At 66.6% G+C, this 57,671-nt stretch carries 50 protein-coding genes (2 of these 50 only partly in view); 21 read left to right on the top strand and 29 right to left on the bottom strand.

What is annotated here, in order from left to right; all coding sequences use genetic code 11:
* Positions 1–10, bottom strand: partial view of a carboxylesterase/lipase family protein gene (locus ACFQZZ_RS20375; protein ID WP_378682869.1) — the beginning only. 1,568 nt of this gene lie to the left of the window's left edge; only the first 10 of its 1,578 coding nucleotides appear in the window; it begins with the start codon at positions 8–10; the stop codon falls past the left edge of the window.
* Positions 11–164: 154 nt separating this feature from the next.
* Between ACFQZZ_RS20375 and ACFQZZ_RS20380 the strand changes: the two genes are divergently transcribed.
* The gene (locus tag ACFQZZ_RS20380) at positions 165–392 is read left to right on the top strand and encodes a zinc ribbon domain-containing protein (RefSeq protein ID WP_378682872.1); all 228 of its coding nucleotides are present in this window, start codon (positions 165–167) and stop codon (positions 390–392) included.
* A 35-nt stretch (positions 393–427) separates the two neighbouring features.
* On the opposite strand, the gene ACFQZZ_RS20385 is transcribed toward ACFQZZ_RS20380, so the two are convergent.
* The 4 genes from ACFQZZ_RS20385 to ACFQZZ_RS20400 all read right to left on the bottom strand — a co-directional run bounded on the left by ACFQZZ_RS20385 (position 428) and on the right by ACFQZZ_RS20400 (position 4,069).
* Positions 428–703, bottom strand: a complete 276-nt coding sequence (locus ACFQZZ_RS20385) for a SelT/SelW/SelH family protein (protein WP_378682875.1) — start codon at positions 701–703, stop codon at positions 428–430.
* Between the two features lie 17 nt (positions 704–720).
* Positions 721–1,110 (bottom strand): YchJ family protein, encoded by a 390-nt coding sequence (locus ACFQZZ_RS20390; RefSeq protein WP_378682878.1) that lies wholly within the window; start codon positions 1,108–1,110, stop codon positions 721–723.
* Positions 1,111–1,187: 77 nt separating this feature from the next.
* Entirely contained in the window at positions 1,188–1,547 is a 360-nt protein-coding gene (locus ACFQZZ_RS20395) for a hypothetical protein (protein ID WP_378682881.1), read from the bottom strand.
* Between the two features lie 92 nt (positions 1,548–1,639).
* Positions 1,640–4,069: an AAA family ATPase gene (locus ACFQZZ_RS20400; RefSeq protein ID WP_378682884.1), complete on the bottom strand. Its 2,430-nt coding sequence runs from the start codon at positions 4,067–4,069 to the stop codon at positions 1,640–1,642.
* Between the two features lie 445 nt (positions 4,070–4,514).
* On the opposite strand from ACFQZZ_RS20400, the gene ACFQZZ_RS20405 reads away from it, so the two are divergent.
* The 6 genes from ACFQZZ_RS20405 (at position 4,515) to ACFQZZ_RS20430 (ending at position 13,712) form a co-directional block, all read left to right on the top strand.
* On the top strand, positions 4,515–7,535 hold the full coding sequence (locus tag ACFQZZ_RS20405; protein WP_378682887.1) for a DUF5691 domain-containing protein: 3,021 nt from the start codon (positions 4,515–4,517) through the stop codon (positions 7,533–7,535).
* Entirely contained in the window at positions 7,532–8,647 is a 1,116-nt protein-coding gene (locus ACFQZZ_RS20410; protein WP_378682890.1) for an AAA family ATPase, read from the top strand. Before ACFQZZ_RS20405 ends, ACFQZZ_RS20410 begins: the two co-directional genes overlap by 4 nt.
* A gap of 316 nt (positions 8,648–8,963) precedes the next feature.
* Positions 8,964–11,246, top strand: coding sequence for a DUF5682 family protein (locus ACFQZZ_RS20415; RefSeq protein WP_378683204.1), 2,283 nt, complete (start codon positions 8,964–8,966; stop codon positions 11,244–11,246).
* 298 nt (positions 11,247–11,544) lie between these two features.
* Positions 11,545–12,708 (top strand): VWA domain-containing protein, encoded by a 1,164-nt coding sequence (locus ACFQZZ_RS20420; protein WP_378682893.1) that lies wholly within the window; start codon positions 11,545–11,547, stop codon positions 12,706–12,708.
* Positions 12,709–12,941: 233 nt separating this feature from the next.
* Complete coding sequence (locus ACFQZZ_RS20425; RefSeq protein ID WP_378682896.1) at positions 12,942–13,436, top strand: hypothetical protein; 495 nt, start codon at positions 12,942–12,944, stop codon at positions 13,434–13,436.
* 69 nt (positions 13,437–13,505) lie between these two features.
* Positions 13,506–13,712: a DUF397 domain-containing protein gene (locus ACFQZZ_RS20430; protein ID WP_378682899.1), complete on the top strand. Its 207-nt coding sequence runs from the start codon at positions 13,506–13,508 to the stop codon at positions 13,710–13,712.
* 453 nt (positions 13,713–14,165) lie between these two features.
* On the opposite strand, the gene ACFQZZ_RS20435 is transcribed toward ACFQZZ_RS20430, so the two are convergent.
* The 9 genes from ACFQZZ_RS20435 to ACFQZZ_RS20475 form a co-directional block, all read right to left on the bottom strand.
* On the bottom strand, positions 14,166–14,993 hold the full coding sequence (locus tag ACFQZZ_RS20435) for a phosphatase PAP2 family protein (protein WP_378682902.1): 828 nt from the start codon (positions 14,991–14,993) through the stop codon (positions 14,166–14,168).
* Positions 14,994–15,804: 811 nt separating this feature from the next.
* Positions 15,805–15,972, bottom strand: coding sequence for a hypothetical protein (locus tag ACFQZZ_RS20440; RefSeq protein WP_378682905.1), 168 nt, complete (start codon positions 15,970–15,972; stop codon positions 15,805–15,807).
* Positions 15,973–16,975: 1,003 nt separating this feature from the next.
* A complete protein-coding gene (locus ACFQZZ_RS20445; protein ID WP_378682908.1) occupies positions 16,976–19,504 on the bottom strand; it encodes an ABC transporter permease in 2,529 nt (842 codons plus the stop codon).
* Positions 19,504–19,650, bottom strand: a complete 147-nt coding sequence (locus ACFQZZ_RS20450) for a hypothetical protein (protein ID WP_378682911.1) — start codon at positions 19,648–19,650, stop codon at positions 19,504–19,506. The genes ACFQZZ_RS20445 and ACFQZZ_RS20450 overlap by 1 nt, the downstream gene beginning before the upstream one ends.
* Positions 19,647–20,423, bottom strand: coding sequence for an ABC transporter ATP-binding protein (locus ACFQZZ_RS20455; RefSeq protein WP_378682914.1), 777 nt, complete (start codon positions 20,421–20,423; stop codon positions 19,647–19,649). The genes ACFQZZ_RS20450 and ACFQZZ_RS20455 overlap by 4 nt, the downstream gene beginning before the upstream one ends.
* 167 nt (positions 20,424–20,590) lie before the next feature.
* Positions 20,591–21,553 (bottom strand): pyridoxal-phosphate dependent enzyme, encoded by a 963-nt coding sequence (locus ACFQZZ_RS20460; RefSeq protein WP_378682917.1) that lies wholly within the window; start codon positions 21,551–21,553, stop codon positions 20,591–20,593.
* Between the two features lie 147 nt (positions 21,554–21,700).
* Positions 21,701–22,342, bottom strand: coding sequence for a hemerythrin domain-containing protein (locus ACFQZZ_RS20465; protein ID WP_378682920.1), 642 nt, complete (start codon positions 22,340–22,342; stop codon positions 21,701–21,703).
* Positions 22,343–22,398: 56 nt separating this feature from the next.
* A complete protein-coding gene (locus tag ACFQZZ_RS20470; protein WP_378682923.1) occupies positions 22,399–22,860 on the bottom strand; it encodes a carboxymuconolactone decarboxylase family protein in 462 nt (153 codons plus the stop codon).
* Entirely contained in the window at positions 22,857–23,441 is a 585-nt protein-coding gene (locus ACFQZZ_RS20475; protein WP_378682926.1) for a carboxymuconolactone decarboxylase family protein, read from the bottom strand. The genes ACFQZZ_RS20470 and ACFQZZ_RS20475 overlap by 4 nt, the downstream gene beginning before the upstream one ends.
* Positions 23,442–23,499: 58 nt before the next feature.
* On the opposite strand from ACFQZZ_RS20475, the gene ACFQZZ_RS20480 reads away from it, so the two are divergent.
* Positions 23,500–26,580 (top strand): BTAD domain-containing putative transcriptional regulator, encoded by a 3,081-nt coding sequence (locus ACFQZZ_RS20480; protein ID WP_378682929.1) that lies wholly within the window; start codon positions 23,500–23,502, stop codon positions 26,578–26,580.
* Between the two features lie 133 nt (positions 26,581–26,713).
* Here ACFQZZ_RS20480 and ACFQZZ_RS20485 read toward each other — a convergent pair whose 3' ends face one another.
* The 6 genes from ACFQZZ_RS20485 to ACFQZZ_RS20510 all read right to left on the bottom strand — a co-directional run bounded on the left by ACFQZZ_RS20485 (position 26,714) and on the right by ACFQZZ_RS20510 (position 32,523).
* Complete coding sequence (locus ACFQZZ_RS20485; RefSeq protein ID WP_378682932.1) at positions 26,714–27,292, bottom strand: TetR/AcrR family transcriptional regulator; 579 nt, start codon at positions 27,290–27,292, stop codon at positions 26,714–26,716.
* 11 nt (positions 27,293–27,303) lie between these two features.
* The gene (locus tag ACFQZZ_RS20490) at positions 27,304–28,770 is read right to left on the bottom strand and encodes an FAD-dependent oxidoreductase (RefSeq protein WP_378682935.1); all 1,467 of its coding nucleotides are present in this window, start codon (positions 28,768–28,770) and stop codon (positions 27,304–27,306) included.
* Positions 28,771–28,916: 146 nt separating this feature from the next.
* Positions 28,917–29,354, bottom strand: a complete 438-nt coding sequence (locus ACFQZZ_RS20495) for a carboxymuconolactone decarboxylase family protein (RefSeq protein ID WP_378682938.1) — start codon at positions 29,352–29,354, stop codon at positions 28,917–28,919.
* Positions 29,351–30,286, bottom strand: a complete 936-nt coding sequence (locus ACFQZZ_RS20500) for an NAD(P)-dependent oxidoreductase (RefSeq protein WP_378682941.1) — start codon at positions 30,284–30,286, stop codon at positions 29,351–29,353. Before ACFQZZ_RS20500 ends, ACFQZZ_RS20495 begins: the two co-directional genes overlap by 4 nt.
* Entirely contained in the window at positions 30,283–31,035 is a 753-nt protein-coding gene (locus tag ACFQZZ_RS20505) for an SDR family oxidoreductase (RefSeq protein ID WP_378682943.1), read from the bottom strand. The genes ACFQZZ_RS20500 and ACFQZZ_RS20505 overlap by 4 nt, the downstream gene beginning before the upstream one ends.
* 18 nt (positions 31,036–31,053) lie before the next feature.
* The gene (locus ACFQZZ_RS20510; RefSeq protein WP_378682946.1) at positions 31,054–32,523 is read right to left on the bottom strand and encodes an aldehyde dehydrogenase; all 1,470 of its coding nucleotides are present in this window, start codon (positions 32,521–32,523) and stop codon (positions 31,054–31,056) included.
* A gap of 288 nt (positions 32,524–32,811) precedes the next feature.
* On the opposite strand from ACFQZZ_RS20510, the gene ACFQZZ_RS20515 reads away from it, so the two are divergent.
* The 9 genes from ACFQZZ_RS20515 (at position 32,812) to ACFQZZ_RS20555 (ending at position 42,141) form a co-directional block, all read left to right on the top strand.
* Positions 32,812–34,017, top strand: a complete 1,206-nt coding sequence (locus ACFQZZ_RS20515; RefSeq protein ID WP_378682949.1) for a cytochrome P450 — start codon at positions 32,812–32,814, stop codon at positions 34,015–34,017.
* The gene (locus ACFQZZ_RS20520) at positions 34,017–34,835 is read left to right on the top strand and encodes an SDR family oxidoreductase (RefSeq protein ID WP_378682951.1); all 819 of its coding nucleotides are present in this window, start codon (positions 34,017–34,019) and stop codon (positions 34,833–34,835) included. Before ACFQZZ_RS20515 ends, ACFQZZ_RS20520 begins: the two co-directional genes overlap by 1 nt.
* Positions 34,832–35,056, top strand: a complete 225-nt coding sequence (locus tag ACFQZZ_RS20525) for a ferredoxin (RefSeq protein ID WP_378682953.1) — start codon at positions 34,832–34,834, stop codon at positions 35,054–35,056. Before ACFQZZ_RS20520 ends, ACFQZZ_RS20525 begins: the two co-directional genes overlap by 4 nt.
* Positions 35,056–35,607 (top strand): nuclear transport factor 2 family protein, encoded by a 552-nt coding sequence (locus ACFQZZ_RS20530; protein WP_378682955.1) that lies wholly within the window; start codon positions 35,056–35,058, stop codon positions 35,605–35,607. The genes ACFQZZ_RS20525 and ACFQZZ_RS20530 overlap by 1 nt, the downstream gene beginning before the upstream one ends.
* 5 nt (positions 35,608–35,612) lie before the next feature.
* Positions 35,613–36,908 carry a hypothetical protein gene (locus ACFQZZ_RS20535; protein ID WP_378682958.1) on the top strand — a complete coding sequence of 432 codons (1,296 nt, stop codon included), beginning with the start codon at positions 35,613–35,615 and terminating at the stop codon, positions 36,906–36,908.
* A 26-nt stretch (positions 36,909–36,934) separates the two neighbouring features.
* Complete coding sequence (locus ACFQZZ_RS20540; RefSeq protein WP_378682961.1) at positions 36,935–38,695, top strand: acyl-CoA synthetase; 1,761 nt, start codon at positions 36,935–36,937, stop codon at positions 38,693–38,695.
* A gap of 91 nt (positions 38,696–38,786) precedes the next feature.
* Entirely contained in the window at positions 38,787–40,397 is a 1,611-nt protein-coding gene (locus tag ACFQZZ_RS20545; RefSeq protein WP_378682964.1) for a succinic semialdehyde dehydrogenase, read from the top strand.
* A gap of 29 nt (positions 40,398–40,426) precedes the next feature.
* On the top strand, positions 40,427–41,659 hold the full coding sequence (locus ACFQZZ_RS20550) for a cytochrome P450 (RefSeq protein WP_378682967.1): 1,233 nt from the start codon (positions 40,427–40,429) through the stop codon (positions 41,657–41,659).
* A complete protein-coding gene (locus ACFQZZ_RS20555; protein ID WP_378682971.1) occupies positions 41,656–42,141 on the top strand; it encodes a glutathione peroxidase in 486 nt (161 codons plus the stop codon). Before ACFQZZ_RS20550 ends, ACFQZZ_RS20555 begins: the two co-directional genes overlap by 4 nt.
* A gap of 71 nt (positions 42,142–42,212) precedes the next feature.
* Here the strand turns inward: ACFQZZ_RS20555 and ACFQZZ_RS20560 are convergent, their stop codons facing one another.
* Both ACFQZZ_RS20560 and ACFQZZ_RS20565 read right to left on the bottom strand, forming a co-directional pair.
* Entirely contained in the window at positions 42,213–42,794 is a 582-nt protein-coding gene (locus tag ACFQZZ_RS20560; RefSeq protein ID WP_378682974.1) for a TerD family protein, read from the bottom strand.
* 79 nt (positions 42,795–42,873) lie between these two features.
* Positions 42,874–44,229, bottom strand: coding sequence for a cytochrome P450 (locus ACFQZZ_RS20565; RefSeq protein WP_378682977.1), 1,356 nt, complete (start codon positions 44,227–44,229; stop codon positions 42,874–42,876).
* Positions 44,230–44,365: 136 nt separating this feature from the next.
* Here ACFQZZ_RS20565 and ACFQZZ_RS20570 point away from each other — a divergent pair, with 136 nt between their 5' ends.
* On the top strand, positions 44,366–45,583 hold the full coding sequence (locus ACFQZZ_RS20570; protein ID WP_378682980.1) for an MCE family protein: 1,218 nt from the start codon (positions 44,366–44,368) through the stop codon (positions 45,581–45,583).
* 202 nt (positions 45,584–45,785) lie between these two features.
* Here the strand turns inward: ACFQZZ_RS20570 and ACFQZZ_RS20575 are convergent, their stop codons facing one another.
* From ACFQZZ_RS20575 to ACFQZZ_RS20595, 5 genes are all read right to left on the bottom strand, one after another.
* Complete coding sequence (locus ACFQZZ_RS20575) at positions 45,786–46,706, bottom strand: hydroxymethylglutaryl-CoA lyase (protein WP_378682983.1); 921 nt, start codon at positions 46,704–46,706, stop codon at positions 45,786–45,788.
* 231 nt (positions 46,707–46,937) lie between these two features.
* Positions 46,938–47,099 carry a hypothetical protein gene (locus tag ACFQZZ_RS20580; RefSeq protein ID WP_378682986.1) on the bottom strand — a complete coding sequence of 54 codons (162 nt, stop codon included), beginning with the start codon at positions 47,097–47,099 and terminating at the stop codon, positions 46,938–46,940.
* Complete coding sequence (locus ACFQZZ_RS20585) at positions 47,096–48,307, bottom strand: CaiB/BaiF CoA transferase family protein (RefSeq protein ID WP_378682988.1); 1,212 nt, start codon at positions 48,305–48,307, stop codon at positions 47,096–47,098. The genes ACFQZZ_RS20580 and ACFQZZ_RS20585 overlap by 4 nt, the downstream gene beginning before the upstream one ends.
* 584 nt (positions 48,308–48,891) lie before the next feature.
* On the bottom strand, positions 48,892–49,824 hold the full coding sequence (locus ACFQZZ_RS20590) for a TauD/TfdA dioxygenase family protein (protein ID WP_378682991.1): 933 nt from the start codon (positions 49,822–49,824) through the stop codon (positions 48,892–48,894).
* Positions 49,825–50,388: 564 nt separating this feature from the next.
* The gene (locus tag ACFQZZ_RS20595) at positions 50,389–51,159 is read right to left on the bottom strand and encodes a deoxyribonuclease IV (protein WP_378682994.1); all 771 of its coding nucleotides are present in this window, start codon (positions 51,157–51,159) and stop codon (positions 50,389–50,391) included.
* Positions 51,160–51,320: 161 nt separating this feature from the next.
* Here ACFQZZ_RS20595 and ACFQZZ_RS20600 point away from each other — a divergent pair, with 161 nt between their 5' ends.
* From ACFQZZ_RS20600 to tuf, 3 genes are all read left to right on the top strand, one after another.
* Positions 51,321–52,946 (top strand): protein kinase, encoded by a 1,626-nt coding sequence (locus ACFQZZ_RS20600; protein WP_378682997.1) that lies wholly within the window; start codon positions 51,321–51,323, stop codon positions 52,944–52,946.
* 149 nt (positions 52,947–53,095) lie between these two features.
* Positions 53,096–54,895, top strand: coding sequence for a serine/threonine protein kinase (locus ACFQZZ_RS20605; protein WP_378683000.1), 1,800 nt, complete (start codon positions 53,096–53,098; stop codon positions 54,893–54,895).
* Between the two features lie 265 nt (positions 54,896–55,160).
* Positions 55,161–56,342, top strand: a complete 1,182-nt coding sequence (gene tuf / locus ACFQZZ_RS20610) for an elongation factor Tu (protein WP_378683003.1) — start codon at positions 55,161–55,163, stop codon at positions 56,340–56,342.
* A gap of 57 nt (positions 56,343–56,399) precedes the next feature.
* On the opposite strand, the gene ACFQZZ_RS20615 is transcribed toward tuf, so the two are convergent.
* Complete coding sequence (locus ACFQZZ_RS20615; RefSeq protein WP_378683006.1) at positions 56,400–57,209, bottom strand: hypothetical protein; 810 nt, start codon at positions 57,207–57,209, stop codon at positions 56,400–56,402.
* A gap of 63 nt (positions 57,210–57,272) precedes the next feature.
* A protein-coding gene (locus tag ACFQZZ_RS20620) for a GNAT family N-acetyltransferase (RefSeq protein ID WP_378683009.1) crosses the window boundary here: on the bottom strand, positions 57,273–57,671 show its end. 435 nt of this gene lie beyond the right edge of the window; the window shows 399 of its 834 coding nt (coding positions 436–834); the start codon falls outside the window, past its right edge — the gene reads right to left on this strand; the stop codon is at positions 57,273–57,275.

The raw sequence follows: 57,671 nt of genomic DNA on the forward strand, positions 1-57,671 counted from the left end.
GAGTGCTCATTTCTCGCACCTCCTGCCCACGACGCCGGTCGGAATGCTGCGAATTTGCTCCGCCCGGGTCCGGTACTTCGTGATCTGTTCTTCGAGAGTACGTCCATGCTGCGAGCGGGGCGGGTGAGAAGGACCTAACGGTTGCGGGACGCTACGCTGGAGCGATGCCGAGTTACAGCTTCCGGTGCCGCAGCTGTGGCGACACCTTCGACGTGAATCGCCCGATGGCGGAGTCCTCGAATCCGGCCACCTGCCCGAGCGGTCACGCCGACACGGTCAAGCTCCTCACCACGTTTGCCACGGTCAGCCGGGGTGCCGGCGGCGCAACGCAGCCCGCGGCGGCACCGCGTCCTTCTGGCGGCGGCTGCTGCGGTGGCGGCTGCTGCGCCTGACGCGCATTCCGCTCGATCGGTGCCGCCGACCGAGCTCAGTCGCGCTTGTCGGCGTGGCCGAGATCACGATCCGGCGCGACCCGGTCGCGCACCCGTTGCTTGAGCACGGCGATATCGGGGAACCCGCCGTCGGCCTTGCGTTCCCACACCTGCTCGCCGTCGACCGTGATCCGGAAGACACCGCCGGACCCGGGGATCAGCGCGACCTCGCCGAGCGTGGTTTCGAAGGTGCTCAACAATTCCTGCGCCATCCAGCTCGCCCGCAGCAGCCAGCGGCACTGGGTGCAGTATTCGATCGCGACTCGTGGCATGCGGGGGACGCTACCCGTCACGGCTCGATGACACCGTCCAGGTAGACCCAGGCGCCGTCCTCGCGGCGGAACCTGCTGACCTCATGCAGCGATCCACGCGCACCGTCGGCCCGGTAATGCGCGATGAACTCGACGACACCGGTGTCGTCGAACGGACCGCCGCGCTCGGTGCGCACGATCTCCAGGAACAACCACCGCTGCCCGGGATCAAGCTCTAGATCCGCGGGCCGGGTACTCGAATGCCACGAACGCCGAAGATATTCGGTGTCACCCACCGCGAACGCGGTGTACCTCGATCGCATCAACGCCTCGGCCGTGGCCGCGGGCCGCTCCCCTGCCAGCACCGGCCCGCAGCACTGCTCGAACGGCTCCCCACGCCGACACGGACACACCTTGGCTTCACCCATCCCCCCATCGTGCAAGTCCGGCGGACCGAACCGCGCGCCGGGTCACTCGAAGGTGCCGAGCATGCCCGTTCGTGCCGTCATCGGACTTCCGCCGTGGCCAGCACCGTGGCGATCGCCGCGGTCTGCTCGCGCCAGCGGCGCAGTTCGGTGACGCTCGGCGCGAGTTCGTAGTCGTAATGGTGGGCGGCGCGCGACAGCGCCGCCCATACCGTCGCGACCTGCGCGGCCGTCTCCGGACCCGCGAAGACGCGTAATGCCAAGAGCTGCGCGCGCATCGGGCAGCGCATGAGTTCCGGCGCGACCCGCGCCCACAGTTCGTCGACGCACTGCTCGAGGGCCAGTCGCAGAATCCACACGGTCGCGCGTGACCACAGACCGTCGGCATCGGTCACCGACCCATCGAGCAGCCGGTCGACGGCGTCGAATCGTTCGGTCACGGTCGGCCTCGGCTGCGCTCTCGGACGGCCCGCACTCGATCGCCCCGATGGCCCGCGACGGCCCGGCCCCCGCCGGGGCTTGTGCTGCGCACTCATTTGCGCAACCAGGCGACGAACTTCTCCGTATCGGCGATCAGGTCGCGCATGCTGCGGCCGATCGGCACGTGCGCACCGGCTGTCGCGTCACGCAGCGCGTCCACCACCCATTTGCCTTCGCGGGCAAGGTGTTTGTTCAGATCGTCGACACGGCCGGAAACACCCATCACCGCGAGCGCGACCATCGCGCGGGTGGTGTGCGCGCCTTCGATGTAGCGCTCCACCTCGCGATGGTCCATGCCCTCGGCCAGCAGGTTGCGCCTTGCCCGCGCGAGGCTGGCAGCCTCCACCGCGGAGCGGCAGCACGTGGCGACGAGCTCGTCGGCGATCGCCGGTGGCAGTTGCGGAGTCTTGGCCAGCGAGCGCGCGTCATCGAGATACCGGCGCACCGGATCGCTGGCCATCCTTACCTCGACCACCGAACGCTCGCGTCGCTGCACCTCGAGCACGCAGGCGTCCAACTGCATTCGGCGGACCGCCTCGGCCAGCCGCTCGTCGTGGGTGAACACGATCACCTGACGCGTCCACGCGACGACGGCGAGCACCCTGGCCAGCCCGTCCACCTTCGCCGGGTCCATCGCCTGCACCGGGTCATCGATCATGACGAACCGGAACGGGCTCTGTTCGACGGTCGCGCGCGGCAAGAACAACGACAACCCCAGCGCGTGCAGCTCACCCTGGCTCATCACGCCGAGCGCCGCGCCGTCGACGTCGTCGACGGTGACATCGAGCAACACGCGCCGCGCGGTTCCGGCGTTGCCCTGCAACTTGATTGCGCCGAGTTCCACATTGCTCTGCTGACGCAGGCTGTGCCAGACCCAGCGCGCCGTCGTCTCCAGCGGCGCCATGCGTTCGCCGCGCAGCCCCGCGGTCGCGGACTTGAGCCAGTCCTCGGCCCGCTTGACCGTGCGCAGCCCGCCCGCCTGCGCGGCCACCCGACGAGCGTCGTCCAACCAGCCGACCAGGCGGGGCACCAGTGGTGACCACACTTCGTCGATCCGGCTCAATTCTTTGCGAGTGCCCTGCTGCAGCAGATCGAGTTCGTCGACGAGCCGGGCATGCGCGCACCGCAACCGGTCGGGCAGTTCCGCGGTGTAATCGGCCGAAGTGAGTGCGGCCCAATCCGACCACGCCCTGCGCACCGCCGTGGTGTCCACGGTGGGTGGGTAGCCCGGATCGAAATCCAGTTCCTCCGGAACATGGTCCGGCAGTGCCCGTGCGGCGCGCACGGCTCGGCGCAGCTCGGCGCGCGCGGTGGCGAGCGCATCGACGCGAGCGGTCAGCGCGGCGATCGAGGCATCGGCGGCGCCGGCCCATGCGTCGTCCAAATCTCCACGCCCGCACACCGGGCACGCACAGGCACCGGCCGCGGCTACATGATCGCGCGCCCGGCGCAATAGCTCGAGCACCCGCAGGTCGGCTTCGGCGTCCGCGGTGGAATCGCGGGCGAGCACGGTCCCGCATCTCTCCAGTCGCCTGGCCACCGCCTCGACCTCGGCGACGGAGGGGATGGCCAGCCGCACGATCGCCCGCAGGCCCGCGGGTCCGGACGGATCGTCGGCGGGGCCGAATACCGCACGACCGATCGCGGTGAGATCCGGTTGGGCGGGGCGCAGCAGGCCTGCCAGCCGGACCGCGCGGTCGTCGGCCACCGACTCGAGCGTGGCGACCAGCCCGAGCCGTTGCTGTCGCGAATCCCGCACCACGCGTTCCAGTTCCAGACGGCGCGCACGAATCCGCTCCTGCGCCATGGTCAGTTCGTCGAGACCGAGCAGCTGGTGCAGCGCGTCGAAGAGGTCGCTCGGTTTGCCGTCGACCAGCGCGCCCAGTTCGCTGTAGGACAGGAAGGGGCGGTACAGCTCCAGCAGTCCGGACCAGCGGTCGGCATCGAAATCGGTTGGCGGAGCCGGTCGACGCTGTTCGGTCCAGCGCGCCGCGCCGAGGTCCGCGTCCGGTGCCCATTCCTTGGCGATGGTCAGCTCGGAATCGCTTCCCGCGGTGAGCAATTCCAGCTCGATGCGCGTCGAGCCGGACTCGTGCAGGTTGCGCCAGCCTTCCCGCCATGCCGCGGACCTGCCGTCCCACCGGCGGTTGCCGCCGGTCAGCGCCAATTCGGCAGCCTCGGCGAAGCTGGATTTGCCGCTGCCGTTGCGCCCGACGACCAGGGTCAGGCCGGGGCCTGGCGGCAGTTTCAACGTCACCTCCTGGCCGATGCCGCGGAATCCACGTACCCGTATTGCCCGCAGGAATATCCCCGAATCGTCGAACTCTGTTGTCCGGTCAGGGGACTCGGTGCCGAGCGCCTGCAATACCTCGTGTGCGACATCAGTGGTCACCGTGGGGTCTGCGGCAAGCCTGCGGGCAACCACCTCGGTCAGCCGCGGCACGCCTGCTGTCGCCGGGTCGGCCTCGGGATCCGTGCGCATGCGAAACCCCCTCCACCACCGAACCGCGTCCTGGCGACCCCAATGCCCGGTGCCACTGTCGAAAGCTGTGCGAAACGCTACCCGATCGCGCCGCATTCGCCCACCGCACGGCGCGAATACGCTGGTAGGGGTCCGAACCTGCCCGCGGGGATGGTATGGCCATCGAGCGGCAGGGGAATGCGCTCGATGTCCACCCCTCGCCAGCCCCGGCGGGCAGCTCGATGGTGTCTCACCCGATGTGGGTGGCTCGGACGAGCCGAACAGAACAGAATGACAGAAACCGACCGGTAAGGCAAGGCCCATTGGTCTCGAATTTTCCGGCTGCACAGCGATTTCCAGGCAAAACCCGTGGGTAGCGCCATACGTGTCGGTGGGCTGCGGTAGAAATCCGGTCAACCGAGAAACGGGGGAAACACATGACGCAGAGCCGAGCGGGAGCCGCCCGATGACGGCGCCGTGGACCGAGGAGCAGGTCAACGCCCTCGCGCCGGATGCGAGCTCGTTGTCCGCCGCACGGAAACTCGCCGGGCGCTGGCACGGCACGGGGTACCACGACACCGCGCTGTGGGGTCTGTGCAAGGGCAGCGGCGCCAAGCCCTATCAGACGATCGTCGATTTGGCGGGCCCGGCGTACAAGTGCTCGTGCCCGAGCCGCAAGTTCCCGTGCAAGCACGCACTGTCGCTGCTGCTGAGCTGGTCGGGCGGGACCATCGAGGAGGCGGCGCGGATCGCCGATTTCGCGGCGGAGTGGATCACCGGCCGGGCCACCCGCGCGGCGGCGCGGCCCGCCGGTGAAACCGCAACGCGCACGCCGAATCCGGCGACGGCCGAGCAACGGCGGGTACGGGTGACAGCGGGGCTGGAGGAGCTCGATGTCTGGCTCGGCGACCAAGTGCGCACCGGGCTCGCGCAGGCAGATCGATCCTTCGGGGCATTCGAGGCGATCGCCGCGCGGATGGTCGACGCACAGGCGCCCGGTATCGCCGCGGCGCTGCGACAATTGCCTGCCACGGTGGTCACCAGTGCGGATTGGCCCGAACTTGTGCTGCGTGAATTCGCGAGGCTGCACCTGTTGGTCGCCGCGCATCGTCGCATCGACGATCTATCCCCCGCGTTGGCCGCCAGCGTCCGTTCCCACATCGGCTACCCCGCACCGGCCGAGAGTGTTCGCAGTGAACCTGCTTTCCGCGACCACTGGATGGTGCTCGGCGTCCGGACCAGTGAGGAAGAACGGCTCTACACCCGGCGAAGCTGGCTGTACGGCAGGGAAAGCCGGCGCTGGGCCCTGCTCGTAGAGCACTCGTTCGGCTCGCCGAGCTTCTCCGCGGAGGTGCCCGCGCCCGGCATGATGGCCGACGCGCAACTGCACTACTACCCGGGCGCCGCGCCGCTGCGCGCACTGTGGGGTGAACGGCACGGCGCTGCCGAACCATTCACCACGCTGCCCATCGGTGCGGAAGCGGGCTCCGTCGCCGCCGCGCTCGATGCGCACGCCCGAGCACTCGGCGCGGATCCGTGGCTGCGGTCGTGGCCGGTCCTGCTCACCGACGTGATACCGGTTCCGACCGAAAATGGCTGGTATATCACGGAATCCGGCGGCGCGGCGCTGCCGGTGGTACCGATCGAACAGCCGTGGCGGCTGCTGGGTGTATCCGGCGGTCATCCGGTCACGCTCGCCGCCGAATGGACCGCCGATGGTCTGGCTCCGATCTCGGCATTCACCGCGGGCGAAGTTGTCGACGTGAGCGGCCTCGGGCTCGCCGCCCGCGGCACCGGAAACTCGACTGCCGCACAGTCGCCGAACGCGGCGGACCTGACCTCCGTCGCATTGCTCGGGACCGCGCGCCGCGCCCCTGACCCCGCTCGGCTCGACCCGCCCGTCGCCGCGGCCGCCACCCTGCTGCGCACCGAACCGGCCTTGCTGCTGCTCGAATCGGCCGCGCTGCGTGACACTTACGCGCGCGGTGGCCTGGCTGCGGGCACCGCGACTCCACCCGAACCTGCCGAGGACGACACCCGGCGACTGCTGCCGAGGTCCGCGGCCTCCCGGCTGTCCCGCATGTTGGCCGATCGTTCACCGTTCCTCGCCGAATGGTTCGCCGCGGCCGCGCCACGCGACTACCGCGCCCCCGACGCGCTGTGCGGTCAACTGCTCGAACAGGCGAAAACGAACGCCGAGCTGCGCGAACCCCTGTTACGGCTGGCCGGTGCGCGCGGCCGATGGTTGGCGACGCAGCATCCGGAGTGGCGAAACCTGGTGCGCCGCAGCGCAACGACCGCGCCCGCGGATGTCTGGCAGTTCGGCAGGCCGCCCGAGCGGCGGGAGTGGCTCACCGACCTGCGCCGCCGCGACGCGGACGCCGCGCGGGAGGCGCTGACCGCGGCCTGGCCGAAGGAATCCGGCCCGTTGAAGGCGGAGTTGCTCGCCGTTCTCGCCGAAGGGATTTCGGCGGCCGATGAGGAGCTGCTCGAGACGGCGTTGAACGATCGGCGCGCCGACGTCCGGCGGACCGCCGCCGGTCTGCTGACGCTGCTCCCCGACTCCGAATTCGCTCACCGGATGATGCGACGCGCGACCAAGTGGATCGCCACCGTGTCGGCCCCCGCCGAACACGGCGAGCCTCGTGCACATCTCACGATCGAGGTGCCCGACACGCTCGACACCATGGACCACAGGGACGGGATCGCCGACCGCACTGTCGAATTCACCTACCGGTGGGGCGGCGCACCCGATGTCACCGCAGGCCGTGTCCGGCAACTGGTCGCCGCGACGCCACTTGCGCATTGGGAGGCGGCGCTCGGCACCGCGACCAACCCGAGCACCCTGGAGCCGACCAGACCGAACCGCCCGGGCACACCGGAGCCGACCGAACCAAGCCAGCCGAGCACCCCGGAGCCGACCGGACCGAGCCAGCCTGGCACACCGGAGCAGGCGACGCAGGCCGCGATCGATGACCGGTTCCGGCAGCCGGTTTTCGACGGCTGGGTCGATGCCACACTGGCGCAAAACAATCCGGAGTGGGCGCGAGCGCTGTTCAACGCCGGAGTACCGTCCGATCTCGCCATGTTGCGCCGTCGCGAGCTGTTCGCGCTGCTGCCGCTCGCCGATCGGACCCAGCATCTGCTGCGGCTGGACGGATCCTGGCTCTCGGAGCTAGAGGCGCTACTGCCCGCGATGGGGCACCCGTGGCCGGAACCGTTAGCGCAGCATCTGATTCTGTTGCTGTTCGAACGCGCTCGCGCCGCGTACCAGCCTCCGGGGGCTCAACGTCCCGGAGCGCACGGCGCAACGCCGAGCGCGCACCGGTCGCTGCTTGCCGCGGCAGCCGCGCGACTGCCGCTCGCCGCCGCGGGCGCGGTCACCGTCGTGGCTCGCCGTTGCGACGACCCGGCCTGGGAGCAGGCTTTCAACCAACTCGCCCACGACCTCAACCACCGCTCGATGATGCTCGAGGAGTTGCAGTGACCACCACCGCAGTGACCACCGAAGACACCACGCCCGACCTGTTGCGCCCACACGCCGAACAGGCATACGCCGACGAACTGCTGGCGCTGACCGCCATCGACGACCGCCAACGCCCGCCCTCGTGGCGGCTGTCGCCGTGGGCGGTGGTCACCTACCTGCTCGGCGGCACGCTCGACGACGGCACCGTGATCACCCCGAAGTACGTCGGCCCGCGCCGGCTCATGGAGGTTGCGGTGGCCACCCTGGCGACCGACCGGGCACTGCTGCTGCTCGGCGTGCCGGGCACCGCCAAAACTTGGGTGTCGGAACATCTTTCGGCTGCCATCTGCGGCGAGTCGACACTCCTGGTACAGGGCACCTCCGGCACCGCGGAAGAAGCGATCCGCTACGGCTGGAACTACGCGCGACTGCTGGCGGAAGGGCCGAGCGAAGGCGCGATGGTGGCTTCGCCGGTGATGACCGCGATGAGTCGCGGCGCGATCGCCCGCATCGAAGAACTCACCCGCATCCCCTCGGATGTGCAGGACGCGCTGATCACCGTGCTGTCGGAGAAGACGCTGCCGGTCCCCGAACTCGGCACCGAGGTGCAGGCAGCCAAGGGCTTCAACGTCATCGCCACCGCCAATGACCGCGACCGCGGCGTCAACGACCTGTCCTCAGCTCTGCGCCGCCGCTTCAACACCGTGGTGCTGCCGCTGCCTGCCAGCGAAGACGACGAGGTCGCCATCGTCACCCGTCGCGTGGAACAACTCGGCTCCGCGCTGGAACTGCCCACCATTCCCGCCGCCGCCGAGGAGGTGCGCCGCGTCGTGCGCATCTTCCGGGAACTGCGTTCCGGCATCACCGCCGACGGCCGCACCAAGCTCAAGTCCCCGTCGGGGACCCTGTCCACCGCCGAAGCAATCTCGGTCATCACCAACGGCATCGCCCTCTCCGCACACTTCGGCGACGGCATCCTGCGCGCCTCCGACATCGCCGGCGCCGTCCTCGGCTCGGTCATCAAGGACCCGGTCTCCGACGCCGTCGTCTGGACCGAATACCTGGAAGCAGTCGTCCGCGAACGCCCCGACTGGTCCGATTTCTACCGCGCCTGCCGCGACGTGAACGGGTGAGCTACACCGTGGAATCGGCGCAGCTCGGTCCTGCGGCGGCCGGGATGTGCACACGGACAGAGATATTCGACCCGAGGTAGCAGGGTGACTCACACATACGCCGACACCAATACACACCCGGACACCACAAGCCACACGGATGCATCCGTGCATGCCGACAACCGCACGAAATCGGTGCGTACAGCCCGGCAAGCGCGGCGCGGAAACAAGGGGTAGCACCGTGATCCAGACGTATCCAGGCGCTGACACCAACGGCCACGCGAACACGAACGCGCAGGGCGATGACGGCGACGCATCGCAGGTCGGCGACGGACCAGTGACTCGAGTGTTCGGCATCCGCCATCACGGGCCGGGTTCGGCCAAGTCGCTGCGCGCGGCGTTGGAGGCGTTCCGGCCCGATGCGATCCTGATCGAAGGTCCGGCGGATGCCGATCCGCTGGTCGGCTACGTTGCCGCTGACGGGATGGCACCGCCGGTGGCGCTGCTTGCCTATGTGCCGGACACGCCGGCGAAGGCGGCGTTCTGGCCCTATGCGGTGTTCTCCCCGGAGTGGCAGGCACTGCGGTATGCGGTGGAACACCGTGTGGCCGTGCGGTTCTGCGACCTGCCCGCCACTACCGTGCTCGCCCGCGACGACGAACCCGGTGATCACATCGACCCGCTCGCCGAGTTGGCCTCGGCTGCTGGATATGACGACGCCGAACGCTGGTGGGATGCGGTGGTCGAATCGGCTGCCGACTCCACCGCTTTCGAGGCGATCACGGAAGCGATGGGGGCGATCCGCGATGCCGCCGCCGCAGGGACGCTCGGTGCCCGGACCGATCGCAACGAAGAGACCGAAGGCAGCGCACTCGAAAATGGCTCGGTCGCTGTCGAATCGGAGATCGCGTCGCGAGTGCCGGTCGCGATCGATGAACACACCCTGCGGCGTGAGGCATACATGCGGCAGACGATGCGCAGGACACTCAAGGACGGAGCGCAACGGCTCGCGGTGGTCTGCGGTGCGTGGCATGCGCCCGCATTGGTCGGCAAGCTCGGACCGGCGGCGGCTGATATGCGGCTGCTCAAGGGGTTGCCGAAAGTGAAGGCCACCGTGACCTGGGTGCCGTGGACGCATTCGCGGCTGGCCTCGGCGTCCGGTTATGGCGCGGGCATTAGCTCGCCGGGCTGGTACCACCATCTGTTCACTCAGACCGAGCAACCCATCGCCCGGTGGCTCACCAAGGTGGCCGGGGTGCTGCGGGCGCATGATCTGCCGGTCTCGAGTGCGCACATCATCGAATCCGTCCGGCTCGCTGAGACTCTCGCTGTGCTGCGCGATCGTCCGCTTGCCGGCCTTTCCGAGGTCACCGAGGCGGTGCGTTCGGTGATGTGCGCGGGTGACGAGACGATGGTCCGATTGATCGCCGCCGAACTCGTCGTCGGTGAGGCGCTCGGCGCCGTGCCGGAGGGCACGCCCACCGTGCCGCTCGACGCCGATCTGCGGGCCAGGATCCGAACGCTGCGCATGAAGCAGGAGGCCGTATCGCGGACCCTCGATCTGGACCTGCGCAAAGAACGGGAGGTCGATCGTTCCCGGCTGCTGCATCGGCTGCGCCTGCTCGGCATCGGATGGGGCACACCGACCACCGGGGAGGTGCGCAGCACGGGCACCTTCCGGGAAACCTGGACACTGGAATGGCGACCGGAGTTCGCGGTCTCGATCATCGAGGCCTCCCGCTGGGGCACCACCATCCGCACCGCCGCCGAGTCGAAGATCCTCGATCTGGCCAACCGGGACGGCAGCACCGTCGCCGACCTCACCGCCGCGCTGGAAACAGCGCTGCTGGCCGACCTCGGCGGCGCCACCGACGGCCTCATCTCCCGACTGGAATCGGTTGCGGCACTGGATCACGACGTGAGCCACCTGCTCGCCGCCCTGCCAGGTCTGGTCCGCACCCTGCGCTACGGCGATGTGCGCGGCACCGACACCAAGGCGCTCGTGCACGTCGCCGACGGTCTGCTGGTGCGCATCTGTGCGGGCCTCCCCGGCGCGGTCACCGGGTTGGACGCCGATGCTGCCGAGCAACTGCGCAGCCTCCTCGACGCGGCCCACACCGCCATCGCCACCAGGGACGACGGCTGGGCCACCAAGGAGTGGCTCGGGGCACTGACCCGCCTCGCCGACCGCGACGATGTCCACGGCGCGCTGGTCGGCCGTGCCGTCAGGCTGCTCTGCGACGCGGGGATCATCGATGAAACAGATTCCGCACGTAGGCTTTCCGCCGCGCTGTCGATCGGTAACACCGCCGCCGCGAAGGCCGCCTGGATCGACGGCTTTCTCGGCGGACGCGGCCTCCTGCTCGTCCACGACCGAGAGTTGCTGCGCCTCATCGACGATTGGCTGCGCGAACTCGGCGACGACCAGTTCGTCGAAACACTCCCCCTGCTGCGCCGCACCTTCGGCGCTTTCGAATCGGGAGAACGCCGCGCCATCGGCCAGGCCGTCCGCGACGGCGGCGCACTCCGGACCGACAACGCCGACAGCGCATCCTTCGACGTGGACCGGGGATTGATCGCCATGCACACGGTCGCCGAGATTCTGGGAGTCGCCGGATGAAGTCCTCAGCACCACAACGATCCCGGGACACGCGGCTCACTCACGCCGCCCGAATCACCCCTCACAAAATCCGGCCCGCTCGCAACACCCGAACCATCATTCCCAGCACCCGATTCACCCACGACACCCAAACCACGGGCGACGCCCGAACCGCGAGCGACACCAGAACCATCGTGAAGCCGCCGGGTGGAACCTCGCAGCGCTATGTCCGTCGCACGAACACCTCCGGCTCGGGCATCAGAACTTCGAACTACGTGACCACACAAACGCGGACCATCGACTTCCCCGGAGTACCTGGATGAATGACATCGATGAATCACACGCCCGGCGTTGGCGTTTGGTGCTCGGCACCGCTGCCGAACCGAGCCTCGGCGGCCTGGGATCCGGCGACGACCAGGCGATGGACGCGGCATTGTCAGCCCTGTACAACACCGACGACACCACGTCATCTGGCAAACGTGCGGCGGGCCTCGGCGGCTCGGCGCCGAAAGTCGCTCGCTGGCTCGGCGACATCCGCACCTATTTCCCGTCCACGGTCGTGGAGGTTATGCAGCGCGACGCGGTCGACCGGCTGAACCTGACGCAGCTGCTCCTGGAACCCGAGCTGCTGGAAGCGGTAGAGCCCGACGTCCACCTCGTCGGCACGCTGCTGAGTCTCAACGGCGTGATGCCCGAAACCACCAAGGCGACAGCGCGAATGGTGGTGGAGAAGGTCGTCCGGGAGATCGAGCAGCGTATCGCCGCACACACTCTCGCAGCCGTCTCCGGCGCGCTGAACCGCGCCGCCCGCATCGGCCGCCCACGCCTGCGCGATATCGACTGGGATCGGACCATCCGCAAGAACCTCGCGCACTATCTGCCCGAACACCGCACCGTGGTGCCCGAACGCCTCGTCGGCTACGGCCGCAAAGCTCAGGCGGTGCGCCGTGATGTGGTGCTGGCCATCGATCAATCCGGCTCGATGGCCTCCAGCGTGGTCTACGCATCGGTGTTCGGTGCCGTCCTCGCTTCGATGCGCGCCCTGAAGACGTCCCTGGTCGTCTTCGACACCGAAGTCGTCGACCTCACCGAACAACTCGCCGACCCCGTAGACGTCCTGTTCGGCACCCAACTCGGCGGCGGCACCGATATCAACCGCGCCATCGCCTACTCCCAGTCGCTCATCACCCGCCCCGCCGACACCCTGTTCGTCCTCATCTCCGACCTCTACGAAGGCGGCATCCGCAACGAAATGCTGCGCCGCGTCAACTCGATGAAGGAATCCGGCGTCCAGGTTGTAGTCCTGCTGGCCCTCTCTGATGAAGGAGCCCCCGCCTTCGACCACGACAACGCCGCCGCCCTGGCCGCCCTCGGCGTCCCCGCCTTCGCCTGCACCCCCAACAAATTCCCCGACCTCCTGGCACTCGCCTTGGACCGAGGCGACATCCAATCCTGGGCCAACACCAACGCAGGCCAACCCTGATCTCCGCCACTAACGGGACATGACTGCGACCGCTCCCGACATTGGCCGCACTCAGTGTCCCGAAGCAACCCGGGTCGGCGAGTTGGTGGCGGGGTTGTTCGGTGTGGGCGCGAACAAATGGCAACGCGGACCGACGCTGAACCCGAAAGTGCTTGTGGGCGTGTTGAACGCCGCGACCTGTCACTATCGAGATGGCTCCGGTCGCGATCCTGGGCCGGAAGGAGTTCGACATCATGTATCCAGCTGGCGGCGCTGTGCTCCCCGCGCGCAATCTCAACGGGCTGTGGACGCATTTCCGTAATTTCTTCGCTGCCAACACTGCTCGCGTGGTGACGGCCAGGCAGTCCGGCGGCGGATGGGAGGGTTGGCTACAGGTCGAGCTGTGGACTTATGTGCAGGCCCAAGATCCAGGATTCGGCCTGGTGCGCGAACAGTTCTACCCGGACAACGTGACACGCGCCGACTTCGGCCTGGGAAACCTCCGGGTGGAGCTGAAGGCACAGACGCTGAACGAGTCGGTGGCGGCGTTCGTGACGCGAGTCGATGCCGATGTGGAAAAGATGGAAAGGATCGTCGAAGGGAGTTTGGGCTACGTTGTCGCCGTGTACTGGGGGCAGAACCAGTTCAACAACCAGACCGATGTCGTGGAGGTCCAGTACGCGCCGTTCCGGGTGTGCAGGATGTTCGTCGAAGACGTCAACGACGATTCGATGAGCGACAGCACATAGCTTCGGAAGTGCGCGCAGCGGAAAGCGGCAGCGCGAACATGCTGCGAGAGACTGTCCAGGAGTGCCGACATGAACGTTGATCCGTCCGAGGCGAAGTCGTTCAAAAGCAGCCGAAGCAGTGCGTCGCAGGAGTGTGTAGAAATCGCGCATCTGGACGGAGACATGGTCGGGGTGCGCGACTCGAAGAACCCGGTTGGCCCAGCGCTGGCGTTCACCCCAAGCGAGTGGGACGCCTTCACCGCCAGGGTGAACGGCGGCGATTTCGACCGCCTTTGACCTTCCGCTGACAACCGCGAGGCCCCAGCTCTTTGGGTTGAGCTGGGGCCTCGCTCGCAGTTCACACTGCCCGGTTCGGACAGGCCGCCTGCATGGATCGTTCGGCGCGCATCGTTGGGATGACGACGGCGGCCGCTCGCAGGCCCCGAACTCCGGTAAATCTCGACCAACTGGTCTTGGCCCTGGACTATGCGATATCCGGTCCTGGGCCAACACCGACACAAGCCAACACAGAGCGGGCGGTCAGTAGCCCGCCGACAAACTCACCATGCCTTTGATCACGTCGATGAACTTGTAGCCCATACCCATGATGGCATCGAGAGCATCCATGCCGAACCCCTTTCGAGACTAGTCAACAAAATCGGACAGCCGAGTGTATGACCCACGTCGAGATCGATGCGAGGGCACCAGATCTCAGTTGTATGACAGTCGGTGATACAACCGGCGGCGCGATCATCTGGTGATGGCTACTGTTGATTCCACCGGGCCCATCACGCCCCAGGCGGTCGCCGATCCCGGTACCACGAGCGGGTGCACCGCCGCCGCTACCGCGAGCAGCGTAATCGCGACGATGGCGTCGAGCCAATAGTGGTTGCCGGTGCCGACCACCACCAGGGTGGTGATTACCGGATGCGCCAATGCCAGCCAGCGCCATGGGGTTCGGGTCGCCGCGACCACGGCGAAGGCGAGCAGCAGCGCCCATCCGACGTGCAGCGACGGCATCGCCGCGAACTGATTCGACAGGCCGCCGGAATCAGGTGCGCCGTAGACCGATTGGCCGTAGCTGGCGGCGAGGTCGACGAACCCGTACTGCGGCAGCATGCGCGGCGGCGCGAGTGGCATCAGCACGTGCACCAGGAGCGCTCCGCCGGTCAGCGCCACCATCAGGTTGCGGGTCCACCGGTAGTGCTCGGGCCGGAAGATCCACAGCCACAGCAGCACCGCGACCGCGACGGTGAAATGCGCGGTGGCGTAATAGAAATTGGCGGGCACCGCGAGGAAGCTCCGGTCGACGAAGATCGCCTGCACCGTCGTTTCTTCCGGTAGCCCGAGCCGGTCTTCGAAGGCGAGGATGCCGTGCGCGTTGCCGATCGCGTGCATCGTGTCGTCGGCGGTGAACATACGGCCGACCCGATAGGCCAGATACAGGACGGTGATCAGCGCGAACTGCCCGATCGCCTCACCGCCACGCCCGTGCACCGCGGCCCGCATCCGTTCCACCCGTTCGGCGAGCGCCGGCGGAAAACCCACGCCAGGACCACCGAGACCTACTGCCACCATTGCCAGCGGTTCCTTCCTCATCGAAGCAAGGCCGTCACCGACAATTAAGCGGAGTATCAACCTCCGCTTACCGTAACATCACCATCAACTCGATCCATCGCTTTGTGACCGGAGAGACAGAAGCGCCGGACACAGAACGGCCTACCCGGCGTAATAACCGGCAAGCCAAGGGAATACAGCGATTCACCGCAATACCGCCCTATTGGTACCTGTTTCGAAGGCCGAGCCGCGGCACCCCTCGTGTGGTCTCGAAATCCCTACAACGTCACCGCAACCAGCCCTCACACCAGAACCCGACACGACGGAAACCGGCACAACAGATATGGCCGTCACCAACAGCCGACCCGCCACACCAGCTGTCTTCAGTCTCGAAATCCCTAGAGCGCCATCACAACCAGCCCAACGCCAGAACCCGACACCACGGCGACAACAGGTATAGCCGTCACCAACAGCCGACCCGCAACACCAACCGTCTCTGATCTCGAAATCCCCACAACACCACCACAACCAGCCCCACACCAGAACCCGACACCACGGCGACACAACAGGCATAGCCGTCACCAACAGCCGACCCGCAACACCAACCGTCTCCGGTCTCGAAATCCCTACAACGCCACCACACCCAGTCCCCACAACGGAACCCGACACCGCGCCCAGCTGTCTTTGGTCTCGAAATCTCTACAACGCCACCACAGCCAGTCCTCACGCCGGAACCCGACACCGCGCACCTGACTGCGGAAGGTAAACCGGGTACCCCACACGACGCGCCCAGCACTGCCCAGAAAACCACCCCAACGCAACCTGTTCTCCCTCACCGCAACCGGAGCGGGGTACGTTCCGGGAACAACTCCCACCACGAAGGTCCCCCGAGAGGCTCGCCTGCCCAGGAACTACCGGGGGCAGTGCTGGGCACGACGGGTGCCGTACCCGGCTTACCTCCCGCAGCCAGGTGCGCGACATCGAGTTCCAGCGTGGTCATCTGGCTGTGGTTACGTCTCGAGCACGATCCCTACACAACAACGCAACCCATCGCACCGACGCACACAACCCGCCTGCTCATCGCCGACAACGCCCCCACCCCCACACGCGGCGTGATCGAAGGACCGGACACCCCGCGTCGCAACCGAGCACCCGGTGTACTGAGTGCACGGTTACAACGCGGGGTGTCAGGACGCGCAGCGCCAGCCGCCCGCGTGATCGTCTGACTGTGATCGCGTCACGAGCGGATGCCGCCCGATACCGAACACCCCGTGTTACCGCCGCACACCCCGCGTACTGGGTGTACGGCTGGTGTAAAGAGTGTTCGGATGCGCAGCGCCAGCTTCCAACGTGGCCGTCTGACTGTGACTGCGCCGCGAGCGACGCCACCCGAGAACCGAACACCCCGCGTCGCAACCGCACACCCCGCGCACTGGGTGCGCGGTGACGACGCGGGGTGTCAGGACGCGCAGCGCCAGCCGCCCGCGTGATCGTCTGACTGCGATCGCGTCACGAGGCGGATGCCGCCCGATACCGAACACCCCGTGTAGCAACCGCGCACCCCGTGCACTGGCTGAACGGCTGATGCAAGGAGTGTCCGGATGCGCAGCGCCAGCTTCCAACGTGGCCGTCTGACTGTGGGTGCGTCGCCAGCGACGCCACCCGAGAACCGAACACCCCGCGTCGCAACCGCACACCCCGTGCACTGGGTGAACGGCTGGTGTAAGAGGTGTTCGGATGCGCAGCGTCAGATTCCAGCGTGGGCATCTGCGTCTCGAGCACGATCCATAGGTAACAGCGCAATCGTCGTTGCGACGCAAACAACCCGCCACCCATCGCCGACACAGCCACTCCACCCCACACGCGGCGTGATCGAGGGACCGGACACCCCGTGTCCTAACCGCACACCCCGTGTACGGGGTGTGCGGTCTAGGAAAGGGGTGTGGGGTGACCGGCTACCCACGGTCGTGGGGGAGGGCCGGGTGGCCGGGGCAAGTTGGACGCTAGAGATCGGCGATGGCTGCGAGCGGGGGTGTGCGGGCGGCCCGAATGCCGGGCCAGAGTGCCGCGAGGACACCGACGACGGCCGAGCACACCAGCACTAGTACCAGCTGATTCAATGGGATCGCGATTTGGTCGATGCCCAGGTCACGGAGGGTGCGCAGGAATCCGACGCCGAGGCCGAGGCCGAGCAGCATGCCGACGATCGCGCCGAACACCGCGATCAACATCGATTCCAGATAGATGGTCCTGCGTACCTGGGCGCGCTGCATACCGACCGCGCGCAGCATGCCGATCTCGCGACGTCGCTCCACCACCGACAGGGCCAAGGTGTTGACGATGCCGAGGATCGCGATCACCACAGCGAGCGCTAGCAGGCCGTAGAGGATCGCGAGCAGCGTGTTGATCTGTTTGCCCTGTGCGCCTTTGAATTCCTCCGGGTTCTGGACCTGAACGACTACGAATTGCTCGGTCGCCTTCTCGAGGTCGGCGCGCATCTCGGTGAGATCGGCGCCCGGCTTCGCCTTGACCAGCATCAGAAAATTGGTCCGGAAGTTGACCGGCATGGTCTCGTCGTACATCTTCTGCGACACCACCATCGGGCCGAGCAGCGGCGTCTTCTTGTAGATGCCCGTCACGGTGACCTGGATCTTCTTCGCGTCCAGACTGACCACGGTGACCTGATCGCCGACCTTCCAACCGCGTTCGTCGGCCTCGTCCTCCGAAACGAGCACGTCGTGATCACCGAGAGTGTCGGTGCCCCTCACCATGTCGTAGTTCAGCACGCGGTCGAGCGGCCCGTCCGGCGAGGTACCGAGGATCTGGTCGTCGCCGACCCTGAAGCCGACACCGCGAATCCCCACCACATCGGACACCTGCGGCACCGACTTGCGCACCGCGTCACCGGCGCCGAGCGGCACTCCGATCATCTGCGGCCCGGCCAGCACGTAGTCCGCCTTCACGCCCTTGTCGACGAGCACGCTCACACTCGCCTTGGCCGATGCGCCGAGCATGCCGATCGCGGTCACCAGCATCAGACCGAGGGTGAGCGCGAAAGCCGTTGCGGCCGTGCGCCGCGGATTGCGGGCGGCATTGTTGCGCGCCATCCGACCGATCGGCCCGAACGGGCGAATCAGCACCCCGAGCACCGCAACCACCGGCCGCGACACCGCGGGCGCGGCGAGCAGCACGGCCAAGATCAGGGCCAGCGCACCGATGCCCACCGTCAAAGCCGCGTTGCCGCCGGTGGATTGCGCGCCGATCACCACGAGGACCGCGCCTGCCACCGCGAGCAATGCACCGATCAGCGTGCGCAGCCGCAACGAGTCACCGGCTGAAGCGAACTCCTCCCGCATCGCCTCGACGGGCGGGATCTTCGCGGCCCGCCGCGCGGGGGCGTAGGCGCTGACCATGGTGACAAGCAGCCCGACCAGCATGCCGACCACGATCGTGCGTGGCAGCACCGCCATCGAGCCGGTGGGCAACCCCAGATCGAAAGCATTGAGCAGCGCGGAAAGTCCGAACGCCAGACCGATGCCGCCCGCCAATCCGATTGCGCTACCGATCAATCCGATGACGAAGGCCTCCGCAACCACCGAACGACCCACCTGCTGTCTGCTGGCCCCAACGGCTCGCAGCAGTGCCAGCTCACGCAGCCGCTGGGCCACGATCATCGAGAAGGTGTTGTAGATGATGAACGTGCCGACGATCAGGGCGATCGCGCCGAAGGCGAGCAGGAAGTAGTTGATGAAGTTCAGCGCGTTGGATACTTCCTTCTTCAGATCGGCGCGCACCTGATCGCCGTTCTGCACCTTGTAGTCCTTCAAGACGGGTGATAGCTGGTCTCGCAGTTGGTCGCCAGGAATGCCCGCGGCGGCGATGTCGACATGAGCGACATGCGTCCCGTCGGTGAACAGCTTGCGCGCCTGCGCGTCATCGAACAGCAGTCCGATGAAACCGCCGGTATCGGAAGACACCTGATAGATGCCGGTCACCGTGACGTCGATGGGTGGACCGTGCGACGGGATGAGGATCTTGGTCTTGTCCCCCACCTTCAGCCCGGCGCGTTCCGCGCCGCCGGTGTTGATCGCGATCTCGCCTTCGCGCGCCGGCGGGGCTCCCTCGACGAACTTGTCCGGTTCGGCGATCGCCTTGTCCGGCGGCAGATACGACTGCGCGAAGGTGGGCGCGCCACCGGTCTGGACGGCCTTTTTCCCGTCCGGATACAGCAGCACCACGGGACCGTTCACGCTCGGCGCGACGGCACGAACCCCTGGTGTCTTGGCGATCTGGTCCACGACGCTCTGCGGAACGCCTAGGCCCTGTCGCTCCTTGGGACTCACCCGGACATCGACGCCCTTGGCCTCATTGGCAAAGATCCCGTCGAACGTACGCTGCAACGTATCGGTGAACACGAACGAGCCCGCGATGAACGCGGTGCCGAGCACCACCGATAGCACCGTGAGCGCGAGTCGCACTTTGTGCGCGGCGAGATTGCGCAAGGCCACCTTGCGCATCGGACTACCGGCCATCACTGCTGCTCCTGCATCTTGCGGGATATCGACCAGGCTTCCGCTGAGCGCTGCGCGATCGTCTCTCGGCGCACCGACTGCGGTGTCTTGCGGGGCACCCGCACCCACAGGCTCCGCTCAGCGCAGCGCGACTGTCTCTCACTCACGCCTGCTCCAGTGCCTTCATCCGGTCGAGCACCGATTCCGCAGTCGGATCGCGCAGTTCGTCGACGATCCGTCCGTCGGCGAGGAAGATCACCCGGTCGGCGTAGCCCGCAGCGTGGGGTTCATGGGTGACGATCACCACCGTCTGCCCGAATTCGTCCACCGCGGCCCGCAGGATGTTCAGCACCTCCTCGGAGGCACGGGAGTCGAGGTTGCCGGTCGGCTCGTCACCGAAGATGATCTCCGGCTTACCCGCGAGCGCCCGCGCACACGCCACCCGCTGCTGCTGTCCACCGGACAGCTCGCTGGGCCGGTGGGTGAGCCGATCGGTCAGCCCGAGCCGCTCGAGCACCGTGTCCAGCCAGTCCTGGTCCGGATCGCGTCCGGCGATGTCCAGCGGCAGCGTGATGTTCTCCAGCGCAGTCAGCGTCGGCACCAGGTTGAACGCCTGGAACACGAAGCCGATCCGGTCGCGCCGCAGCCGCGTCATCTGCTTGTCCGACAGCCCCGACAGATCGGTATCGCCGATCCGCACCGTCCCTGAACTGGCGCCATCCAGGCCCGCCAGGCAGTGCATCAACGTCGACTTGCCGGAGCCCGACGGCCCCATGATCGCGGTGAACTCCCCCTTCGCAAACTCGACCGATACCCCGTCCAGCGCCCTGACCTGAGTGTCTCCCGACCCGTAGACCTTCGTCAGTTCGATGGCACGGGCCGCGGCATCGGTCGGAGCTGCCGATTCGGCGAGGGCGGTACCCACAGCGTGCGAAGTCATGCAATCCAGTCTGTCTGCGATCGCTTCACTGCGCCATCGGGGATATCCCCGATAACCTGAGTATCGATCCGCACGATCCTGCGGATGAGACCCCTGCAAACCGCCGCTTCGGTGGCGTGCAGCTGATCGAGCGCGCGGGTGAGACGGCCGGTTTCGGTGGCGCCGATCTAGGTGCGCAGATCGGCAGGGTCGGTGTTGGCGCCGCACAGGATGACGCCGACCCGCTCGCCCTTGCTCGGCCGATACGCGCCGGTCGTCAGTGCCGCCAGGGCCGTGGCCGAGCCGTGTTCCACCACGAGACGGTAGCCCTCCCAGAGGGATCTGCGGGCCCGAATGATCGCGTCGTCGTCGACAACGATCGACCGCACGTCGGTGGTCCTTGCCCTGGCCCAGGAAAGCGCGGCGGCGGAAATCCGCGGTGCGCCCAGCGAATCCGCGGCGATCGAATCTATCTCCACGTCCATGACGGTGTCCGCGGCCAGCGCCGCGTGCAGCGCACAACTGCCCTCGGGCTCGGCGCCGACCACGCGGATACCACGACCGGCGGCAACCGCCGTGACACCGGAGAACATGCCGCCCGCGCCGACCGCGAGCACGATCGTGTCCAATTCCGGTACGGCGGCGAGGCATTCGAGCAGGAGCGTGCCCGCGCCCGCCGATGTCAGGTTGTCGTCGAAGGTGTAGGCGTCGATCGCGCCGGTGCGCGCTATAAATCGACCCGCGTTGTCGTGCGCCTGATCCTGTGTGCGGCCGGAAATACGCACATCGGCCCCCAACCCACGCAGCCGATCGACCCGTGCCCGCGTCGCCGACTCGGCAAGGAAGATCGTGGCAGGAATACCGAACAGCGCCGCCGCCCAAGCGAATCCGATGTCCGCATTGCGGCCGGTCGCGGAGACGATGCCCGCGTTGGGCATGGTTCCCGCCGCGAGCATGGCGGCGAACAGGTTGGCCGCACCGCGCGCTTTGAACGAGCCTGTGTGCTGCATGAATTCGAGTGCGAGGTAAACCTCGGCGCCGAGGCCGTACTCCGGGCCTGCTTCGACCACGGTGAGCGGTCGGACGATTCCGCCAATGCGCTCGGCCGCGGCCTCGACATCCACGAGGGAAGGGGTGCAGATATCGATCACCCGACAGTTCTCCTCACGATCTGTGGTTCTGATCGGGGACGTTAGACACTGGCGCAGGCCAGCGGTATCGGACATCTGCCTTAATTGCCTGGACAGCAGCGCGCCCCCGACCGGTTCGGTCGGGGGCGGCACATCGGCGAAAATCTACTATTCGGAAGTATCTGCACCCCACCGATCCAGCGCAATGTAGGCGGGTTGCCACTGGTGGAGATAGGCGGCACGGACCGGTTCCGGCAGTGGAGCAAGGACCGTCTGGACGGTCCGCTCGTCAGCGCCATCGAGCAGCCACGGAATCAATTGCGGCGCATCCGGTCCGATCCGGCTGCCGTGCAGCTGCCCGAACGCCAGCCACTGCGGCAGCGTGACCGTCGCCTGAATCAGCGGCAGCGCCTGCTTTTCTTCGTGGTCCAGGTGTCCGACCAGCACGGTGACCAGCGCATCGACCAGGTCACCGAGGCGCTGCGTGCCGCTCTCCCGATCGGCGAAGGCCGTCTCGATCGCCTCGATCAGTGGATCGACCGCACCGTGCTCGGCCTCCATGGCATCCAGCAACGCCAACTCCGACGGCCGCTCGGCCAGCGTCTCGCGCATTACCGGCCACAGCGCGTCATCCTCGGCGGTGTGGTGGATGTGCAGGGATTTGGTGAACATCTGCCAGCCCGCGGCGGTCGCCAGGATCTTGCGTGGATCGTCGTCGATCCGGCTGGTGATCTTGGCGATCTGCTCCAGCTCGCGCCGCAGCGCGTGGTGCATGGCATACATGGTGGTCATGTCGAGCGTGGCGCTCATGGTTACTCCTGATGGTCGAGCGTGTTTATCGGCCGGGCTGGGCCGGTGGTGCGCGATCAGCCCCAGTGGGCGCCCGCGGGTTCCTTGATGATGTTGTTGACGCGGTTGAAGAAATTGGCGATGGAAATGTTGAGCACCAGTGCGGCGAGCTGGTTTTCGTCGTAGTGGTCGGCGACCGCATCCCAGATCTCGTCGGGCACGCCGTCTCCGGACTTGTCGGCGAGCCGGGTGGCGACCTCGGTCAGTGCGAGCGCGGCGCGCTCGGCCTCGCTGAACTCGTCGCTCTCGCGCCAGGCCGCGACCGCGAACAGTTTGTCGTCACTGACGCTCGACTTGCGGCCGGTGGCCAGGTGCGACGAGACGCACGCACTGCAACCGTTGATCTGGCTGGCGCGCAGGGCAACGAGCTCGAGCAGCTCAATGGAGAGTCCGCCCTGGTGAATGCCCTTGTAGATGTTGTTGATGCCCTTCATCGCGTCGGGCAGCACCATGGCGGGGTTCTTCATCCGTGCGGTCATGGCTGGGTTCCTTTCGAGGAGTCGATACCGGGAAGTTCGGTTCGATCGGTGTGCGAGACCAGTGGCCAGTCGTTGGCGACCCGGCCCGCGAGGGTGAGGTAGTTGTCGAAGATGGCCAGGGCCACGTAGCCGACGATGTCGACGATCTCCGCGTTCGACAGCGCCGCGGTGGCCTGCTCGAGTTCCGCGTCGGTGACCGCGCCACGGCGTCGGACCAGAGCCGCCGCGAAGCCGAGCACCGCGGCGTCCTTCGGATCCTCGGCAGTGCCCGAGCGTGCGCGATCGAGCTCGTCTCGGCTGAGCCCGTGCAGGCGGGTGCCGACAAAGCTGTGCGAGGACAGTCCGTAGTCGCTGCGGTTTTCCTGAGAGACCAGCACACCGATGCGGGTGCGGGTCGCCGGCGGCATGCCGCCGGCGAAGAGCGCGGCGGCAAAGTCGAGATAGCCGCGCATTGCGGCGGGGCTGTTTGCCATTGCCTTGGCGATATTCGGTGTGATCCCGAACCGCTGTTGCGCTTCGGCGAACAGACGTTGGGTCGTGCCCGTCGTCGATTCCGGCTCGATCAGAGGGATTTGCGGCATGAACACACCTTGTTCGACCGAGTTGATACTTTTGCGATGCTTCGAAGATGGGTGTTTTATGGCTGGCTTGATCGACGTGCGTTTCACGGTCTTGGGACCGGTCGAGGTCCTGGTCGACGGTCGAGCGTTGCCCGCGGCACCGCGACATCGCGCGGTTTTGGCCTGGTTGTTGCTCAATGCCCGGCGGGTGTACAGCAACGAGCGGCTCATCGACGCCATCTGGGGCATGGAGCCACCCGGCACGGCGCGCTCACAGATCCATGCCGCGGTGACGGCGATCCGCCGAGTCCTGCGGGAAGCGGGCGTCGCCCACGTACTGGAGACCAAGGCCGCCGGCTATGTCGTGGCACCCGAACCGGGGATGCTCGATCTCGATGAGTTCACGCGGCGGGTCGCGGTGGCTCAGACGTTGACCACACAGGATCCGCCCGCCGCGGTAGCCGAACTGCGGGCCGCGCTGTCGCTGTGGCGGGGCGAAGCGTTGGCCGGGCTCAACGCCGACTATGTTGCCTCGGCTCGCCTGCTGCTCGACGAGAAGCGGATCGCGGCCTTCGAGCGACTGGCCGACATCGAGCTGTCACTCGGCAAGCATGACCAACTGCTCGATGAGCTGCGTGCGCAGGTGGCGGCGCATCCGCTGCGGGAGAAGCTGTCCGCGCAACTGATGCTCGCCATGCACCGCGCGGGGCGGCAGGCCGACGCGCTCGCCATCGCACGGGCGTTCCGGACGGAGCTCGCCGAGCAACAGGGACTCGATCCGGGCAGCGCGTTCGTCGCGTTGGAACAGGCTGTGCTGCGCGATGATCCGGCCACGCTGGCGCCTGACGTCCCGCTCTCGCCGAACCGAGCGCACGCACTGACCGCGTTCGCAACATCCGGTCCCGCAACGTCTCGGTCCACCAACTACGTGCCCACGTTGTCCGAGCCCACCCAGTCCGGGCCCCCGCTGTCCGGTGCAACGCAATCCGGTCCATCGTCCTACGCACCTGCGACGCCGGAACCGGCGATGGTCGAACCCACACTTCCCGTGGCACTGTCGAGCAAGGCGAACTTTCTGCCCTACGACATACCGGATTTCGCGGGCCGCGACGCCGAACTCGACCGCCTCATTGGTCCGCTGGATGACACAACGGTGACGATCTCCGCGATCGACGGCATGGCGGGTATCGGCAAGACCGCACTGGCGGTGCATGTGGCGCATCGGGTGGCCGAACGATTCCCGGACGGGCAGCTGTTCATCGATCTGCAGGCGCATTCAGCGAATCTGGAGCCTATCGCGGCCGACGCGGCACTGGAGATTCTGCTGCGCCAGTTGGGAATTCCCGAACAGAGCATCCCGACCTCGACGGTGGACCGCGGTGCGCTGTGGCGCTCGGAACTGGCCGGACGCCGGGTGGTCGTCGTGCTCGACAATGCCGCGGATACCGACCATGTCCGTCCATTGCTGCCGAATGCCAGTGCCAGCCTCTTGCTCATCACCAGCCGCCGACGACTCGTCGATCTCGATGGCGCGCGGGCACTTTCGGTCGATCTGCTGCCCGCCGACGATGCCGTCGGACTGTTCGAGCAGATTGTCGGCGCCCGCGCGATCGCCGAACCGCTCGCGGTACTCGACGTGCTGCAACTGTGCGGATTCCTGCCGCTTGCCGTGCGGATCGCGGCGGCGCGACTGCAGCACCGCCCGCGCTGGACCGTCGAGTATCTGGCCGGCCGGTTGCGCGACGAACGCCGCAGGCTCGCCGAACTGTCCACGGCCGAAAGGGGTGTGGCCGCCGCATTCGCACTGTCGTATCGACAGCTGGAGCCCGAGCATCAACGGATGTTCCGATTGCTCGGGCTGCACCCCGGCCGCGATTTCGACCCCGGTGCGGCAGCGGCACTGGCGAACAGCTCGGTCGACGACGCCGAAATGCTCTTGGAAGATCTCTTGGACGCGCACGTCATCGCTCAGCACGAGCTCGGCCGCTACACCTTCCACGAGCTGCTGCGCGAGCACGCCCGCGCCACCGGCGCCGAAGCGGAAACCGACGACAGTCGAAATACCGCCCGTACCCGCCTGTTCGACCACTACCTGCACACGGCGCGCACGGCCGTCGATCTGCTGTTTCACTACAGCGCACAACACCGGCGACCGCTGCCGGAGCCGAGTCGACCGGTCCTACCGTTCATCGACGACATTGCAGCTGGCCGCTGGCTGGACGCGGAACACGAAAACCTCCTCGCCACAGCCGGTTACGCCGCCGAGCACGGCCTGCCAACTTTCGCCCGTGACGCGGCAGAAGCCCTTCGCCCCTATCTCGACGGGCACTCCCGCCACACCGACGCCGCGCGCTTGCACACGGTCGGACTCAGCGCGAGCAGACAACTGGCGGATCGGAGTGGCGAAGCGCGCGCACTGACCGACCTCGGCTGGGCCCACTGGCGGCAGGGCGACTTCGAACAGGCTTTCAGCCGCTCGACCCAGGCGCTGCTGGTATCGCGCGAGATCGGCGACCACCTCCAGGAAGCTCGGGCACTGAACACCCTCGGCAATGTCGCCTGGCGCCGCCGCGACTACGACGAGGCACGCCGAAACCTCGAGCCCGCACTACAACTCGCGGTCGATGCGGGCAACCAGGTCGGCGAAGCACACGTGCGGGGCAATCTCGCCATGGTCTTCGCGGCGACCGCCTCCTACACCGACGCCGAGGACCATCTCGACCGAGCCCTCGCGCTTCACAGGGAACTCGGCAACCAACGCGGTGAGGCACTCGTCCTCAACAACCTCGGCGTGATCGCTCGCGGCAGCGGTCAATTCGGCCTTTCCCTCGCCCACCACGGCCGAGCCCGAGACCTCTACCGCATGTTGGGCAACCACAGCGACGAGGCCTCGGCCGTCAACGCCCTCGGCGAAACCGCCCGATGCGGCAACAACCCCACCCAAGCCATCACCGACCACACCGCCGCACTCGACCTCGCCGACGAAGCGAGCAACCTCCCCGAACAAGCGCGCGCCCAAGAAGGTTTGAGCCGAGCGCACCACACCCTCGGCCACCTCGACGAAGCCCGCGCCCACGCCGAATCGGCGCTGGAGCTCTACACCGACCTCGGTGTCCCCGAAGCCGAAGACATGCGCACCTTCCTCAACTCCTTGCCCTGAGCCGCGCACGCCGTGCCCCGGCAGATACCGGACCGGTTACCTGCCCACCGTCGAGTGCTCGACCACGATGACCTCGGGAGGTCGAGCCTCCGCGGCCGCTATTGCGGTGCAGCCCCGTTGTTTCGGTTCGGCGCTATTCGAGGATGAGGAGCGCGGATTTCTCCAGCCGGTCGGCGATTTCGGAGTAGGAGGCGTATCCCATTCCGGCGCGAACCAGCGCGCCCGCGTAGAGCAGTTCCAGGGACTCGACGACATCAGGGTCGGCGTCGGGGCCGAGGGCGCGCATCAGGCGTTTGCGGATTTCGGCGCCGATACGGGCGCGCAGGTGTGCGACATCGGGATCGCGGCCCAACAGGGCGCTGGTTACCGCACCGGACAATTCCTGCTCGTCGGCGACGAGCAGGGCGATATTGCGCAATTCGGCGACGACCCGGACCGTGGGGTCCGGGTCCTCGCTGACCGGAGATGAGCCGGAAACCAAACGACGCCAGAAGATTTCGGCGACAAGATGTTCTTTGGAGGAAAAGTAGGTGTATGCCGTGGCCGTGCCGACACCGGCCGCAGCGGCGACCATGCGGATCGTCATCCCCGCAAAGCCCTCGCGGGCAAGGACTTCCACCGCCGCTCTGGTGAGCTTGTCGACGGTGTCGGCCTGCTTCTCGGTGAGGCGGCGCCGGGTCGCCTCGAGGATGATGGACTCGCCTTCGGACATGTGTCTAGATCCTACTTGGCGGCCGCGAGGCCGGCTCGGCGGCCATAGAAGCTGCCGTCGCCGAGTGAGGCGCCGCTGACGTAACCGCCCGCGCACAGGCCCGAGGTACAGCGGCCCGCGGCGAACAGTCCGGCGATCGGCTCACCGGAAACGTGCAGCACCCGGGAGTCGAGGTCGGTGCGCAGGCCGCCGAGCGTGAAGCCCGCGGTGAAGCCGCGCATGTCGAACGCCGCGAGCGGAGTGCCGATCGGCTCGACCCACTCGGGCTTTTTGCCGAGCAGCGGATCCTTGCCGTCGGCGGCATGCAGGTTGTAGGCGTCGACCGTCCCTTGCAGTGCCAGCGTCGGCAGGCCCATGTCCGCCTCGAGTTCGGCGACGGTCTCGGCGGCCCAGGTCGGCGGCTGCCGGAAGAAGGGGGTCGAGGTCTCGGTGGCCAGCGCGGCCTCGAGCGACTTCTCGTCGATGATCAGATACGCCTGGTTGTCCTGCTGGATAAGGGTGGCCTGCCCGATCCGTCCCGGGTAGGTGTCCTCGGGGATGTACCGCTGGCCGCGACCGTTGACCAGGATGCCGCGCGCCATCATCTGCGGGTCGCCGAAGAAGGCGACCTCGGTGGCGTCCATATGCGCCAGTTCGGCACCGAGCGCCTGGGCGACCAGAATGCCGATGCCATCGTGCTCCTCGATCGCGGCGGCGGGCCTGCCGATCAGCCGCGGCGCATAGCCCTCGATCATCTTCTGGTGGTAGGCGAAACTGCCGGTGGCCAGGACAACGCCGCGCTCGGCTCGGATGGCGACCTGCTTGCCGAACTGGGTAGCGAGCACGCCGACGACACGGTCGGTGTCGTCGACGACGAGCCGCCGGATCCTGGTGTCGTATTCGACGCGGACACCGAGGCCGTCCGCTGTCTCGGCGAGCGGCTTCATCAGCATGTAGCCGCCGCTCTTCTGCCCGATGCGCTTATCCGCCATCTGCGGGACATGTCCGCGCGGCGCGGGTTTCGCGATAGCGTTGAACGGCGCGGCATTCTCACCGCCGGAATACATCAGCCCCTCGTCGTGCGGTGGCTCCCAGCCCGGCTGACCCCAGAACGCCTCGCGGAACGGGACACCACACGAGACGAGCCAGTTGTAGTGTTCGACGCTGCCCTGGCAGTAGTCGGCGATCTTGGCCTTGTCGACGCCGGGGCCAAGGGCCGCGAGCAGGAACGTCTCCATGTTCTCGGGAGTGTCCTCGAAACCGAGCGCCTGTTGCAGCGGGGTGCCACCACCGAGGTAGATGAACCCGCCTGCCATCGCGGCCGCGCCACCCCAGCCGCCGGTGCGCTCCAGGATCAGCACATCGGCGCCCGCCCGCGCGGATTCGATGGCCGCGCACACCCCGGCGATGCCGTACCCGGCGACGACGACGTCGGCCTCCTTGTCCCACTCGGAGACCTCACTGGCACGCAACGGCCGAATTGTCGCGGCATCAGACATGTTTCGTGTTCCTTACTGTTCTGCTCGGTCGGACCGCTGCACGTTGCACTGCTCGCTCGAGCAGCACTCGCCATAGTTGTCCTGTGCTGTCGACTACTGTGCCGCTTCGGACGGCGCGGCGGGTCGAACTTCGCAACTCGATCGCCCTACTCCGCCGTCGATTCGGACTGCTCGGCCACATCCGCCTGCTGTTTGCGCGCGGCCTTCTTCTGTTGGCCGACGATGGTCCCCACCAGCAGGTCCAGCTTGGTGCCGTTCGGCCAGCCGACGTAGTGGCAGAGAAACAGGGCGATCTCGTGCAACTGCTCCTCGGTGAGCTCTTCGTTACGCAGCGCGGCGCCGATCTGGATGCCAGCCGTGTCGATGGCGCCCTGCGCGGTGAGCGCGCCGAGCAGGATCAGTCGCCGGTCACGAACGGTGAGCGCAGGACGCGACCAGATGTCGGCGAAGAGATGATCGGCGGTCACCGCGAAGTGCGCGCCGGGGTAGTCCTTGAACTCGGTGCCATAGACCTCGGCCATCTTGGCGAGGCCACGCTGCCGGACTGATTCGGTCGCAGCGCCGTTGGAAGCGTTGTCGCTCATCGGGATTCCTTTTCGGATGTCGCACTTTCGGAGGTGCCGACGCCGAGACCGGGACCGAGACGATCCAGGGCAAGCTCGGCAAGTGGGAGGTCGACGCCGAGTCGTGCGCCGAGTTCCAAGGCGAGCGTGAGGTCTTTCTCGCCCAGATCGCGCACATGGCTGAGGATCGGCAGCCAGAAATCGCCGACCTCGATCGGGGCGGTGCGATCGCGCAGCATGATGGCGCCGGGACCGCCGGTGACAGCGTCGGAGTGGCGCACGACCTTGCCGAGCGTCGTGATGTCAAGGCCCGCCGCCTCGGCGAGACGTTGTGCCTCGGTGGCGGCGGTGAAGGCGATGAAGTGCAGTAGGTTGCGGGCCAGCTTCATTCGGGTGCCGGCACCCACCGACCCCGCGTGCACGACGAGATCGGCGAAGCATCCGAACGGGCCGCGCACCCGCTCGAACGCCGCATCGCTGCCGCCGACCAGCACGGCGAGTTGGCCGCGCTGTGCACCCGGCGCACCACCACTGACCGGGGCGTCCACCAGCTCGACACCGTGTTCGGCGCACTCGATCGCCAGCTCTTCGGCGGTCCGATCGCTGATCGTGGAGTGCACGGCGATGACTGTTCCCGGCGCGGCGGTGCGCAGGATGCCCTCGGGCCCCGTGACCACCGTACGGACCTGCTCGTCGTTCAACACCGTCACCGAGATGACGGAGGCTTCCCGCGCGACCTGCTCAGCGCTGACCGCCGCCGCGGCTCCAGACTCTATGAACGGCTGTGCCGCATCGGCCCGCATGTCACACACCGTGAGTCCGCCGGGCCAATCCACTAGCCGCTTCGCCATCGGCGCACCCATATTGCCGAGACCGATGAAGCCGACGCGGAATCCACCGGCAGACCCGTTCGTCCCCGGATCGGATCGCGCCTCGCGTTCGCCTGTGCTCATGACCGGAACACTTGTCCGCCATCGACATTGAAGATCTGCCCGGTCACCCAGCTCGCCTCGTCCGAAAGCAGGTAGAGGCAGGCGCCGACCAGATCCTCCGGTGTTCCCATCCGCTTGAGCGGCAACCGGTTCACCATGTCGGTCACGATCGCCTCCGGTGTCACCGTCTTGGTGGCCTCGGTGTCGATCGGTCCCGGCGCGATGGCGTTGATGCGAATCTTGGAACCGCCGAGCTCGAACGCCAGCTGCTGGGTCAGACCGTTGATGCCGACCTTCGCGAGGCCGTAGAAGCTGGAATATGTCCATGCGGCCGTGGAGGATTGGTTGACAATTGATCCGCCGCCGGAGGCCATCATGGGCTTCCATACGGCGCGGGTCATGTTCAGTGCGCCGTCCATGTTCACGCCCATGAACTTCTTGTAGTAGTCCCAGGGCACGGTCAGTAGCAGGTTGAGCTTCATCTCGCCGTAGATGGCCGCGTTGTTGACCAGGTGGTTGATGCCGCCGAACTCGCCGACGGTGAATGCGGCCAGCGCCGTGGCGGATTCGGGTTCGGACACGTCGACCTCACCGAACACCGCGGTGCCGCCGTCGGCGACGATTTTCTCCGCGACCGCTCTGCCGCCTGCCACATTGCGGTCGGCGACCACCACTTTGGCGCCCTCGGCGGCCAGTGCTTGCGCGTACACCGCGCCGATGCCCTGCGCGGCACCGGTGACGATGACGGATTTTCCCGCGAAACGGGCCATGTAGTCAGCTCCTCTAATTCAGGCTTGGTAGGCGATCAGCTTGGTTTCCAGGTATTCCTCGAATCCGGCGATGCCCATCTCGCGGCCGATGCCGGACTGCTTGTAGCCGCCGAACGGGGCGTCGGCGGAATACCAGATGCCACCGTTCACGCTCAGCGTCCCGGTCCGAACCCCCTCGGTGACATGCCGGATCCGGTCCTGGTCGGTCCCCCACACCGAACCGGACAGCCCGTACGGGGAATCGTTGGCGATGCGGATCGCGTCGTCGTCGCCGTCGTAGGCAATCACCACCAGAACCGGGCCGAAGATCTCCTCGCGGGCGACGGTCGAGGTGTTCGCGACATCGGCGATCAAGGTCGGTTCGATGTAATAGCCGCGCTCACGATCGGCCGGCCGTCCGCCGCCGGTGACGATGTGTCCGCCTTCGGCCACGGCGATCTCCAGGTAGCGCTCGACGCGGGCCCGCTGCCGCTGCGAGATCAGCGGGCCGCAGATCGTCCGCGGGTTCGTCGGATCACCAGGCACGATCCCACCCAGCGTGGCCGCGGCGGCCTGCACCGCGTCGTCATAGGCCGCGCGCGGGACGAGCAGACGGGTGGTGATGGCACAACCCTGTCCGGCGTGCACGCACACCGAAAACGCCGCAACGCCTACTGCTGCCGCGATATTCGCGTCATCGAGCACGATGAACGCCGACTTGCCGCCCAGCTCGAGGAAGGCCTTCTTCAGCGTTGTCGCCGCACCGGCCATCACCGCTTTCCCGGTCTGTGTCGAGCCGGTGAAGCTGACCATGTCGACCCGTGGATCGGTGGTGAGCCGCGCACCGATCGCGTGATCGGCGGAGGTGACGATATTGACGACGCCCGGCGGGATGTCGGTGTGCTCGGCGATCACCGCACCGACGGCTGCCGCACACCACGGCGTATCGGGGGCAGGCTTGAGTACCAGCGTGTTTCCGGCCGCGAGCGCCGGTCCGAGCTTCGCGAAATTGATCTGGTGCGGGAAGTTCCACGGGGTGATCGCGCCGACCACGCCGATCGCCTCCCGGCGCAACACCCGACGGGTCTTGATACCCATCGGCTCCGCGACGCCGAGATCCGTTTCCCAGCCGTATGTTTCGGCGAGAGATGCGGAGTAACCCAGGTCGGCGACCGGACCCTCCAGTTGCGGGCCGCGCGTCAGCATCGTCGGCGCACCGGCCTCGGCGACGGTGATGTCCCGCAGTTCGTCGACATGCGCCTGCAGCGCGGAGCGCAACTGTTCGAGGCAGCGCGCACGAAAAGCGTGATTGCGCGACCAGTCGGTGTCGTCGAACGCGGTGCGCGCGGCGGCGATGGCCGCGTCCATATCGGCACCACCCGCGTTCGCGGCCTGACCGAGGACCTCCTCGGTCGCAGGGTTCACGGTGTCGAAGACGCCGTCGGCGCCCGCCACCAGCTTGCCGCCGATGAGCAGGCGGGACTCGGCGCTGGGCAGGAGGCTGCTCATGTAGGGCTCCGTTACTGTCTGGACACGTGTACGGAATATAGTCTCGACGCTCGACGAGACGCAAGAACATGTTCCAGCTTTGCCGCCCACATCGGGTGAATTCCCGGCTCGGAGCAATGCTCGGGCCTATCGGAAGCACCCTGGCATTCACCGACAAATCCCGCCGAATCGTTGTCGAGCGAATGGCTCGGTGGTACCGTCCAGACACATGTCCAGCTATGTGTCTCTCATCGGTGATGCGCTGACGTCGACCGACGAGAACTCGTTATCGAAATCCGGGACGGCGCGATGACGGCGGCTTCATTGGAACCGTTGACTTTCGATCCATACGACTACCGATTCCACGAGGACCCGTACCCCACCTATCAGCGGCTGCGCACCGAGGCGCCGCTGTACTACAACGCCGAGCTGGACTTCTGGGCTTTGTCCCGGCATGCCGATGTGACCGGCGCCTTTCGTGACAGCGTCCGGCTGTCGAGCGCCAATGGGGTGTCGCTGGATCCGGCGGCCTGGGGTCCGCACGCCCACCGGGTCATGTCGTTCCTTGCGATGGACGACCCGCGCCACCTGCGGATGCGTAGGCTCGTCTACAAGGGTTTCACGCCCAAACGGGTGGCCGAAATGGCCGACCGGATCAAGGAATTGACGCTGTCCTACCTCGAACCCGCGCTGGCGACAGGCACTTTCGACTGGATCGACGAGGTCGCGGGCAAGCTACCGATGGACGTGATCTCCGAGTTGATGGGGGTACCCGAACCCGACCGCGCCGAGATCCGCAGGCTGGCGGATCTGGTGGTGCACCGGGAAGACGGCGTCTTGGACGTCCCGATGCCCGCCGTCGAAGCCTCGATCCGACTCATCGGGTACTACAGCGACATGGTGGCCGAGCGCAGGCGCTCGCCCAGCGCCGACCTCACCTCAGCGCTGCTGGATGCCGAAATCGACGGCGACACACTGTCGGACGAGGAGATCATCGGGTTTATGTTCCTGATGGTCGTCGCGGGCAACGAGACCACGACCAAACTGCTCGGCAACGCGCTGTACTGGGGTGCGAAGAACCCGGCGGAATACGCCGGTGTCGTCACGGAACCGGAGCTTGTCACCGACTGGGTCGAAGAGACATTGCGCTACGACACCTCCAGTCAGATGGTCGCGCGCAGTGCCACCGTCGACATCGACCAGCACGGCAGCACCATCCCGGCGGGAGCCAAGGTACTGCTGCTCATCGGCTCGGCCAATCGCGATCCCGAGGTATTCACCGACGGCGACAGCTATCGCATCGGGCGCACCGACAAGGCCGGACTGGCCAGTTTCGGCGCGGGTGTGCATTTCTGTCTGGGTGCGCACCTGGCTCGCCTGGAGGCGGGAGTCGCACTGCGCGAGTTCGTTTCGCGGGTCCGGTCCTATGACGTCATCGATTCGGGCATCGTGCGCGTGCACTCGACGAACGTGCGCGGATTCGCCAAGCTCCCCATTGTCGTGGAGGCGAAATAGTGCCACGTTTCGAACCCAATCCCGTGCGTAGGCCCGCCCTCGTCGCCGGTGCGTCTTCCGGCATCGGCGCCGCCACCGCAGTCGCGCTCGCCGAACTCGGGCACCCGGTCGCGCTCGGTGCGCGCCGTGCGGACCAGTGCGAGGCCCTGGCCAAGAAGATCCGCGACAGCGGCGGCGAAGCGTTCGCCCACCGGCTCGATGTCACCGACGCCGCCTCGATCGATGAATTCGTAACGGCGGCCGAGGCGGCGCTCGGCCCCACCGAGATCCTCGTCTCCGGTGCGGGCGATATCGAATTCAGCCCGGTGCACGAGATGGCACCGGATCGGTTTCTTCAGCAGGTCCAGGTGCACCTGGTCGGCGCACATCGACTGGTGCACCGGGTGCTGCCCGGCATGATCGCGCGGCGACGCGGCGATGTCGTGTTGATCAGCTCCGACTGTGCTGTCGAGCCGCGCCCGCACACCGGCGCATACAGCGCGACAAAGGCCGGAATCGAAGCTATGGCCCAGCAGATGCGCATGGAACTGGAGGGCACCGGAATTCGCGCCTCCCTGGTCCGACCTGGACCGACCTTGACGGGCATGGGCATGAACTCCACCCCGGAGGTGGTCGGGCCGATGCTGGAGGCCTGGAAAACCTGGGGGTTCGCCCGCCACGGATACATGCTGCGCGCCACTGACCTGGCCGCTGCGGTGGTTGCGGTGGTGTCCACGCCGCGCGGCGCACACCTGGTGCTGGTCGAGGTCCAGCCCGAGGCGCCGCTGCGTGCGATTGCGGATAGCGCCGCGAAAGAGCAAGACAGGAGCGATCATTGAGGATCATCGCCGATCTCGACCTGTGCCAGGGGCACGCCGTCTGTCAGGACGAGGCGCCGGAAGCCTTCACCGTGCCCAAGCGCGGGAAGGTGGAAATCGTCGATCCGACACCCGGCCCGGACACCAGCGCGGATATCGAGCGGGCCGTCCGCTACTGCCCGACGCAAGCGCTCTCGATCATTGCGGACGAATCCGCCGCTGGCACGAAAGGAACACGGTAATGCCAAGTTTCGAACGCGGCGAGCTCGACGAAATGGTCCGGCGCTGGGTGCTGGAGAACCAGCGATGCGAGGACAAGGGCGATTGGAAGCCGCTCGCCGAGATGTACACCGAGGACGCCACCTACGGCTGGAATTACGGTCCAGCCCAGGAATTCATGGCGGTCGGACGCGAGGAAATCCGCGTGCTCGCCCTCGGCCAGGAGATGGACGGGCTGGAGGGTTGGTCCTACCCGTACCAGGAGTTCGTGATCGACGAGGGCAGCGGCAGCGTCATCGGCTTCTGGAAGCAGGTGGCCGACGCCAAGCGGCCCGATGGGCGCAACTACAGCCCGGAGGGCATCGGCGGCAGCTGGTTCCGCTACGGCGGTGACTACCAATGGTCGTGGCAGCGTGACTTTTTCGACTTCGGCAATGTGTCGCAGTTGTTCTTGGAGATGATCACGAACAATGCGCTGCTGCCCGGTATGCGCAAGCGCATCCAGCGCTCGATGTCCGGAAAGCAGCTGCCGGGCTGGTACAAAGTCGGCGAAGCTCCGGTTCCCCTGTGGTGAAGGCTATGTCGCGCAGCGGCTTCGACCATTTGCCGAGGGCAGCGCTCGCCGCGCTGCTGCCGGAACTGCTGCTGTGCGGCCAACTGATCGACAGATCCGGCCTACCGCACGCCATCGCGGCTTTCGGTCGCGAGGGCATGACGGCGATCGCCATCGAGGAGTGGCAGATCGCCAGCCCCGTCTATACCCGTCGCATGCAGCGTGCCCTCGGCTTCGTCGGCGACGATGTGGCGACCATCTTCAAAGGGTTGCAGCTCGATATCGGCGCGCCACCACAGTTCATGGACTTCCGATTCCGGGTCGAGGATCGCGACCACGGGGAGTTCTGGCTGGATCACTGTGGCGCGCTGATGGATGTCGAGCCGATGGGCGACGATTTCGTGGTGGCGATGTGCCACACCATCGAGGATCCGACGTTCGATGCGACGGCGCTCGCGACCAACGCGCACGCGCAGATTCGGCCGATCCATCGGCCGCCGCGCAGGCCCGCCGACCGACATCCGATGTGCGCGTGGACCGTCACCATCGACCCGGCCAATATCGCACCGCCGGTGCCACCGAATGCGGAGCTCGTGGCGAGTTCCGCGGCGGCCGGTATCGAGCTCGGTGTGATCGACACCGACGACCCAGGTCGGGCGGACTATTCCGGTCCGCTGCTCAGTGACCTCCGTTTCGCCGATTTCTCGAAATCGGCACTGGTGCGGATCGCCGACGAAGTGTGCCTGCAACACCATCTGCTGACCCTTGGCTTCATGATCGCGGTGCGTGCCAGGCTCGGTCCAGACGCCGCAGCCGGTGCCGACCCCGCTGCCCGTGCCGGTGCCGGGCCCAAGGCAGCAGCAATGACCATGGGCCGCAAGCACTTCACCGGCATCGCGGGCATCAGCTCCGAACGCATCCGTGCTGCGCTCGGGCTCGGTGACGATCCGGCCGCGCTCGCCGAGGTGCTGCGGCTGCATCCGGCGTGGAATCCCCTGCCCTACACCGGCGTCGAGATCACCGAGACCAGTGACACCGTGCTGCTGCGTATCCCGCACCGCAGCGATGCCACCGCAGACGGCGCGTGGCCAGCGATGATCGACGCCGACCACCTCGCCCCGTTGGACGCGATGGCCAGGGGCGTGAACCCCCGTTTCGTCACTCAGGCCATCGCCACCGACGAGCATGGCTGGACCGTCGAGATGGCCCTCGCCCCACAACCATTCCGCGAGGCGACCGAGGTGACGCTCACCCGATACAGCACCGGCGCGTCCTTCACCTTCACCGACCGCGGCATTCCGCTGCCGCTCACTGTGCTCTGACGCACGCATCGAAAGAATGAACTGCCATGTCCCGCAACTTCGCCGACCTGTTCGAGCACTCCGTGGACGCGATGCCCGATCGGGTCGCGCTGATCGAGGGCGATCGCGTACTCACTTTCCACGACCTGGACGCACAAGCCGATCGGCTCGCCGACTACCTCGCCTCGATCGGCGTCGGCCCCGGCACGCACATCGGCTTTCAGATGCACAACGGCATCGACACGATGACCACGCTGATCGCGTGCTTCAAGGCGCGCGCGGTCCCCATCAATATCAACTACCGCTACGGCGTCGAGGAATTGCGCTACGTCTACGACAACGCCGACCTGGAGGTGCTGTTCTATCACGCGCCATATGAGCACGCGGCGCGGGAGGCAGCCGCGCTGACGCCCGCACTGCGCCACCTGATCGTCGTCGGTGACCGAGCGACCGACAACGGAGCAACCGGCGCCGCCCGAACGACCGGCGAGACCCGAACGACCGACGGCTCCCGAGCAACCGACAACACCCCGGGGGACCACGGACACGCCCCGCACAGAGCTGCTCCGGCTCGCCCGAATGCCGTGGCCGCCCACCCGATCGGTGCGACCACGGCGGTCGACTCGGTGCCCTACGAACAGGCCATCGCCTCGGGCTCGCCGATGCGGCGAACCTCCGATCGCAGCCCCGACGACCTCTTCATGATGTACACCGGCGGCACGACCGGCCTGCCGAAGGGCGTCATGTGGCGGCAGGAGGACATGTGGCGCGTGCTCGGCGGCGGCATCGATTTCTACACCGGTGAACCGGTTTCCGACGAGTACCAGCAGTCCCGGGTCGGGGCGCAGGTCGATCCGAGCATCTGGTTCGTGCTGCCGCCACTCATCCACGCCGCGGCGATGATGCCGACCTTCACCGCGCTGTGGTCGGGCAATACCGTCATGTTCGAGCCGCGGTTCGATGCGCACCGGGTCTGGGAGGTGGTCGCACAGCGTCGCCCACAGATCATGGTGATCACCGGAGACGCCATGGCCCGCCCGCTGATCGACGCCTATCGGGCGCAGTCGGTGGACGCGTCCTGCCTGGTCGCCATCGCCTCCGGCGCGGCCTTACTCTCGCAGCAGGTGAAAAACACGCTGTTGGAAATGTTTCCGTCGACGGTAATCTCCGATTCGATCGGGTCGTCGGAAACCGGCTTCGGCGGGATCGGTTTCGCGCAGAAGGACGATGATCCCGGCCGCGGCCCTCGGGTGCAGACCGGCCGCGGCGCGGTGGTGGTCGACGATGCGGGTCGGCCGGTCGAACCGGGCGCCGAGGGGTGGCTGGCCAAGACCGGGGCGGTACCGATCGGCTACTACAAGGACCCGGAGAAGACCGGCAGGCTGTTCCAGACCGTCGACGGCATCCGGATGGTCGTCACCGACGATCGTGCCCGGTCCGAGCGGGACGGGTCGGTCACGCTGATCGGCCGCGGCAATATGGTCGTCAACACCGGCGGCGAGAAGGTGTTCGTCGAAGAGGTCGAGAGCGTGGTGAAGGCGCACGACGCGATCTACGACGCGGTGGTAATCGGGGTGCCGCACGAACGCTGGGGCCAGCAGGTGGCCGCGGTGGTATCGGTGACCGGAGCCGGGGCGGTGGATTTCGCCGCACTGGAAAGCCATGTGCGCAGACACCTCGCGGGTTACAAAGTTCCGCGAAAGATCTGGATCGCAGCGGCGATATCGCGAGCACCCAGCGGAAAACCCGACTATCGCTGGGCGAAGGAGTACTCGGCGGGCCGTGCGCCGGATCATGAGGCGGGTTGATTATGTCGTTCAACTGCGCGAACACCCTGGTCGTCGCAATGAGAACGTGTTCTAATTCGGACGTATACGCCGTTGTCCTTGGGAGAATGCGATGAGCACAACCGAAACACGCAAAGAGTCGGCGAGCACCCTGCCTGCCCGGATCACCGAAGCGCTGATCGGCAGGCTGACCGGGATGGTCGCGGCGGCCGATGCCACCGCCGACGATGCGGCAGCGCCGTACCCGATGATCGAGGTCTACACCGGATCGGTGGTCGGCGAGCTGCCGCAGTCGACGCCCGCGGATATCACCGCCGCATACGCCACCGCGCGGGCCGCGCAGCGGGAATGGGCCGCCTGGCCGCTGCAGCGCAGACTGCGCGTTTTCGAGCGTGCGCACGAGCTGATCCTCGCCGAGCACGAGACCATTGCCGATCTGATCCAGATCGGCTGCGGCAAGACCCGTCGCATGGCCGTCGAGGAATCCTGCGACGTGCCGATGGTCATCAGCCACTACCTCAAGACCGCCAAGCGGGTGCTGCGACCGATCCGGCGCGGCGGCCCGATGCCACTGCTGACCAGCTCTACCGAGCAGCACCGGCCGAAGGGCGTCGTCGCGGTCATCGCGCCGTGGAACTTCCCGTTCGCCATCGCGCTATCCGATTCGATGCCCGCTTTGATTTCGGGCAACGGCGTTGTGCTCAAGCCGGACAATAAGACCGCGCTGTGTGCGCTGTTTGGGGTCGAACTGCTGTATCGGGCCGGACTTCCGCGAGGGCTGTTCCAGGTCGTCTGTGGTGAAGGCGCCGAGGTGGGCCCGACGCTGATCGACCATGCCGACTTCGTCATGTTCACCGGCTCGACCGCGACCGGGCGGATCGTCAGCGAAGGCGCGGGCCGCAACGTGATCGGCTGCAGCCTGGAACTCGGCGGCAAGAACCCGATGATCGTGCTGGACGACGCGAATCTCGACGACGTAGTTCCCGGCGCGGTGTTCGCGGTATTCGCGAACTCCGGCCAAGCCTGTATGCATATCGAGCGCATCTACGTGCACGACCGCCTCTACGACGAGTTCGTGCGCCGATTGGTCACGGCCGCAGAAGAATTGGGTTCGAAGATCGGCGCGGCCTACGACTACGCACCGGAGTTCGGATCGCTGGTGTCGGTCCAGCACATGGAACGCGTCGCGGCCCATGTGGACGATGCCCGCGCGAAGGGTGCCACGGTACTGACCGGCGGCAAAGCGCGCCCGGACATCGGACCCGCCTTCTACGCGCCGACCGTGCTGACCGACGTCACACCCGAGATGACACACGCGACCGCGGAGACCTTCGGCCCGGTGGTCAGCGTGTACCGGTTCACCGACGAGCACGAGGCGATCCGGCTCGCCAATGACAGCAGCTTCGGCCTGAACGCGAGCATATGGAGCCGAAACCTGGCCCGCGCCGAACGCATTGCCGACCAGCTCGAGTTCGGAAACATCAACATCAACGACGGCTTCGTATCCACCTACGCCGCCAAGGCAACACCGTCGGGCGGCGTGAAGCAATCCGGCGTCGGCACCCGGCACGGCGATCAAGGCCTGCTCAAGTACACCGACACCGTGAATGTAGGTGTCCAGAAGCGTCAGGTGCTGAACGCACGCGCGGGCATGCCCTACGAGAAGCAACTGAAGATGACCCTGACGACGCTGCGGCTCATGCGCCGAACACGGCTGCGCTGAGCGCATCTCGCATTACCGAGGAGGTAGCCATGGCGGCATTGCCGAAGGACTTCGATTTCACCGACCCCGCATTGTGGGAAAGTCGAAGGCCGGTAGAGGAATTCGCATGGCTGCGCCGCACCGCACCGGTGTGGTGGAACGCGCAATCCGACGACACCTCCGGCGGCTTCCGTGACGGCGGGTACTGGGTGGTCAGCAAACTCGAGGATGTCAAAGAGGTCTCGCGGAATCCGGAGCTTTTCTCCTCGCAGGAGAAGGGCTCCATCATCCGGCTGCCCAACGACACCACCCCGGAGCAGATGGCGGTGACCGGTGCGCTGTTGGTGAACATGGATCCGCCCAAGCACACCAAGACGCGGCGGATCGTGTCGAAAGGATTCACCCCGCGCGCGGTGGAAGGACTGCGCGCGGCGTTGACCGAACGCGCCGCCGCCATCGTCCATGCGGCCAAGAAGTCCGGCGGCGGCGACTTCGTCCAGCAGGTCGCCGTCGAGCTGCCGTTGCAGGCGATCGCGGAACTGCTCGGCGTCCCGGAGGCCGATCGGCGCAAGCTCTTCGATTGGACCAATCAGACACTCAACTACGACGACCCGCAGTACGGCGATACCACCTCGGCGTCCACCATGGCCTCGGCCGAACTCCTCGGCTACGCCTGGAACATGGCCGAGCAGCGGCGTGGCTGCCCGGCCGACGACATCGTCAGCCAACTGGTCAATGCCGACGTCGACGGCGAGCACCTCGGCTCGGACGAGTTCGGGTTTTTCGTGATCCTGCTGGCGGTGGCGGGCAACGAGACCACCCGCAATGCCATCACCCACGGGATGAAGGCGTTCGTGGACAACCCCGAACAGTGGGAGCTCTACCAGCAGCAGCGCCCACGCACCGCACCGGACGAGATAGTCCGCTGGGCTACTCCGGTCACGGCCTTCCAGCGCACCGCCACCCAGGACACGGTGCTCGGCGGCCAGCAGATCAAAAAAGGCCAGCGGCTGGGCATTTTCTACAGCTCGGCGAATTTCGACGAAGACGCCTTCGACGATCCCTTCACCTTCGATGTGCTGCGCAATCCGAATCCGCACGTCGGCTTCGGCGGCACCGGTGCGCACTACTGTGTGGGCGCCAACCTGGCGCGGTTGGAGATCGACCTGATGTTCAACGCGATCGCCGATGTCATGCCCAAGATCACGCAGGTGTCGGATCCGGTACGGTTGCGGTCGGGGTGGATCAACGGAATCAAGAAGTGGCAGGTGCAATACGAGTGAGCCTTCGAGATATTCCACTGCGCACGCTCTCCGGCGACGCGACGACCCTGGGCGACCTCGCCGGGGATCACGCCGTGCTGCTGGTCAACGTGGCCTCGAAGTGTGGCCTGACGCCGCAGTATTCCGGGCTGGTCGAGCTGCAGAAGACCTACGGTCCGCGCGGATTCACCGTGATCGGGGTGCCGAGCAACCAGTTCATGGGCCAGGAACCCGGCACGGCCGAGGAGATCCAGGAGTTCTGCTCCACCACCTACGGCGTGGATTTCCCGCTGCTGGAGAAGACCGACGTCAACGGTGCGGACCGGCACCCGCTCTACAGCGAACTGGTCGAGACCGCGGACGCGGAAGGCACCAGCGGTGACATCCAGTGGAACTTCGAGAAGTTCCTGATCGATCGGGACGGCAAGGTGGCGGGCCGGTTCCGTCCCCGGACCGAACCGGACTCCGCGGCAGTTATCAACGCCATCGAAGCGGCGCTGTAAGAACCCGCTCGGCCGAGCCGGAATCGAGAGGCGCGCTACGCACCACTCGATTCCGGCTTTGTTGTCATGTCCTACGCCATGGCGAAGCGCAGCAGGGCCTGCTTGTCACCCTGCTTGATCTTGCCCTTGCGGTTGAGGACTTCGAGCTGCCAGCCCGCGCCGGAGCGGAAGGCCCGCGCGACCGCGTTGGCGTTGTCGTTGCCGAGCAGCGACGGCCAGATATCGGCCACCTGGTCGGCGCTGCCGCCGGTCGCGTCGTACACCTTGAACGAAATGTTGTTGGCCTTCTCGAACGAGCTGCCCTTCTTGAAGGCAGCGGCCACGAACACGATGGCGTCGATGCCGCCTGGCACGTCGGCGAAAGTGACGTGCACCGATTCGTCGTCACCGGCAGCGGCACCGGTCTGCTGGTCGCCGGTGTGCTGGACCGAGCCGTTGCCCAGCGGGTCGAGTGAGTCCAGTCCGGCGAAACGCACCGGCTCGGCGCCTTGCATGAGGATGGCGATCAGATCCAGGTCCACCCCGCGCTTACGGCGCAGCAGCCCGACCGCACCGCCACTCGTGCCGGACGACGGATCCCAGCTCACCCCGACAGTCAGTTTGGTGATGCCATTGAGGTCCGCGGCGCCATCTTCTTTTTTGAGCGTGATCATGCGCTTCACAGTACAAGCGAAATGTATCCCGATGCAGCGCAGAATGTTCCTGCTCACTCCCTCATAGGGTGCGTGCTGTCTAGGGCTTTTGACGCCTGCGGTAGCGCACCGCGCACGGCTGCTGTAGTTGCACCACCATCTTGCTGTGGTCGTTGCGGTAGCTATCCGAGGGCTGGGCCATCTCGAACTCCCAGTCACGCAAAAAGATCGAGAAAATCGCCTTCAACTGCATGAGCGCGAACGCCGCTCCGACGCAGCGGTGCCGCCCGGCGCCGAACGGGATCCACGTCCAGCGGTTGACGATGTCTTCCTGATTCGGGTCGAGGTAGCGATCCGGGTCGAAAGCGTCCGGGTTCGGGAAATCCTCGGGAATGCGGTTGGAGATGGCGGGAGTCGCGGCGACCAGGTCACCCGGCGCGATCTGATGCCCGCACACCTCGAATTCGCCTCGGGCCACGCGCATCAGGATGATCAGCGGCGGATGTAGTCGCAGCGTCTCCTTCAGCACCGCCTCGAGCTGCGGAATCTGGCGCAGTGCGGCGAAACTGACTTCGGAACCGTCGGAATACAGCTCGTCGAGCTCGTCGACAACCCGGGTCAGCATCTCGGGATGGCGGAGCAGTTCGATCACCGTCCAGGCGGCCGTTCCGGAGGTGGTGTGGTGGCCCGCGAACATCATCGAGATGAACATGCCGGTGATTTCGCTGGCGCTGAAGCGCGGATTGCCGTGCTCGTCGGTGATGGTGATCAGGATGTCGAGCATGTCGCGATCGGCTTTGTGCGCGGGCGGATTCGCGACTCGGCCGTCCATGATGCCCTGCACCAGGTCGACCAGTTCGCGGCGCGCCTCGTCGCGGCGGCGGAAACTCTCGATCGGCGCGTAGGGGTCGACGTAGGCCAGTGCGTCGGTGCCGCGTTCCAGATCGTGGTAGAGCCGCGCGAATCGATCATCGAGCTCGTCGCGGAATCTGGTCCCGATCAGGCAAGCCGAGGAGGTGTAGATGGTCAGTTCCGCGAAGAAGTCGAGCAGATCGATCTCCCCCGAGTCGCCCAAGCGCGCGAGCATCCGCTCCACCTCGCGCTCGATCGTCGCGGCATGGCCCCGCATCTGCTCACCACGCAGCGCCTGGTTGTGCAGCATCTCCTTGCGCCGCTCGGGGCTGGCGTCGAAAACAACGCCCTCGCCGAAGATCGGCTTCATGAACGGGTACGCGGCGCCCTGATCGAGGTCCTCGTCGCCGGAACGGAAGAAGAATTCGTTTGCCTCCGCGCCGGAGAGCAGGATGACGTGCCGTCCGGCGAGGTCGAACGATCCGACATCACCACATTCCGCCCGGACCCGGCGCATCAAAGCCAGTGGATCGACCCGGAATTCGTCGAGGTGGCCGTGTTCGTGCTCGCCTCCGGAAACCCGCCGCGGTTTGACCAGGGTCATTGGAAAGTCCTCCCGGGATAGCTGTCCAGACGTAGGATGGACACGTGTCTGGACAGTACTACGACACGTAAGGCCGGGCAAGCAATCCGGCACCGCGAGCGGGGCAACGACGCACCCGTCTCCAGGCAGGTGAGTAATGCGTTCGAAGCAACAGACCGATGCGCCGTGGCTCGCAATCGCCCTCTGGCGGGCACTGCGCTTGAAAATCGCCGGTGCCGCACTGGTTCTCACGATGGTCACCACCATTGCCGCAGTGCTGTCGATGTATTCGGGCAAATACATCGCGACCGCGTCGGTAACCGTCGATGCGCCGCGCGCGGGACTGGTGCTCGACCCCGATGCCAGGGTGAAGTTTCGCGGCGTGGAGGTCGGGCGAGTGGCGGCGATCTCCCGAGCCGGAGACCGCGTGCGGCTCCGACTGGATCTGGATCCCGAGCTACTGCGTCTCGTCCCGGACAACGCGAGCGTGGATATCCACTCCACCACGGTTTTCGGTGCCAAGTACGTGAACTTCATTGTTCCGGACCGACCTTCGGGCCGGTCGCTGCGCCCAGGCGCACACGTGGCGGCCGAGGCGGTGACCGTCGAATTCAATACCCTGTTCCAGCATCTCGCCGACCTCTTGGCGAAGGTCGAGCCCGGCAAACTCAACGCCACCATGAACGCGCTCAGCACCGCACTGCAAGGGCGCGGGGACGAGCTCGGCGATCTCCTCGCGCGCTCGGATTCCTATCTGCGCGAGATCAATCCGAGCCTGCCCGCACTGCGGCGGGACCTCGTCACCACAGCCGACGTCACCGGTCTATATGCCGACACCGTCGGAGATCTGCTGCACACCACCGAGAACGCCACGACCACGAGCGCGGCCATCATCGATCAGCAATCGGATCTCGACGCGATCCTGCTGAACCTCACCGGCTTGGCGGACACCACGAGCGCGGTGCTACAGGAGAACGAACCGTCGGCGATCGCATCGCTCCAACTCCTGCGTCCAACGACATCATTGCTCTATGCCTATGCGCCCGCACTGGATTGCGTCGTCAATGCCCTCGGCAAACTGATGCCGATCGCCGAGGAGATCTTCGGCGGCAGATACCCGGGCGCATACTTCAACTCAGGCTTCATGTTCGGGGCCGAGCCGTACAAATACCCCGACGACCTGCCGAAAGTGAATGCCACCGGCGGGCCGCATTGCAAAGGTGTAGATGACCGGGTGCCCGGCAGCCACTCCGACTACATCGTGACCGACACGGGCGAGGGGCGACCCTTCATACCGTCGACGACTCTGCGACCCAACAGCCCACCGGTGTTCGAGCTGCTCTTCGGCGGACTAGCCGGCGTGAGCGGGCGCTAGCGCAATACCGTTCAGTTGGGTTGGAGTTGCGTCGTCCAGGGCGAAAAGCTGGCCCCGAAACACATCGCCGCAGGTGTCCTCGCACTCCTCGTCGTAACCCCACACCCTCGACAGCCGTCCCGACACCCCTTCTCTCAGCCCCACGCCCCCTATACGCGGTGTGAAGTCCCGCTGTGAATCCCGTTGGCGGGTCAAGGATTGGTTAGATGACCCATTCGAAGGCTTGGGCTTTTGAGCGGGCGCCTTCGGCGGTGCGGGAGCGGTTGGGCTCGCTGAGGTCGGTGAGGAGGTCTTCGGATAGGTCCACCATGGCGGCGAGGGTTTTGGGGGTGAACCAGGTGGGGCGGGTGGCGAAGAGGATGTCTTCGGTGGAGGTGTTGCCGCTGGCGCCGGGGGCGAAGGGGCAGCCGCCGAGGCCGCCGAGGGAGCCGTCGACCATGGTGGCGCCTGCTTGGAGGGCGGCGAGGGTGTTGGCGACGCCCATGCCCCAGGTGTCGTGGCCGTGGAAGACGATGCGGCGCTGTGGGGTTCGGTCGCGTACGGCCGAGATGAGGGCGGTTACCTGCGCTGGATCGGCTTGGCCGAGGGTGTCGGCGATGACGATGTCGGTGGCGCCTTCGGTGCGGGGATCGTTGGCTATGGCGAGGACTCGTTCAGGATCTACGGGGCCGTCGAAGGGGCAGGTGAAGCTGGTGGCAAGGCAGAGTTGGATTTCGCCGCCCACTTCGTGGGCAAGGCGGACCGCGTCGGGCATGGCGGCGACGCTGTCCTCCGTGCTGCGGCCGATATTGGCCTTGTTGTGCGTGTCCGAAGCGGAGAAGCAGTACTGGAAGTTGCGCACGCCTGCGGCCGCCGCCTTTTCGACGTGCCGGGGTGTGGCGACCCAGACCCAACAGCGTTGCAGCTCTTCGGGAGTCAGTGCCGCGATGAGGTCCATGGTGTTGGCCATCGGGGGCACCAGATCGGGGCGGGCCATGGAGCCGATCTCCAGCGCGGGCACACCGAGCGCGAGCAGACGACGGACGATGTCGACCTTACGGTCCACCGGAAGGACCTTGCCGGTCAGCTGAAGTCCGTCCCGCAGCGTCACATCGCGCAGGACCGACTCGGCCAGCACCGTCATTTCTTCTCTCGCACTTCCTGCGGCACACACATCACGCCACCACACGGCTTTCCGTTCCCTGCGGCCGGATTGGGATGCACGGTGGGTCGCCGGGGTATCGGTCCGCGCAGCTCGTATGCCGAACGTCCCGGCGGCCGCCTGCGTCCGTAAACCCGTCGAGTCATGCGGCCTCCACTATCTTGCGGGAGCTCCCGCACTCCGTCGGCGTCACGAGCACTGTGTGTCCATCTCTCATGACTCCCTACTTTCGAGACGTGCGCGCTCGCGGTCGACACGCTCGAAGCCGCGCATCAACCCGATAGCGGCGCCCATATCCGACGGCTGGAAGTGCTTCGACTTCTCGGCGATCCACGCTTCCATCGCGGGATCGCACTTGGGATTCGGGGAGGTCATGACACCTCCAGTGCATCGATCTCGGCATCGGTCATGCCGAGTAGTTCCGACAGCACCTCGCGCGTGTGCGCACCGAGATCGGGCCCGATGTTGCGGATGGGCAGCGACTGCTCGCCGATCACCGGGACGATGCCGGTGAAGCCCACCGTTTTCGGTTGCGGCGCACCGACATCCACTGCGAAAGACTGGATCATGTTGCGCGCCTTGTACTGTTCGTCGGCGACGATGTCGGCGGCGGTATAGATGGGGCCGCACGGAATCTCAGCGCCCTCGAGGATGTTCAGCGCCTCGTCGCGGGTGTGCTCGAGGGTCCACTCGGCGATCGAGGCGTCCAGCCGCTCACGGTTGCGCCAACGGCCCGCGTTGTCCTGCAACTCCGGGTCGGCGGCCAGGTCGGGACGGCCGATCACGGCCATATAGCGCTGGAAAATGGCATCGCCGTTGCCGCCGATGATGATGCTGGCCCCGTCGCTGCACGGGTAGGCGTTGCTCGGCGCGATGCCTTCCATCCGGCCGCCGACGCGTTCCCGATTGATGCCATAGGCAAGGTAGTCCGGCACCAGCGATTCCATCACCGACAGGATTGCCTCGTTGAGGGCGACATCGATGACGCGCTCCGCCAGCGGAATCGACTCGGCCCGCTGCGTGCGCTGGAACAGCGCCATTACGGTGCCGAAGGCCGCGTAGATACCGGCGATGGAATCGCCGATGGAGACGCCGGTCCGCACCGGTGGTCGGTCCGGGTCGCCGACGAGCTCACGCAGGCCGCCGACCGCCTCGGCAACGGCAGCGAAACCGGGCCGTGAGGCCAACGGCCCGGTCTGCCCGTAGGCGGAGATGCGGGTGATCACCAGATCGGGATTGACCTCGTTCAGCACCTCGGGTCCGAGACCCCATTTCTCGAGCATGCCGGGCCGGAAGTTCTCCAGCAGCACATCGCACTGCCGGATCAGGTCGAGCACGATGCCCCGGCCCGCCTCGGTACGCAGATCGAGGGTGATCGACTTCTTGTTGCGATTGACGGTGCGATACAGCATCGAGGTGTCGCCGCCGTAGAGCCGCCAGTTGCGCAACTCGTCACCGGCCTTCGGCCGCTCCACCTTGATGACCTCGGCCCCGAAGTCACCGAGCATGCGTCCCGCGGTCGGCGCGGCGATGTAATTGCCGAGTTCGAGGACGCGCACCCCGTCCAACGGCCTGATACTCATGGCCACCAGTGTGGCCTATCCATATCTCATCGACCCGCCGACCCGGCGCGTCCCCGCCGAGCGAGTGGAACACGGCTGCGGCGAACGGCGCGACGCCCCTCAATCTTGTGCCACTCGACGCTCGGCCACGGACTCCGACCAGCACCGACGCTTCCCATAGCCACACGAGCACACACAGCTGCAGGCGAACACCGAGAAGCCCCCTCAACCACCTGCCACTCGACGCCCGACCCCGACCAGCACCGACGCTCCCCACAGCCACACGAGCACACACAGCTGCGGGCGAACACCGAGAAGCCCCCTCAATCACGTGCCACTCGACGCCCGACCACGGCCTGGGCAGGCCAGTTGCCCCGCAGCGGGCCGACGCAGGCTTCGGGCGGCCGTAGGTGTTAGGAAACGAGTCGGACCGGTCGCCCACAATGGAACAGGGGCTCGGCGTTGCCTGCGAGGACGGCTGGGGCCGTCGAACTACGCGAGTGGCGCATGACTGCGGCGAACGGCGAGAGACCCCCTCAGTGATGTGCCACTCGACGCTCGACCACGGACTCGGCCAGGGCGGGGTGCGTGTCCGGGTGCGCCTGTCAGGAAGCGAGGCGGATCGGCTCGTCGACGATGGAGTAGTGCTCGGCGTTGCCGGAGATGATGGTGCTCGAGGTGCCGTCGACGCCGACCGGGATGTCACCGGCCAGGGTGATGCGGGTCAGCTTGCGGGGCTGGTCGTTGTAGTCGTCGATGGCGTAGTGCTGGGTGGAACGGTTGTCCCAGATGGCGACGTCACCGGGGGCCCAGTTCCAGCGGGTGGTGTTTTCCAACCGGGTCACCCGATCCTGGAACAAGCGGAAAAGAGCCTGCGACTCGGTGGTGGACAGGCCGACGAAATGCTTGACGAAGTGGCCGACCAGTAGGGCGCGCTCGCCGGTTTCTGGGTGCACCCGCACCACCGGGTGCTCGGTCTCGTAGTAGCTCGACTGGAACTCGGCGCGGTAGGCCTCGGTATTGGCGGTCGACTTGTCGACGTTGCGCGCGGCGTAGTCGTAGACGTTGGTGTGCACGGCACGCAGGTTCTCGGCCAGTCGCTTGAGTGGCTCGGGCAGCGAGTTGTAGGCGGCGACGGTGGAGGCCCAGGTGGTCGATCCGCCGTAGGGCGGCAGATGCACCGCGCGCAGGATCGATGCCTTCGGGATCCGGTCGACGAAGGTGACGTCGGTGTGCCAGCTGTTGGCGCGGCCGTGCTCGGAATCGATGGCCAAACTCTTGACGCCGTGCGAGGTGACCGTCGGGTGCGGCGTGGTGGGACTACCGAGCAACTGCGCGAACGCGTATTGCCCGTCCTCGTCCAGGTGGTCCTGGCCGCGGAAGAAGATCACCTTGTGCTCGAGCAGTGCGCGCCGGATCACCTCGACCGTCGCCGAGTCCAGGTCGGCGCCCAGCCGGACATTGTCGACCTGAGCACCGATGTGGGCACCGAGCTTGGTCACCGAAGTGGTGGCGGGAGTGGCGTAGTCGACCGTCATGACATCACCTTCGCTGTTCGAGACTGATTGATGCGCTATTGAGCACATCACCCGAACTGCCCCGTCAAACAGGGTTTCCGTCGCGATGATCACAATTGCAGTGCGCGCGCAATAGGCCGACGCGGCGGTCAGCCCGACTATTCGCACCGGTACGCGAGATTGCCCGCAAGGCCTACGCCGGGGTTTTCAGGACCACCACGCGCGTCCGCAGTTCGGCACGCTTGCGCTATCAGCACACAAACTCGCGCAGATACGCCAGATCATCCGCGACTCCTACAGCAGGTCTTCACGATCACCAGCACATCCGCGACTCTTCGGCAGGAGTCTCAGGATCACCGGTGCGTCCGCGGTCCCGCACTCGCGCGATCAGCCCACATGCTCGCGCAGGTACGCCAGATCATCCGCAACTCCTACGACAGGTCTCCACGACTACCAGCACATCCGCGACCCGGACCACAAAGCGCGATCAGCCCACAAACTCGCGCAGATACGCCAGATCATCCGCAACTCCTTCGGCAGGAGTCTCAGGATCACCGGTGTGTCCGCGGTCCCGCACTCGCGCGATCAGCCCACATGCTCGCGCAGGTACGCCAGATCGTCCGCGACTCCTTCGGCAGGGGTCTCCAGGATCACCGGTGCCCCGGCGGTCCGGCACACCTCGGCGAGCAGTTGCGGGTCGATGGTGCCGTCGGCGAAGTTGGCGTGCCGGTCGGCGCCGGAATCGAACTCGTCGCGTGAAGAATTCAAGTGCACCAGGTCGATTCGACCGGTGATCGCCTTGATCCGTTCGACGACGCCGACGAGCTCTTCCCCACCCGCCCAGGCATGGCAGGTGTCGAGGCAGAAGCCGGCGCCGTACTCGCCGACCGCATCCCACAACCGCGCGATCGAATCGAAATGCCGTGCCATGGCGTGGTTTCCGCCCGCGGTGTTCTCGATCAGGATGGGCACTGCGAAACCGCCCTTGTCCTGCTGACGTTCGAACAGCTTGCGCCAGTTGTCGATTCCGGTGTCGATCTCGGCGTCGGACCGGACATGCCCGCCGTGTACGACCAGACCGAAGGCGCCGAGATCCGCGGCGGCCTTCGCCTGCTGCGCCACCGCATTGCGCGATGGCATCCGCAGCCGGTTGTTCAGACTCGCCACATTGATCTGATACGACGAGTGCACGACCACATCGATCGGACTGGCGAGGATCTCCTCCGTCCGCGGATGCGGTGTCGGCTTGTCCCAGCTCTGCGGATCGACGACGAACAGCTGGACGACATCGGCACCGAGTTTCTCACCGAAACCGATCGGATCGCTGTCGAGCCGGACGTGTGCTCCAATGCGCATGAGGTCACTTTATCGACTGGCACCGACAAGCCGACTGCAACCAATACTTAAGCGCGATCGGCTACTGATTGCACGCACAACGAGTCTGTTGCATCGAGGCGGTGCACAGAGATACATCGGTAGGATCCAGGTGCTCGACCCGATCAAGGGGTGAATCCACTGTGTTGCACAAAGGCGACGTCTTCGCGGGCTACGCCATCCAGCGCGTACTCGGCCAAGGCGGCATGGGCACCGTCTACCTGGCCAAGCATCCGCGGCTGCCGCGGCTGACCGCGCTGAAACTGCTGAATCGGGAGCTGTACAGCGACACCGAGATCCGCGGCCGCTTCGAGCGCGAAGCCGACCTGGTCGCCCAACTCGACCATCCCAACATCGTGACCGTGTACGACCGCGGCGCCGAGGACGAGCAGCTCTGGATCTCCATGCAATTCGTGCCGGGCGCGGACGCGTCCAGCGCGGATGTGAACGTGCTCGAGCCGGGGCGGGCGGTACAGATCGTCGGCGACACCGCCAAGGCCCTGGATTTCGCGCATGCCAACGGCGTGCTGCACCGTGACGTGAAACCGGCCAATATCCTGCTGGCCAAGGCGCCGATCGGGCAGCCGGAAAGGGTGCTGCTCACCGATTTCGGCATTGCGGGGGTGCGCGACAGCGATACCACGCTGAGCTCGGCGGGCTCGATCACCGCGACCCTCGCCTACGCCGCACCCGAACAACTGCTCGGACTGCCGCTGGACGATCGGGCCGATCAGTACGCGCTCGCCTGCACCCTGTTCTGGATGCTGACCGGCCTCGGCCCGTACTCCGGCGCCAATCCGGCGGCCGTCATCAACGGCCATCTCTATGGTCAGGTGCCATCGGTATGTCGGGCCAGGCCCGGAATTCCACCCGGGCTGGACGGGGTTCTCGCGCGGGCACTGTCCAAGCGATCAGCGGACCGGTTCGGCAGCTGCTCGGAGTTCGCGGCTGCGGCGCGGTGGGCGCTCTCCTCCGGAGGACCGCAGCGCCCGCACCATCCGAACGGATCGGCGCACAACGCACGACCCACTCCGGGCCAGCCGACTCTGTGGCCGGTCGACGCCGCGCCGCCACATAACCCGCCGACCAACCACCTGCCGCCGCACCACGCGCCGACCAACCACCTGCCGCCGCATCACGCGCCGCCACACAACATGCCGCCGCAGTACACCGCGCCACTGCAGCAGCGATCCGCAGGGCCGCACCCAGCGATGCCCTCTGAAACTCGAGCAACACATGGCAATTCGGTGCCACACGGCCAGTCAGCGCCGCACGGCCAGTCAGTACCGCAAGGTCAGTCGGCACCACATAGCCAGTCAGCACCGCACGGCCAGTCAGCACCGCAAGGTCAGTCGGCACCACATAGCCAGTCAGCACCGCACGGCCAGTCAGCACCACACAGCCAGGCCGCACCACACAGCCAACCAGCACCACACAGCCAGGCCGCACCACACAGCCAGCCAGTGCCACACGGGAATCCGCCGCCCGCGGCAACTGTGCCGCCGACATCCGTGACGCCACCTACCCCCTCAGCACCGCACCGAACCGATCTCCCGCCCGAGCGGCCGGAGCAGGCCGGACCGCAAAACGGATCCAGCGCGTCGCCCGCCGACCAGGCCGCGCATCGGATGTCACTGCCACCACGGCGGACGCCGCGCCCGGGGACCATTGCGCTGCCCGATGTTCGGGTACGTCCGGCCCGGGCGACGCCGCCCCGCTCGGCCCAGCGCGACGGGCGGCAACCGCCCGAACCGCGCCCTCCGCCATAGCCTTTCCCTATGAAATGGGCAGAGTTGGGTTGCCCGAATACTGCTAAGGTTTCGATGTTTCCGCGCACGGGTCGGGCCTGATCGCGCGTTCTTATGCTGTACGTCTGTTCATCGGCGGGTCCCGGTGAGCGGCGGGAAGTGGAGCAGACATGCTGGCCAGCGGTGACGTTTTCGCCGGCTATGTCATCGATCGGCAACTGGGTCGCGGTGGCATGGGTTCGGTCTACCTCGCGAAACATCCGCGGTTGCCGCGGATGACTGCGCTGAAGCTGTTGAACAGAGAAATGTTCTTCGACAAGGAGGTGCGGGCGCGGTTCGAACGGGAGGCGGATCTGGTCGCCCAGCTCGATCACCCCAATATCGTCACGGTGTACGACCGCGGCCTCGACGACGAGCAGCTGTGGATTTCGATGCAGTACATCGACGGCATCGACGCCGCGTCGGTGGACCCCAAGACGCTGCCGCCGGAGCGGGCGGTGCAGATCATCAAGGAGACCGCGGACGCGCTCGACTATGCCCACGGCATGGGCGTGCTGCACCGCGACGTGAAGCCCGCGAACATCCTGCTGGCCCGCTCGGGCGCGGGTCGCGGCGAGCGGGTCTACCTGACCGATTTCGGCATCGCCCGCCTGCGCGACGACACCGGCCATCTCACCCAGACCGGCACCTTCACCGCGACTCTCGCCTACGCCTCACCAGAACAGCTGACCGGCGCGACGCTGGACCATCGATCGGATCAGTATTCGCTGGCCTGCTCACTGTTCTGGCTGTTCACCGGCACCGGCCCGTTCGCGGCGACCAACCCGGCGGCAGTGATCCAGGGACATCTGCAGGGCGCGCCGCCCGCGCTCAGCAGCGCACGACCCGGACTGCCCTACACGCTGGACAGCGTGCTGGCCAAGGCCATGGCGAAGCGACCGGAGGACCGGTACGCCTCCTGCTCGGAGTTCGCCGCCGCCGCGCGCCAGGCCCTTACCAATCCCAGCGTGCCGTCGATGCCGGTGGTCGGCGGACCACGCCCCGTCACCGGGCCTGCCCCACTGACCGGCGGACCACGGCCGCAGACCGCACCACCGATTCCGGTGACGGGAACGCCGTATCCGGTGACCAACGGGCCGGGGCCGCGAACAAGCGGACCGCACCCGCTGACCGGACCGCCCGTCACCCACACGCCGCCCCACACGCTGGCACAGCCGCCCATCCAGACCGCGCCCACCCAGCAGCAGTCGAACCCGTACAACCAGCAGGCCACTTTCGGGTTCCACGCGCCACCGCCCGGTCCGCCCGTCGGCGGTGGTGCGCGTCCGATCCCACAGGGCCAACCACCGCGACACAAGTCGAACACCGGACTGATCATCGGGATCAGCGCGGGAGTGGTGGTGCTGCTCCTGGTGGTTCTCGGCATTATCGGAGCGGTCACCGACGATTCGTCGTCGAGCGGTGGCACCAGCACGTCCACGTCGGCCACGGCGAGCAACACCGGTTCGGTGACCCCGAGCCTCGAGGCCATCAGCACCGAATTCGGGCGCATGGTGCCCACATCCAAGTCCGGCAGCACCGGCTACAACGGCGCCCATTGCATCGCGGCCGATTCGACCTCACCGTCGCCGCCGACCACCGGCTCACCGGATTTCGGCAAATGGGTCTACGAATGGGATTGCTACGGCGGCGGTGAATCGTCCGATCCCGACCCGTTCTACACGATCTTCGTCTACGACTCCGCCGCGGACGTGCAGGCAATGGTGAACAGCCTGCCGACGAACACCAAGTCGACCGACACCAACGGCGGAAAGTCCTACACCAACTACAAATACATCAACGACGGGCCCAAGATCATCACCGTCTTCACCGGCGATAAGGATCGCGAGCAGTTCGTGATGTACACCGACGGCCTCGCGGGCAGCATCGACGAGGCCTTGCGCTGGTGGCGTACGGCACCGCTGAACTGACCCGAAATCCCTGGCGTCCGGCCGAAAATGCTTCGCGCCCGCGCCGCCGGGGACCGTACGATGCTCGACATGTTCAGCTTCGCCATCGATCGGTCGTCCGCAGTCGCGGGCGCGATGGCGGCTGCCCTGGCAGCGTCGGCAGCACTTGCCGCGCAGCTCGACGGCGCCCGAAGCTGACCTTCCCCGGGATGTCCCGGGACCTCGGACGGGGAAGGTCACCCGTCGCAGAGGTTCCGTCGCGATCATCGAAACCAGGGGAAATCCCATGTCCAAGAAGACGTATGTCCGCACCAAGCCGCACCTCAACATCGGGACCATGGGTCATGTCGACCACGGCAAGACCACCCTCACGGCCGCGATCACCAAGGTGCTCGCTGAGCGTGGCGGCGGTAGTTTCGTACCCTTCGACCGCATCGACCGGGCGCCGGAGGAGGCACTGCGCGGTATCACCATCAATATCACGCACGTCGAATACGAAACGACCACAAGGCATTACGCGCACATCGACATGCCGGGTCACGCCGACTTCGTGAAGAACATGATCACCGGCGCTTCCCAGCTCGACGGCGCCATTCTGGTGGTCTCGGCGCAGGACGGCGTGATGCCACAGACAGCCGAGCACGTGCTGCTTGCCCGCCAGGTCGGCGTCGAGCACATCGTGGTTGCCCTGAACAAGGCCGACGCGGGTGACCCGGAACTGCTCGATCTGATCGAGCTGGAGGTCCGCGATCTGCTCACCGCCCAGGGCTACCCCGGTGCGGAGCTGCCGGTCGTGCGGGTGTCGGGATTGCGTGCGCTGGAGGGCGACGACCGGTGGACCGCGGCGCTGCTCGAGTTGCTCGACGCCGTCGACACCCACGTGCCGACGCCGGTCCGGTACACCGACGCGCCATTCCTGCTGCCAGTGGAGAACGTCCTGACCATTACCGGTCGGGGCACCGTCGTTACCGGTGCGGTGGAGCGCGGACGGGTTCGCCTCGGCGATCGGGTGGAGTTGCTCGGTCTCGACGGCGAGGCCTTGACCACGGTCGTCACCGGGGTGGAAACCTTCGGCCGGACTATGGAGTTCGCGCAAGCGGGCGACAATGTCGCGCTGCTGCTGCGCGGTGTGCAGCGCGGTCAGATCCGCCGTGGCCAGGTCGTCGCGGAGCCGGGCAGCATCGCGGTGCACACCCGGTTCACCGCCCGCGTGTACCTGCTCGGCACAGCCGAGGGTGGTCGGCGCACGCCGATCACCTCCGGTTACCGCCCGCAGTTCTACGTGCGCACCGGTGATGTCGTCGGCGACGTGACCCTGCCCGGAGACATCGGGATGGCGATCCCCGGCGATACGGTCGAACTGACCGTGCAGCTGGGTCGCCCGGTGCCGCTGGAGCCGGGCCTCGGCTTCGCCATCCGCGAAGGCGGACGCACCGTCGGTGCGGGCACGGTGCTCGCCACCGGCTAGCGGTAGGAATGCGGGGAGCTGCGATTTGCGCGCGGCTCCCCGCACTGCCGTCGATTCCTACTGCGCCGCATCGTCATCCGGGCGGTGCCGGTTCGGATCCAATGTGGGCACCGGCGTAACGCGCATCGACAGAAACGTATCCAGCAGCGCGAGCCTGTCGACCGTCAGGCCGGTTGCCATGGACGACAGTTCGTCCAGCAGTATCTCCGCCCCCGATGCCGCCTCGATCCCCGGCGATCCCGGCTCGACCCGCCGCCACGGCAGGGCGACCGACCACCATGGTTCGCCGCAGGCCCACGCCCACAGCACAGCTCGGACCACGGTGTGCATCGTCGTGTACACGCGGAAATGTTCCGTCGTGGATCCGGCTCGATACTCCAGTTCATAGACCCACTCGTGGCGGCGTGCTCCGATGTAGGTGTCGTTGTCGCGCGATACGACGAGAAAGGGGTCGTCCGGATCGGTTCCGGCGACCACCAGGTCCTCGAGCAGTGCGGCGGTGAGATAGGGCAACCTCCGGCCGTCGCCGATGGTGACCACGACGTCGATGTGTCCACGTGGGTCGTACAGGTGCCCGGTCTGCACGTCGAGCACGGTCAGGTCGCGATCCTTCGTCAGCTGCAGCACGGTGTACAGGTGCCGGTTCCGGCCGGGCCCCTTGGCGCGCAACACCGCTCCACGGGAGTCCGCGATGGTGACGACCAGATCATCGGCGCTGCTGTGGCGGTTGGCCTCGGCCACGAAATCGCATACGGTGGGCGAAATCTGACCGCTATAGGGATGAGCCCACATCTGCCGGTATCGCTCGAGTGCGTCGAGGGCGTTATCGACGTCGGCGGCCGGGGCTACCCCGAAATCGCAACTCACCCTAGCGAGTTAACCCGATGGTGGTGCCGTTCCCCAGGATTGGGGATTAGTGCTCGACGGCTATCAGGTAAATGCGCAGTGCCCGAAGTCACGGACCGGTTCGAAGCCGATGGCTTGATAGATCTTGTTCGCGGTGAGGTTGTCGGTATCAGCGAACAGGCAGACGTTCAAACCCTTTGTGCGCAGCGTATGTGCCACATGAGCGGTGAGGATGCTGGCGTAGCCGTGGCCACGGTCGGCGGGTGGGGTGTAGACGGGACCGATGCGGGACCAGCCGTACGCAGGCACCTGATGGGCCGCCAAGGAGACCGGCGTGCCCTCCTGTTCCCACAGCCACCAACGCCCCGCCGCGATCCGCTTGCCAACCTGTGTGGCGGTCAAGCCCCGCGGCCCCATCCCCGACTCCACCCGCATGGCCTCCGACCACGCGAGGCACAGCTCGATGTCGGATTCGACTGCGCG

The organism is Nocardia sp. GCM10030253, from assembly GCF_042675075.1.
GTDB lineage: Bacteria > Actinomycetota > Actinomycetes > Mycobacteriales > Mycobacteriaceae > Nocardia.

Bases quoted from the DNA above. Each gene is read 5' to 3' on its own strand.
- ACFQZZ_RS20535 (WP_378682958.1), top strand. From the start codon at position 35,613: ATGTCGCGCAGCGGCTTCGACCATTTGCCGAGGGCAGCGCTCGCCGCG.
- ACFQZZ_RS20545 (WP_378682964.1), top strand. From the start codon at position 38,787: ATGAGCACAACCGAAACACGCAAAGAGTCGGCGAGCACCCTGCCTGCC.
- ACFQZZ_RS20400 (WP_378682884.1), bottom strand. From the start codon at position 4,069: ATGCGCACGGATCCCGAGGCCGACCCGGCGACAGCAGGCGTGCCGCGG.
- ACFQZZ_RS20420 (WP_378682893.1), top strand. From the start codon at position 11,545: ATGAATGACATCGATGAATCACACGCCCGGCGTTGGCGTTTGGTGCTC.
- ACFQZZ_RS20560 (WP_378682974.1), bottom strand. From the start codon at position 42,794: ATGATCACGCTCAAAAAAGAAGATGGCGCCGCGGACCTCAATGGCATC.
- ACFQZZ_RS20445 (WP_378682908.1), bottom strand. From the start codon at position 19,504: ATGGCCGGTAGTCCGATGCGCAAGGTGGCCTTGCGCAATCTCGCCGCG.
- ACFQZZ_RS20590 (WP_378682991.1), bottom strand. From the start codon at position 49,824: ATGACGGTCGACTACGCCACTCCCGCCACCACTTCGGTGACCAAGCTC.
- ACFQZZ_RS20405 (WP_378682887.1), top strand. From the start codon at position 4,515: ATGACGGCGCCGTGGACCGAGGAGCAGGTCAACGCCCTCGCGCCGGAT.
- ACFQZZ_RS20570 (WP_378682980.1), top strand. From the start codon at position 44,366: ATGCGTTCGAAGCAACAGACCGATGCGCCGTGGCTCGCAATCGCCCTC.
- ACFQZZ_RS20585 (WP_378682988.1), bottom strand. From the start codon at position 48,307: ATGAGTATCAGGCCGTTGGACGGGGTGCGCGTCCTCGAACTCGGCAAT.
- ACFQZZ_RS20605 (WP_378683000.1), top strand. From the start codon at position 53,096: ATGCTGGCCAGCGGTGACGTTTTCGCCGGCTATGTCATCGATCGGCAA.
- ACFQZZ_RS20385 (WP_378682875.1), bottom strand. From the start codon at position 703: ATGCCACGAGTCGCGATCGAATACTGCACCCAGTGCCGCTGGCTGCTG.
- ACFQZZ_RS20575 (WP_378682983.1), bottom strand. From the start codon at position 46,706: ATGACGGTGCTGGCCGAGTCGGTCCTGCGCGATGTGACGCTGCGGGAC.
- ACFQZZ_RS20480 (WP_378682929.1), top strand. From the start codon at position 23,500: ATGGCTGGCTTGATCGACGTGCGTTTCACGGTCTTGGGACCGGTCGAG.
- ACFQZZ_RS20425 (WP_378682896.1), top strand. From the start codon at position 12,942: ATGTATCCAGCTGGCGGCGCTGTGCTCCCCGCGCGCAATCTCAACGGG.
- ACFQZZ_RS20390 (WP_378682878.1), bottom strand. From the start codon at position 1,110: ATGGGTGAAGCCAAGGTGTGTCCGTGTCGGCGTGGGGAGCCGTTCGAG.
- tuf (WP_378683003.1), top strand. From the start codon at position 55,161: ATGTCCAAGAAGACGTATGTCCGCACCAAGCCGCACCTCAACATCGGG.
- ACFQZZ_RS20515 (WP_378682949.1), top strand. From the start codon at position 32,812: ATGACGGCGGCTTCATTGGAACCGTTGACTTTCGATCCATACGACTAC.
- ACFQZZ_RS20380 (WP_378682872.1), top strand. From the start codon at position 165: ATGCCGAGTTACAGCTTCCGGTGCCGCAGCTGTGGCGACACCTTCGAC.
- ACFQZZ_RS20440 (WP_378682905.1), bottom strand. From the start codon at position 15,972: ATGACCACGCTGGAACTCGATGTCGCGCACCTGGCTGCGGGAGGTAAG.
- ACFQZZ_RS20495 (WP_378682938.1), bottom strand. From the start codon at position 29,354: ATGAGCGACAACGCTTCCAACGGCGCTGCGACCGAATCAGTCCGGCAG.
- ACFQZZ_RS20470 (WP_378682923.1), bottom strand. From the start codon at position 22,860: ATGACCGCACGGATGAAGAACCCCGCCATGGTGCTGCCCGACGCGATG.
- ACFQZZ_RS20510 (WP_378682946.1), bottom strand. From the start codon at position 32,523: ATGAGCAGCCTCCTGCCCAGCGCCGAGTCCCGCCTGCTCATCGGCGGC.
- ACFQZZ_RS20550 (WP_378682967.1), top strand. From the start codon at position 40,427: ATGGCGGCATTGCCGAAGGACTTCGATTTCACCGACCCCGCATTGTGG.
- ACFQZZ_RS20530 (WP_378682955.1), top strand. From the start codon at position 35,056: ATGCCAAGTTTCGAACGCGGCGAGCTCGACGAAATGGTCCGGCGCTGG.
- ACFQZZ_RS20490 (WP_378682935.1), bottom strand. From the start codon at position 28,770: ATGTCTGATGCCGCGACAATTCGGCCGTTGCGTGCCAGTGAGGTCTCC.
- ACFQZZ_RS20435 (WP_378682902.1), bottom strand. From the start codon at position 14,993: ATGGTGGCAGTAGGTCTCGGTGGTCCTGGCGTGGGTTTTCCGCCGGCG.
- ACFQZZ_RS20595 (WP_378682994.1), bottom strand. From the start codon at position 51,159: ATGCGCATTGGAGCACACGTCCGGCTCGACAGCGATCCGATCGGTTTC.
- ACFQZZ_RS20565 (WP_378682977.1), bottom strand. From the start codon at position 44,229: ATGACCCTGGTCAAACCGCGGCGGGTTTCCGGAGGCGAGCACGAACAC.
- ACFQZZ_RS20540 (WP_378682961.1), top strand. From the start codon at position 36,935: ATGTCCCGCAACTTCGCCGACCTGTTCGAGCACTCCGTGGACGCGATG.
- ACFQZZ_RS20580 (WP_378682986.1), bottom strand. From the start codon at position 47,099: ATGACCTCCCCGAATCCCAAGTGCGATCCCGCGATGGAAGCGTGGATC.
- ACFQZZ_RS20455 (WP_378682914.1), bottom strand. From the start codon at position 20,423: ATGACTTCGCACGCTGTGGGTACCGCCCTCGCCGAATCGGCAGCTCCG.
- ACFQZZ_RS20500 (WP_378682941.1), bottom strand. From the start codon at position 30,286: ATGAGCACAGGCGAACGCGAGGCGCGATCCGATCCGGGGACGAACGGG.
- ACFQZZ_RS20430 (WP_378682899.1), top strand. From the start codon at position 13,506: ATGAACGTTGATCCGTCCGAGGCGAAGTCGTTCAAAAGCAGCCGAAGC.
- ACFQZZ_RS20475 (WP_378682926.1), bottom strand. From the start codon at position 23,441: ATGCCGCAAATCCCTCTGATCGAGCCGGAATCGACGACGGGCACGACC.
- ACFQZZ_RS20465 (WP_378682920.1), bottom strand. From the start codon at position 22,342: ATGAGCGCCACGCTCGACATGACCACCATGTATGCCATGCACCACGCG.
- ACFQZZ_RS20505 (WP_378682943.1), bottom strand. From the start codon at position 31,035: ATGGCCCGTTTCGCGGGAAAATCCGTCATCGTCACCGGTGCCGCGCAG.
- ACFQZZ_RS20485 (WP_378682932.1), bottom strand. From the start codon at position 27,292: ATGTCCGAAGGCGAGTCCATCATCCTCGAGGCGACCCGGCGCCGCCTC.